The organism is Streptomyces sp. NPDC040610 (assembly GCF_055594065.1).
Map to the genome: position 1 here is coordinate 385284 of NZ_JBVIXA010000002.1, position 57671 is coordinate 442954.

The 57671-nt window shown below is 74.0% G+C and carries 17 protein-coding genes (1 of these 17 only partly in view); 10 read left to right on the forward strand and 7 right to left on the reverse strand.

What is annotated here, in order from left to right; translation table 11 throughout:
• The 5 genes from ACZ6AA_RS08415 to ACZ6AA_RS08435 all read right to left on the reverse strand — a co-directional run.
• Positions 1-12650, reverse strand: partial view of a type I polyketide synthase gene (locus ACZ6AA_RS08415; RefSeq protein ID WP_471456950.1) — the 5' portion only. 6979 nt of this gene lie to the left of the window's left edge; only the first 12650 of its 19629 coding nucleotides appear in the window; the start codon lies at positions 12648-12650; its stop codon lies beyond the left edge, outside the window.
• A gap of 41 nt (positions 12651-12691) precedes the next feature.
• Positions 12692-27337, reverse strand: coding sequence for a type I polyketide synthase (locus ACZ6AA_RS08420; RefSeq protein WP_471456951.1), 14646 nt, complete (start codon positions 27335-27337; stop codon positions 12692-12694).
• Between the two features lie 53 nt (positions 27338-27390).
• Positions 27391-40545 (reverse strand): type I polyketide synthase, encoded by a 13155-nt coding sequence (locus tag ACZ6AA_RS08425; RefSeq protein WP_471457841.1) that lies wholly within the window; start codon positions 40543-40545, stop codon positions 27391-27393.
• Positions 40546-42175: 1630 nt separating this feature from the next.
• The gene (locus tag ACZ6AA_RS08430; RefSeq protein ID WP_471456953.1) at positions 42176-42658 is read right to left on the reverse strand and encodes an alpha/beta hydrolase; all 483 of its coding nucleotides are present in this window, start codon (positions 42656-42658) and stop codon (positions 42176-42178) included.
• A gap of 255 nt (positions 42659-42913) precedes the next feature.
• A complete protein-coding gene (locus tag ACZ6AA_RS08435) occupies positions 42914-44362 on the reverse strand; it encodes an FG-GAP-like repeat-containing protein (RefSeq protein WP_471456955.1) in 1449 nt (482 codons plus the stop codon).
• A 340-nt stretch (positions 44363-44702) separates the two neighbouring features.
• On the opposite strand from ACZ6AA_RS08435, the gene ACZ6AA_RS08440 reads away from it, so the two are divergent.
• On the forward strand, positions 44703-46598 hold the full coding sequence (locus ACZ6AA_RS08440) for a protein-arginine deiminase family protein (protein ID WP_471456957.1): 1896 nt from the start codon (positions 44703-44705) through the stop codon (positions 46596-46598).
• A 126-nt stretch (positions 46599-46724) separates the two neighbouring features.
• Positions 46725-47363, forward strand: coding sequence for a hypothetical protein (locus tag ACZ6AA_RS08445; protein ID WP_471456959.1), 639 nt, complete (start codon positions 46725-46727; stop codon positions 47361-47363).
• A gap of 116 nt (positions 47364-47479) precedes the next feature.
• On the opposite strand, the gene ACZ6AA_RS08450 is transcribed toward ACZ6AA_RS08445, so the two are convergent.
• The gene (locus ACZ6AA_RS08450) at positions 47480-48163 is read right to left on the reverse strand and encodes a GntR family transcriptional regulator (RefSeq protein ID WP_471456961.1); all 684 of its coding nucleotides are present in this window, start codon (positions 48161-48163) and stop codon (positions 47480-47482) included.
• 114 nt (positions 48164-48277) lie between these two features.
• Here ACZ6AA_RS08450 and ACZ6AA_RS08455 point away from each other — a divergent pair, with 114 nt between their 5' ends.
• From ACZ6AA_RS08455 to ACZ6AA_RS08490, 8 genes are all read left to right on the forward strand, one after another.
• Positions 48278-49330 carry a phosphoglycerate dehydrogenase gene (locus ACZ6AA_RS08455; RefSeq protein WP_468458830.1) on the forward strand — a complete coding sequence of 351 codons (1053 nt, stop codon included), beginning with the start codon at positions 48278-48280 and terminating at the stop codon, positions 49328-49330.
• A complete protein-coding gene (locus tag ACZ6AA_RS08460) occupies positions 49330-50208 on the forward strand; it encodes a hydroxypyruvate isomerase family protein (protein WP_471456963.1) in 879 nt (292 codons plus the stop codon). Before ACZ6AA_RS08455 ends, ACZ6AA_RS08460 begins: the two co-directional genes overlap by 1 nt.
• The gene (locus ACZ6AA_RS08465; protein WP_468483148.1) at positions 50205-51029 is read left to right on the forward strand and encodes a hypothetical protein; all 825 of its coding nucleotides are present in this window, start codon (positions 50205-50207) and stop codon (positions 51027-51029) included. Before ACZ6AA_RS08460 ends, ACZ6AA_RS08465 begins: the two co-directional genes overlap by 4 nt.
• Positions 51017-52483, forward strand: a complete 1467-nt coding sequence (gene otnK, locus ACZ6AA_RS08470; RefSeq protein ID WP_471456965.1) for a 3-oxo-tetronate kinase — start codon at positions 51017-51019, stop codon at positions 52481-52483. The genes ACZ6AA_RS08465 and otnK overlap by 13 nt, the downstream gene beginning before the upstream one ends.
• Complete coding sequence (locus ACZ6AA_RS08475; protein ID WP_471456967.1) at positions 52480-53919, forward strand: class II aldolase/adducin family protein; 1440 nt, start codon at positions 52480-52482, stop codon at positions 53917-53919. The genes otnK and ACZ6AA_RS08475 overlap by 4 nt, the downstream gene beginning before the upstream one ends.
• Positions 53916-55265, forward strand: a complete 1350-nt coding sequence (locus tag ACZ6AA_RS08480; RefSeq protein ID WP_471456969.1) for a TRAP transporter large permease subunit — start codon at positions 53916-53918, stop codon at positions 55263-55265. Before ACZ6AA_RS08475 ends, ACZ6AA_RS08480 begins: the two co-directional genes overlap by 4 nt.
• Positions 55266-55337: 72 nt before the next feature.
• On the forward strand, positions 55338-55640 hold the full coding sequence (locus ACZ6AA_RS08485; protein ID WP_468458842.1) for a hypothetical protein: 303 nt from the start codon (positions 55338-55340) through the stop codon (positions 55638-55640).
• A 71-nt stretch (positions 55641-55711) separates the two neighbouring features.
• On the forward strand, positions 55712-55882 hold the full coding sequence (locus tag ACZ6AA_RS08490; RefSeq protein ID WP_468458844.1) for a hydrophobic protein: 171 nt from the start codon (positions 55712-55714) through the stop codon (positions 55880-55882).
• Between the two features lie 53 nt (positions 55883-55935).
• Here ACZ6AA_RS08490 and ACZ6AA_RS08495 read toward each other — a convergent pair whose 3' ends face one another.
• A complete protein-coding gene (locus tag ACZ6AA_RS08495) occupies positions 55936-57597 on the reverse strand; it encodes a helix-turn-helix domain-containing protein (protein WP_471456971.1) in 1662 nt (553 codons plus the stop codon).
• Positions 57598-57671 lie beyond the last annotated feature (74 nt).

The window sequence follows — 57671 nt, forward strand, 5'->3', positions numbered from 1 at the left end:
TCGGGCAGGACGAGCGGTGCTTCGAGGGTCAGCTCCTCGACCAGGTCGCAGCCGACCTGATCCCCGGCGCGCACCGCCAGTTCGGCGAACGCCGCGCCAGGCAGCAGCGCCGATCCCTGGACCACGTACTGAGCCAGCCAAGGGTGCGTCTGGATCGAGACCCGTCCGGTCAGCAGCACACCGTCCGTACCGCCGACGGCGACAGCCGCACCCAGCAACGGGTGCTCCGCCGAACCGAGTCCGATCGCTGCGGCATCACCGGTCGAGTACGACGCGTCCAGCCAGTAGCGCTCGCGCTGGAAGGCGTAGGTCGGCAGGTCGACGCGTCGCGTACCGCTGTCGAAGAAGGGCTGCCAGTCCACCTGGACGCCACGCACGTGCAGCTGTCCGGCGGCCGTCATGACCGCCACATCCTCGGGCCGCTCACCACGCAGCACCGGTACGAAGACGGCGTCCGGGGCGGACTCCTGGCCCAGCGCCGACAACGTGCCGCCGGGGCCGACCTCGACGAACGTCGCCACGCCCCCATCCGCGAGCGTGCTCACGGCATCGGCGAAGCGCACGGCCTCGCGGACGTGCCGCACCCAGTACTCGGGCGAGGCCAACTCCTCGGCGGTCGCCCGGGTGCCGGTCAGCGTCGACACGATCGGAAGCGACGGCTCCCCGTACGAGACACCTTCCAGGACCGCACGGAACTCGTCCAACATCGGTTCCATCAACGGCGAGTGGAACGCGTGGCTGACCCTGAGGCGGGTGACCTTGCGGCCCGCCTCGCGCCAGCGCTCCGCGACCGCCTCGACGTCGGCAGCCACACCGGAGACAACCACCGAGTTAGGACCATTAACCGCCGCAATACCCACCGTCTCCGGCAAGACGTCCGACGTGACCTCGGCCTCCGACGCCTGGATCGCGACCATCGCCCCGCCAGTCGGCAGCGCCTGCATCAACGCACCACGCGCGGACACCACCTTGACGGCATCAGCCAGCGACCAGACACCAGCCACATGCGCCGCTGCCAGCTCACCGATCGAGTGCCCTGCCAGCACGTCGGGCCGCACACCCCACGACTCAAGAAGCCGGAACAGCGCCACCTCGACCGCGAACAGCGCAGGCTGCGTCACCCCCGTCTCGTTCAGCGCCTCGGCATCCTCACCGAACAGCACCTCCCGCACCGACGGGTCAAACGCCGCCAACACCTCATCCAGGGCTTCCCCGAACACCGGGAAACGGGAAGCCAGTTCACGCCCCATCCCCAACCGCTGCGACCCCTGACCCGAGAACAAGAACCCCACCTGACCGGGCTCATCGGCGACGCCCATCACCACGGCGCCACTCGACTTGCCGTCGGCCATCGCAGCCAAAGCGGCCAGGAACTCATCCCGCTCACCGGCCACGACCACCGCACGGTGCTCAAGCACCGCCCGCGTCGACACCAGCGCACGACCCACGTCCGGCACGGACAGCTCGGGCGCCGCGTCCACAAGGGACTTCAGCCGCACGGCCTGCTCGCGCAGCGCGTCGGCGCTCCGGGCCGAGAGGACCCACGGCGCGATGCCGTCCGGCACCGGGGCCACGTCAGAGGTGGCCACATCCTCGGCTGCTGCCGGGGCCTGTTCGATGATGGCGTGGGCGTTGGTGCCGCTGACGCCGAACGACGACACACCGGCCCGGCGCAGGTGACCGGTCTCCGGCCACGGCTGGGTCTCCGTGAGCAGTTCGACGGCGCCCGCCGACCAGTCGACGTGCGACGACGGCGCGTCCACGTGCAGCGTGCGCGGGAGCACACCCTGCCGCATCGCCATCACCATCTTGATCACGCCCGCCACGCCGGCCGCGGCCTGGGTGTGGCCGACGTTCGACTTCACCGAGCCGAGCCACAGCGGGTCACCGGCACGGTTCTGCCCGTACGTGGCCAGGAGGGCCTGGGCCTCGATCGGGTCGCCCAGCTTGGTGCCGGTGCCGTGCGCCTCGACCGCGTCCACGTCGGACGGGGCCAGGCCCGCGCTGGCGAGCGCCTGGCGGATCACCCGCTGCTGCGAGGGACCGTTCGGGGCCGTCAGACCGTTGGACGCGCCGTCCTGATTCACCGCCGATCCGCGTACGACGGCGAGCACCTGGTGGCCGTTGCGCTCGGCGTCCGAGAGCCGCTCGACGAGCAGCATGCCGACGCCCTCGCCCCAGCCCGTGCCGTCCGCGCCCTCGGCGAACGCCTTGCACCGGCCGTCCTCCGCGAGCCCGCGCTGGCGGCTGAACTCGATGAACGCACCCGGCGTCGACATCACCGTCACACCGCCGACCAGCGCGAGCTCGCACTCGCCCTTGTTCAGCGCCTGGCCCGCGAGGTGCAGGGCGACCAGCGACGACGAGCAGGCCGTGTCCACCGTCACCGCCGGGCCCTCGAGCCCGAAGGTGTACGAGAGCCGACCGGAGATGACGCTCGCCGCGCTGCCCGTGCCCGCGTACCCCTCGGCGCTCTCCTGCGCGGCCATCAACAGCGCCGCGTAGTCCTGGCCGTTGGTGCCGACGAACACGCCCGACCGGCTGCCGCGCACCGCGTGCGGGTCGATACCGGCCCGCTCGAAGGCCTCCCACGACGTCTCAAGGAGGAGTCGCTGCTGCGGGTCCATGGCGAGGGCCTCGCGCGGCGAGATGCCGAAGAAGTCCGCGTCGAACTCGCCGACGCCGTGCAGGAATCCGCCTTCACGCGCGTAGGTCGTGCCCGCGTGGTCGGGGTCCGGGTCGTAGAGGGACTCCACGTCCCAGCCGCGGTCGGTCGGGAAGCCGGACAGCGCGTCCGTACCGGACTCGACGAGCCGCCACAGGTCCTCGGGCGACTCGACCCCGCCGGGGAAGCGGCAGCTCATGCCGACGATCGCGATCGGCTCGTCCGTCGTGGCCATCGCCGTGCCGGTGACCGTGTCGACCACGGTGACGCCCGCGAGTTCGGCGCCGAGGTGCGCGGCGAGCGCCGCGGGAGTCGGGTAGTCGAAGACGAGGGTGGCGGGCAGGGCAAGCTCGGTCGCCGCGTTGAGGTGGTTGCGCAGTTCGACGGAGCTGAGCGAGTCGAAGCCGAGGTCCTTGAACGCGCGGTCGGGCGAGACGGCACCCGCGGAGCTGTGGCCGAGCACCACGGCCACATGGCCGAGTACGAGGTCAAGGAGGGCCTTCTCCTGGTCCGCCACGCTCATTCCGGCGAGCTTGCGGGCCAGCGCCGAGCGCGCGGCGGGGCCCGATCCGGCGGTCCTGCGCGCGGCGGTGCGCACCAGGCCGCGCAGGAGGTGCGGGACGGGGTTCGTACGTGCCTGTCGGCGCAGCACACCCAGGTCCAGGGGCACCGGCACGAGCGCGGCGCGCCCGGTCGTACCCGCCGCGTCGAACAGCGCGAGCCCTTCGGCCGAGCCCAGCGGGATCATGCCGCCGTTGGTGATCCGCCGTACGTCCGACTCGTCGAGCTGGCCGCTCATGCCGCTCGCGTCCGCCCACAGGCCCCACGCCAGCGAGGTCGCGGGCAGCCCGGCGGCCCGGCGGTGGTGCGCCAGCGCGTCGAGGAAGGCGTTCGCCGCCGCGTAGTTGCCCTGACCGGCGGCGCCGAGCGTGCCCGACACCGACGAGAACAGGACGAAGGCGGACAGGTCGAGGTCGCGGGTCAGCTCGTGCAGGTGCCAGGCCGCGTCGACCTTGGGCCGGAACACGGTGTCGATCCGGTCCGCGGTGAGCGAGCCGATCGTGGCGTCGTCGAGGACACCTGCGGTGTGTACGACGGCGGAGATCTCGTGCTCGGCGAGCAGGTCGGCGACGGCGTCGCGGTCGGCGACGTCGCAGGCCGCGTACGTCACCTCAGCGCCCTGCGCGGCGAGTTCGGCACGCAGTTCCTCGGCGCCCTCGGCCGCGATGCCACGCCTGCTGACCAGGAGCAGGTTGCGTACGCCTCGCTCCGCGACCAGGTGCCGGGCGAGCAGACCGCCCAGCGTGCCGGTGGCGCCGGTGACCAGCACCGCGCCCGAACCGAAGCCGGGATCGTCCACCACGGACCGCTCGGCCCTCGCCAGGCGCGGCACGCTGGTACGTCCGGCGCGCACGGCGAGTTGGGGTTCGCCGGTGGCGAGCGCGGCGGGCAGCGCGTCGAGCGAGGCCGCCTCGTCGTCGAGGTCCACGAGCACGATCCGGTCGGGGTTCTCCGACTGGGCGGAGCGGACCAGGCCCCACACGGCCGCCTGTGCGACATCGCGTACAGCCTCGTCGGCCGTGGTGGCGAGTGCGCCCTTGGTCACGACGACCAGGCGCGCCGCGTCGAAGCTCTCGTCCGTCAGCCACGTCCGGACCACGTCCAGCGCCCAGTGCGCCGCCTCGTGCGCCGAGGCCACCGGGTCGGACCCGGACGTGACGGGGCACGACACGACCACGTAGTCGGGCAGTTCCGCCGACGGCGCCAGCGTCTGCGCGTCGGTCCACTCGGTCGTCGGTGCGGCGCCTTCAGGCAGGGGTACGGACACCCAGTCGACGCCGAACAGTGACTCCCCGTCCTGCCGCGACAGCGTCTCCGGCATCGGGCGCAGCACGAGCGAGTCCACCGTCGCGACGGGAGCACCCGCCCCGTCGGCGATCGCCAGCGTCACGCCGTCCGCCGTGTCCGTGGGCGTGAGCCGCACCCGCAGCACCGTCGCGCCCGAGGCGTGCAGCCGCACACCGGACCACGCGAACGGCAATTCGCCAGCGCCATCGGCACCTGTGCCGTCGGTGAGGCCGATCGTGTGCAGGGTCGCGTCGAGCAGTGCCGGATGCAGACCAAAGCCGTCGGTCTGCACACCCTCGGGCAGCGCGACCTCGGCGAACACCTCGCCGCCCTTGCGCCAGGCGGCCTTCAGGCCCTGGAACACCGGCCCGTAGCCGAACCCGGCGTCAGCCCTCTCGTCGTAGAACCCCTCCAGGTCCACGACCTCGGCCCCCGCCGGAGGCCACGCCTCCAGGGAGACTTCACCAGAGAGGCCGCCCTCCCCCAGCACACCGACGGCATGCCGGGTCCACGCACGGCCGTCCTCGACATCGCCGGAGCTGGAGTAGAAGGTCAGCTCACGCCGACCCGACTCATCCGACGCACCGACCCACACCTGTACCCGTACCGAGCCGTCCGAAGGCAGGACGAGCGGCGCCTCCAGCGTCAGCTCCTCCACCAGGTCGCAGCCGACCTGGTCCCCGGCACGCACCGCCAGCTCGACGAACGCCGAACCCGGCAGCAGCGCCGAACCCTGGACCACGTACTCACCCAGCCACGGGTGCGTCTGAACCGACAGCCGTCCGGTCAGCAGCACACCGTCCGTCCCGCCGACAGCGACAGCCGCACCCAGCAACGGGTGCTCCGCCGAACCGAGCCCGGCCGCCGTGACATCGCCGGTCGGCGCCAGGGCCTCGGGCCAGAACCGCTCATGCTGGAAGGCGTACGTCGGCAGGTCCACACGGCGTGCGCCGCGACCGGCGAAGAACGCCTCCCACGCGACCTGGACACCGCGCACGTGCAGTTGCCCGGCGGCCGTCGTGGCCGCCACGTCCTCCGGGCGCTCACCGCGCAGCACCGGTACGAAGACGGCGTCCGGGGCGGACTCCTGGCCCAGCGCCGACAGCGCCCCGCCCGGGCCCACCTCGACGAACGTCGCCACACCCTCGGCAGCCAGAGCGCCCACGGCGTCGGCGAAACGCACGGCCTCGCGCACATGGCGGACCCAGTAGTCGGGCGAACCCAACTCCTCGGCCGACGCCTTCGTGCCGGTCAGCGTCGACACGATCGGAAGCGACGGCTGCCCGTACGACACGCCTTCCAGGACCGCACGGAACTCGTCCAACATCGGGTCCATCAGGGGTGAATGGAACGCATGGCTCACCTTGAGCCGGGTCGCCTTGCGGCCCGCCTCACGCCAGCGCTCGGCGACCGCGTCGACATCGGCAGCCACACCGGAGACAACCACCGAGTTAGGACCATTAACCGCCGCTATACCCACCGTATCCGGCAAGACGTCAGAGCTGACCTCAGCCTCGGAGGCCTGGATCGCGACCATCGCGCCACCCTCAGGCAACGCCTGCATCAACGCACCCCGCGCCGACACGACCTTGACGGCATCCGACAGCGACCACACCCCGGCCACATGGGCAGCAGCCAGCTCACCGATGGAGTGCCCCGCCAGCAGGTCGGGCCGCACACCCCACGACTCAAGCAAGCGGAACAACGCCACCTCGACCGCGAACAACGCAGGCTGCGTCACCCCGGTCTCATTCAGCGCCTCGGCATCCCCACCGAACAGAACGCCACGTACCGACGGACCGAACTCACCCAGGACCTCATCCAGCGCCTCCGCGAACACCGGGAAACGGGCCGCCAGTTCACGCCCCATCCCCAACCGCTGCGACCCCTGACCCGAGAACAAGAACCCCACCCGGCCGGGCTCATCGGCGACACCCGTCACCACCGCACCGGTCACCTGGCCCTCGGCCACCGCAGCCAGAGCCGCCAGGAACTCGTCCCGCTCACCGGCCACGATCACCGCGCGGTGGTCCAACGCCGACCGCGTCGTGGCGAGCGAGTGGCCGACGTCGGCGAGCGCGTGCTCGCCGACGACGGACCTCAACCGCTCGGCCTGACCCCGCAGAGCGTCCTCGCCGCGCGCCGAAAGCACCCACGGCACGACGCCGAGGCCGTCGGTCACCGGCTCCGGTGCCTCCACCGGCTCCATCGGCTCCACGGCAGGGGCCTGCTCGACAATGACGTGCGCGTTCGTGCCACTGAAGCCGAACGACGACACACCGGCACGCCACGGCTGGCCCGTCTCCGGCCACGAGCGCGTCTCCGCCAGGAGTTCCACCGCGCCGGCCGACCAGTCGACGTGCGGCGACGGCGCGTCCACGTGCAGCGTCTGCGGCAGCACACCGTGCCGCATCGCCATCACCATCTTGATCACGCCCGCCACACCTGCGGCGGCCTGCGTGTGCCCGATGTTCGACTTGATCGACCCCAGCCACAGCGGCTCGCCGTCGCGGTCCTGCCCATACGTGGCCAGGAGGGCCTGGGCCTCGATCGGGTCGCCCAGCGTCGTACCCGTGCCGTGCGCCTCCACCGCGTCCACCTCGGACGCGGTCAGGCCCGAGCTGGCCAGGGCCTGGCGGATCACCCGCTGCTGCGAGGGACCGTTCGGAGCCGTCAGACCGTTCGAAGCGCCGTCCTGGTTGACGGCCGAGCCCCGCACCACCGCGAGCACCTGGTGACCGTTGCGCCGGGCGTCCGAGAGCCGCTCGACGAAGAGCATGCCGATGCCCTCGCCCCAGCCCGTGCCGTCTGCGGCGGCCGCGAAGGCCTTGCACCGGCCGTCGAGCGAAAGGCCGCGCTGGCGGCTGAACTCGATGAACGAGCCCGGCGTCGACATCACCGTCACACCGCCCGCGAGCGCCAGCGAGCACTCGCCCGAGCGCAGGGCCTGGATGGCCAGGTGCAGGGCGACGAGCGAGGACGAGCAGGCGGTGTCGACGGTGACGGCGGGGCCTTCGAAGCCGTACGTGTACGAGAGTCGGCCGGAGGCCACGCTGGCCGCGTTGCCGGTCGCCGCGTAGCCGCCCACGTCCTCGGCCGCACCGCCGAGTACCTGCCCGTAGTCCTGCATGTTCGAGCCCACGAACACGCCGACGCTCTCACCGCGCAGCGAGGCCGGGTCGACGCCCGCCCGCTCGAAGACCTCCCAGGAGGTCTCCAGGAGGAGTCGCTGCTGCGGGTCCATGGCCAGCGCTTCGCGCGGGGAGATCCCGAAGAAGCCCGCGTCGAAGCCGCTCACGTCCGACAGGAACGCGCCCGAGCGGAGGTAGGTGGTGCCGACGGCGTCCGGGTCGGGGTCGTACAGCGCCTCCACGTCCCAGCCACGGTCGGCCGGGAAGTCCGTCACGGCGTCGCCGCCGGACAGGAGCATCTGCCACAGCTCCTCCGGGCTGGACACACCCCCGGGGAACCGGCAGCTCATGCCGACGATCGCGATCGGCTCGTCGGTGGCGGTGGTGGAGCCGGTGGCCGGAGTGGTGGAGGCGGTGACGCCCGCGCCGGACAGTTCGGTACGCAGGTACGCGGCCAGAACGGCGGCCGTCGGGTAGTCGAAGACCAACGTCGCGGGCAGGGCAAGGCCTGTCGCCTCGCTGAGGCGGGCGCGCAGTTCGACAGCCGTCAGCGAGTCGAAGCCCAGGTCCCGGAAGGCGCGGGTCGCGGAGAACGCGTCCCCGGAGACGTGGCCGAGCACCGCAGCGGCCTCGTACCGCACCAGGTCGGTGAGCTGCCGCTCCTGCTCGGCCTCGTCCAGACCGGCCAGGCGCTGCGCCAGCGCCGACGTGCCCTGCTCCGCCGGAGCGGTGGCGAACGCGGCCTGCACCTCCGGCAGTTCGGCCAGCAGGGGGCTGGGGCGCTGGGCCATGAAGGTGCCCGCGAACCGCTCCCAGTCGATGTCGGCGACGACGATGTTCCCGTCGCCGCGCTCCAGCACCGTGGCCAGACCGGCGATCGCCACCACGGGAGCCATCGAGTTCAGACCCCGGCGGCGCAGCTGCGCCGCCGCGTCGTGACCGGAGTTCGCGACCATGCCGCCGTCGGCCCACGGGCCCCAGGCGACCGCCGTCGCGGGCAGCCCCGCGGCCCGGCGGTGCTCGGCCAGGGCATCGAGGTAGGCGTTGGCGGCCGCGTACGCGCCCTGACCACCGCTCCCCCACACGCCCGCGATGGACGAGAACAGCACGAACGCGTCCAGCGGCGTGTCGCCCAGGAGTTCGTGCAGGTTCCGGGCGCCGTCGACCTTCGCCGCAAGGACGTCGGCGAAGTCGGTGAGGTCGGTCGGGTCGAGGTCGGCGAGGGCGCCCGAGCGCTCGATGCCCGCCGCGTGCACGACGGCGGTGAGCGGGAACTCGTCGGGCACGGAGGCGAGTACGTCCGCCAGCGCGTCCCGGTCGGCGGCGTCACAGGCAGCGATGGTGACGCGCGCGCCGAGCGTGGTCAGCTCCGCGCACAGTTCCTCGGCGCCGTCGGCGTCCAGGCCGCGCCTGCTGGTCAGCAGCAGGTGCTCGGCGCCCTTCGCCACCAGCCACCTGGCGACGTGTGCGCCGAGCGCGCCGGTGCCGCCGGTCACCAGGACCGTGCCACGCGGCGACCAGCCCTCCGGGGCGGCGCCACTCAGCGGTGCGGGCACCAGCCTGCGGCCGAGCACCGCGTCACCGCGCACCGCGACCTGGTCTTCCCCACCCGTACCGGCGAGGACCGAGACCAGCAGCTCACCGGCCGCCTCGTCCGGCGCCGCCGGTACGTCGACCAGACCGCCCCAGCGGCCCGGCTGCTCCAGCGCGGCCACGCGGCCCAGGCCCCACAGCAGCGACTGCTCGAACCCGGCGACGGCGTCACCCTCGACCGCCGCCACCGCGCCCGACGTCAGGCACCACAGCGGCGCGGACGCGTCCGCGTCACCCAGCGCCCGCAGCAGGCCGATCGTGGCCGTGACGCCCGTGGGCACGGGCGATTCCCCCGCGTCGGCGAACCCGAGCAGCGAGACGACCCCGTCAAGCGCGGGCAGCTCGCTCAGCCGCTCCGTCCAGTCCACTGCCTCCGGGTCCACGTCCAGGACGTGGACGTCCGCACCCTGGCGGGCGAGCGACTCGCGAACCCAGTCCGCGCGCTCCTCCCCCGTGGGCGCCACGACCAGCCAGGCGCCGCCCAGTTGGCTGCTCCCGGCGGTGACCGGGCTCCAGTCGACGCGGTAGCGCCAGCCGTCCACGGTGGCCCGGCCCTGCTGCTCCGTGCGCCAGGCCGACAGCATGGGCAGCACGGCGCTCAGCGGGTCGTCCGACGACACGTTCAGCATGCGGGCCAGGTCGGCGAGGTCACCCTCCGCGATGGCCTCCCAGAACCTCGCCTCGACCGGCGACATCCGCTCGGTGCGCGCGTCGGTGGGCAGGTCGAGCCAGAAGCGCTCGCGCTGGAACGCGTACGTCGGCAGCTCCACCCGCCGGGCGCCGCTGCCGTCGAAGCGGGCGGTCCAGTCGACCGGCACGCCCTGCGTGTGCAGCGCGGCGACCGTGGTGACGAACGCGTTCTCCTCGGGCCGGTCCGTACGCAGCGCGGGCAGGAACACCGCCTCGGGGGCGCTGCCCAGGCCGAGCGCGGACAGCGTCCCGCCCGGGCCGACCTCCACGAACACGTCGGCGCCCTGCTCGCGCAGCGCCACGACCGCGTCGGCGAAGCGCACGGACTCGCGCACGTGCCGCACCCAGTAGTCCGGGGAGGTCAACTCCTCGGTGGTGGCCAACTGTCCCGTGAGCGTCGACACGATGGGGATCTCGGGCGCGTCGTACGACACGCCCTCCAGGACCGCGCGGAAGTCCTCCAGCATCGGGTCCATGAGCGGTGAGTGGAACGCGTGGCTGACCTTGAGCCGGGTCGCCTTGCGGCCCGCCTCACGCCAACGGTCAGCGACCGCCTCGACATCAGCAGCCACACCGGAAATGACGACAGAGTTAGGACCATTAACCGCCGCAATACCCACCGACTCCGGCAAGCCCTCGGAAGAGACCTCAACCTCCGACGCCTGAATCGCGACCATCGCGCCACCGGACGGCAGCGCCTGCATCAGGGCACCGCGCGCGGACACGACCTTCACCGCGTCAGCCAGCGACCACACGCCCGAGACGTACGCGGCAGCAAGCTCACCGATGGAGTGCCCCGCCATCAGGTCGGGCCGCACACCCCACGACTCCAGCAGCCGGAACAGCGCGACCTCGACCGCGAACAGCGCGGGCTGCGTCACCCCGGTCTCGTTCAGCGCGTCGGCATCCTCACCGAACAGAACGCCACGTACCGACGGACCGAACTCACCCAGGACATCATCCAGGGCCTCCGCGAACACCGGGAAACGGGCCGCCAGTTCACGCCCCATCCCCAACCGCTGCGACCCCTGCCCCGAGAACAGGAAGCCCAGCAGGCCGCTGCCCGTGGAGCCCGTGACCAGGCCGGGGGTCTGCCTGTCCTCGGCCAGGGCCGTGAGGGCGGTGAGGCGGGTCTCGTGGTCGTCCGCGACCACCACGGCGCGGTGTTCGAGGGCCGCCCGGGTCGTGGCGAGGGAGAAGCCGATGTCCACGGGGTCGAGGCCGGTCACGTGGGCGCGGAGCCGTTCGGCCTGGCGGCGCAGGGCTTCGGGGCTGCGGGCCGAGAGGACCCACGGCACGAGGCCGTCGCGCGCCGGCTTTGGGGTCTCGTCCTGCTCGACGGCGGGGGCCTGCTCGATGATGGCGTGGGCGTTGGTGCCGCTCACGCCGAAGGACGACACTCCGGCCCGGCGGGGCTGGCCGGTCTCGGGCCACGGCCGGGCCTCCGTGAGGAGTTCGACGGCGCCCGCGGACCAGTCGACGTGGGTCGAGGGCTCGTCGACGTGCAGGGTCTTGGGCAGGACGCCGTGGCGCATCGCCATGACCATCTTGATGATGCCCGCGACACCGGCGGCGGCCTGGGTGTGGCCGACGTTGGACTTCACGGAGCCGAGCCACAGGGGCTCGCCGCCGCGGCCCTGGCCGTAGGTGGCGAGGAGCGCCTGGGCCTCGATCGGGTCGCCCAGCTTCGTGCCGGTGCCGTGCGCCTCGATGGCGTCGATGTCGGAGGCGGCCAGGCCCGCGCTCTCCAGGGCCTGGCGGATGACGCGCTGCTGGGAGGGGCCGTTGGGGGCGGTGAGGCCGTTGGACGCGCCGTCCTGGTTGACCGCGGAGCCGCGCACGACCGCGAGGATCCGGTGGCCGTTGCGCTCGGCGTCGGACAGACGCTCCACGAGGAGCATGCCGACGCCCTCGCCCCAGCCGGTGCCGTCGGCCGCGTCGGCGAAGGCCTTGCAGCGGCCGTCCACGGAGAGGCCGCGCTGACGGCTGAACTCCACGAAGGAGGCCGGGGTCGACATCACCGTCACACCGCCGACCAGCGCCAGTTCGCACTCGCCCTTGCGCAGGGACTGGGCCGCCAGGTGCAGGGCGACGAGGGACGACGAGCAGGCCGTGTCCACGGTGACGGCCGGGCCTTCGAGGCCGAAGGTGTAGGACAGGCGGCCGGAGATGACACTCGCCGAGATGCCGGTGCCGATGTAGCCCTCGACTGTTTCCTGCGCGGCCATCAGCAGCGCCGCGTAGTCCTGGCCGTTGGTGCCGACGAACACGCCGGAGCGGCTGCCCCGCAGCGACTGCGGGTCGATGCCCGCACGCTCGAAGGCCTCCCAGGAGGTTTCGAGGAGCAGCCGCTGCTGCGGGTCCATCGCCAAGGCCTCGCGCGGCGAGATCCCGAAGAGCGTCGGGTCAAACTCCGCGGCGCGGTCGAGGAAGGCGCCCTTGCGGCTGTAGGTGGTACCGGAGCGGTCGGGGTCGGGGTCGTAGAGGGACTCCACGTCCCAGCCGCGGTCGGACGGGAAGTCCGCCACCGCGTCCGTACCGGACTCGACCAGCTGCCACAGTCCCTCGGGCGACTCGACGCCGCCGGGGAAACGGCAGCTCATGCCGACGATCGCGAGGGGCTCGCCGGCCTTCTCCTCGACCTCGCGCAGCCGTTGCTTGGTCTGCCGCAGATCCGTGGTGACGCGCTTCAGGTAGTCGAGGACCTTGTCGTCGTTCGACATGTGCTTTGTTACCCCTTTTGGTAAAAGTCCGGACCTGCGGATCAGGACTCAAGTTCCTCGTCGATGATGTTGAACACGTCGTCGAGCGTCGCCGCGTCGAGGTCGCCCGTCGTCGCCTCGGGTTCCTTGTCGTCCCATGTGGACAGGAGCGAGCGGAGCCGCAGCCGGATGTCTCCGACCAGCGCGTCGTCCGGGTCGAGCTTGGAGATGCTGACGGTCAGCTTGTTGAGTTCGCCGAGCACCTCGGCGGCGGGCGTGTGGTCGTCCGCGAGCACCGTCGCCCGCAGATGGGCCGCGAGTGCCGCCGGTGTCGGGTGGTCGAACACGAGGGTGGCGGGCAGTCGCGAGCCGACCTCGGCGTCGAGCCTGTTGCGCAGCTCCACGCCGGTCAGCGAGTCGAACCCGAGTTCCTTGAAGGCCCGTTCCGCCTCGACGGCCTCCGGTCCCGTGAAGCCGAGCACGGCCGCCGTGTGGGTGCGGACGAGCTGCACGAGGGTGCGGTCCCGCTCCGCCTCGGTGAGGCCCGCGAGGCGCTGGGCGAGCGAGACCGTGCCGGAGCCGTCGCCGGACCTGGCGGCCCTGCGGGCGGGCGTGGGCACCAGGCCGCGCAGCAGCGGCCGGACGTGCTCCGGGTGGGCCCGCAGCGCCGCCAGGTCGATCGCGGCGGGCACGGCCGTAGCGGCGCCGGTCGCGCGCGCCACGTCGAACAGCGCCATGCCGTCGGCGGAGGCCAGGGGGGCCATGCCGCCGCGTGCCATCCGCTGTACGTCGGCGTCGTCGAGGTGCCCGGTGATGCCGCTCGCCTCGGCCCACAGGCCCCAGGCCAGTGAGGTCGCAGGCAGTCCGGCGGCCCTGCGGTGCTGGGCGAGCGCGTCGAGGAACGTGTTGGCGGCCGCGTAGTTGCCCTGTCCGGGGCTGCCGAGCACTCCGGCGATGGCGGAGAACAGGACGAACGCCGACAGGTCCAGGTCGCGGGTCAGTTCGTGCAGGTGCAGCGCGGCGTCGGCCTTGGGGCGGAACACCGCGTCGACCTGCTCGGGGGTCAGGGACTCGATCACGCTGTCGTCCAGGACACCGGCGGTGTGCACGACAGCGGTCACGGGGTGTGCGGCGAGGAGCGCGGCGACCTCGTCGCGGTCGCTCACGTCGCACGCGACGATCGTGACGCGTGCGCCCAGTTCCTCCAGTTCCCCGCGCAGGTCGTCCGCGCCCGGCGAGGCGGGTCCTCGGCGCCCTGTCAGGACCAGCTCGCCGACTCCGTGGCGGGTGACGAGGTGGCGTGCGGTCAGGCCGCCGAGCATGCCGAGTCCGCCGGTGATCAGCACCGTGCTGTCGGCGGTGAACGCCAACGGCTCTGCGGGTGCCACGAGTTCGGCATCGGAGCTCTCGCCCGGGGCTGCGGGCTGCGCGTCGGCGGCCCGCGCCCCGGCACCCTCACCCGGCGTCCCGACCGGCGCCTCGGCCGGAGCCGTCAGCCGTGCCAGCCTCGCCACCGAGGCCGTCCCGTTCCTGATCGCGAGCTGCGGCTCCCCCGTGGCCACCGCGGCGGGCAGCCCGCGCAGCGACTTCTCGTGCTCGTCGACGTCGACGAGCACGAACCGCTCGGGGTGTTCCGACTGCGCCGTCCGCACCAGGCCCCAGACGGGTGCGCGGACCAGGTCCGGCACGTCCTCGTCCGGGCCCGCCGCCATCGCGCCGCTCGTCAGGAGCACGAGCCGGTTGTCGGCGAACCTGTCGTCCGCGAGCCAGGTCTGGAGCAGGTCGAGGGTGTGGCGCGTCGCCTCGCGCGGCGTCGTCGCGCTCTCCCCGGGCGTCACCGCCACCCACCGGGGCGCGGGCGCGCCCCCGTCGACGGCGGCGACGAGCGCGGCCAGGTCGTCGTGCGTGTCGACCGGCTCGCCCGCCGCGGTCAGGGCGTGGGCGAGGCGGGCGGTGTCGCCGCCGATGACCGCCCAGGTGCCGGTGTCGGGAGCCGCGTCGCGTACCGGGACCCACGTCACCTCGAACAGCGAGTCGCGGTGGGCGGACCGGGCGAGGTCGAGCTGGTCGGCCGAGACCGGCCGCAGGCTCAACTGGTCGACGGCGGCTACCGGTTGGCCGGAGCCGTCGGCGACGAGGACCGCCACGGCGTCCACGCCGACCGGCGTGAGGCGGACCCGCAGCACGGTCGCGCCGGTCGCGAGGAGCCGCACCCCGGCCCACGAGAACGGCAGCCCGTCCGAGCTGACGCCGAGCCCGGCCGTGTGCAGCGCGGCGTCCAGGAGAGCCGGGTGCAGGCCGAAGCCGTCCTCGGTGAGGCCGTCGGGCAGCTCGACCTCGGCGAACACCTCGTCGCCCTTGCGCCAGGCGGCGCGCAGGCCCTGGAAGGCGGGGCCGTGGTCGAGGCCGGAGGCGGCGACGGTGGCGTAGTGGTCGTCGATCTCGACCGGTTCGGCCTCGGTGGGCGGCCAGGCGGCGAGGTCGTCGGCGACGGGTGCGGCGTCGGCCGCCAGGGTGCCGGTGGCGTGGCGGGTCCAGGCGCCGCCGCCGTCGCCCCGTGAGTCCACGGTGAACGCCCGTCGGCCCGAGGCGTCGGGCCCGTCGAGGCCGAGCCGCACCTGGACGCCGTCCCGCTCGGGCAGCACCAGGGGCGCCTCCAGGACGAGGTCGTCCAGGGACGCGCAGCCGACGTGGTCTCCGGCGCGCAGCGCGAGGTCCACGTAGGCCGCGCCGGGGAGCACCGCCGTGCCGAGGACGCGGTAGTCGGCGAGCCACGGATGGGTGCGCAGGGACAGCCTGCCGCTGAACACGAGGCCTTCGGAGTCGGCGAGTTCGGTGACGGCGGCGAGGACGGCGTGGTCGACGCGGCCGAGGCCGGCCGAGGTCACGTCGCCGGACGCGGTGTGCGCCGCCGTGGGCCAGAAGCGCTCGTGCTGGAACGGGTACGTCGGCAGGTCCACCCGCCGTGCCGCGGGGAGCTGCCACGCGACGCGGCCGCCGCGTGCGAACAGCGCGGCCGCCGAGGCCATGAGCCGTCCCTCGCTGCCGTCGCCGCGCCGCAGCGAGCCGACGACCACGCCGTCGGCGCCGACGAGTTCACCGAGCCCGGCCACGAGGACCGGGTGCGGGCTGACCTCGACGAAGGTGCTGAAGCCCGCCGCCACGAGGGCGGAGACGGAGTCCGCGAACTCCACGGTCTGCCGCAGGCTGCGGTACCAGTACGCGGCGTCGAGGTCGCGGGTGTCCAGCCAGCCGCCGGTGAGCGGCGAGAAGTACGGTACGTCGCCGGAGCGCGGCGACACGTCCGCGAGACCCGCGACGAGGTCCGCCTCGATCCGCTCGACGTGGTGGGAGTGCGGGGCGTAGTCCGCCTGGACCCGCCGTGTCCACACGCCCTTCTCGGCGCAGACCTCCATGAGTTCGTCGAGGGCGGCCGTGTCCCCGGACACGACGACCGAGGCGGGGCCGTTCACCACGCCGACGTCGAGCTGGCCGTCCCACGGCGTGAGGAGTTCCCGTACGGCGTCCACGCCGAGCGCGACGGACACCATGCCGCCCTGTCCGGCGAGCGCGGTCAGTGCCTTGCTGCGCAGGACGACGAGCCGTGCCGCGTCCTTCAGGGGCAGGGCGCCCGCGACGCAGGCGGCCGCGATCTCGCCCTGGGAGTGCCCGAGGACGGCGCTCGGTTCGACGCCCCAGGACCGCCAGGTGGCGGCGAGCGACACCATGACGGCGAACAGGGCGGGCTGGACGACGTCGAGGCGTTCCATCAGGCCGGGGTCCTGGATCGCGTCGAGGAGCGACCAGTCGACGTGCTCGGCGAGGGCCTCGGCGCACTCCTCCATCCGCGCGCGGAACACGGGCGAGGACTCCAGGAGTTCGTGGGCCATGCCGACCCACTGGGTGCCGTGGCCGGGGAACACGAACACCGGGCCGGTGCCGCGGTCGTCCGCCACGCCGGTGACGACGTTCGGTGCCTCCCGGCCGTCGGCGAGGGCGGTCAGGCCGCTGCGGAACTCCTCGCGGTCCACGCCCACGACCACGGCGCGGTGGTCGAACGCCGACCGGGACCGCAGCGAGTGGGCGACGTCGGCGACCGGCACGTCGACCTGGCGGTCGAGGTCGTCGCGGAGTCGCGCCGCCTGTTGCCGCAGCGCCGCGCCGGTGCGGGCCGAGAGGACCCACGGCACGACGCCCGGCTCCGACGGCCCGGTCTCCTCGGCGGGTGTCGCCTCGGGGGCCTGCTCGATGATGGCGTGCGCGTTGGTGCCGCTGAACCCGAAGGACGACACACCGGCACGCCACGGCCGGTCCACGGCGGGCCACGTACGCGAGTCCGTGAGCAGTTCCACCGCGCCCGCCGACCAGTCGACGTGCGGCGACGGCTCGTCCACGTGCAGGGTCTTGGGCAGCACGCCGTGGCGCATCGCCATGACCATCTTGATGACTCCGGCGACACCGGCGGCGGCCTGCGTGTGCCCGATGTTGGACTTCACGGAGCCGAGGAGCAGCGGCCGGTCGGCGGGGCGGTCCTGCCCGTAGGTGGCGAGGAGCGCCTGGGCCTCGATGGGGTCGCCCAGCTTCGTGCCGGTGCCGTGCGCCTCGACGGCGTCCACGTCGGCCGCGGTCAGGCCCGCGCCGGCCAGGGCCTGGCGGATGACGCGCTGTTGCGAGGGACCGTTGGGTGCGGTGAGGCCGTTGGACGCGCCGTCCTGGTTCACCGCGGAGCCGCGGATCACCGCGAGGACGGGGTGCCCGTTGCGCTGGGCGTCCGACAGGCGCTCCACGAAGAGCATGCCCACGCCCTCGCCCCAGCTGGTGCCGTCGGCGGCGGCCGCGAAGGCCTTGCAGCGGCCGTCGAGGGACAGGCCGCGCTGGCGGCTGAACTCGATGAACGCGCCGGGCGTGGACATCACCGTCACGCCGCCCGCGAGCGCCAGTTCGCACTCGCCCGTCCGCAGCGCCTGCACCGCCAGGTGCAGCGCGACCAGCGACGAGGAGCACGCCGTGTCGACGGTGACGGCGGGGCCTTCGAAGCCGAACGTGTAGGACAGGCGGCCGGACGAGACGCTGGCCGCGTTGCCGGTCGCCATGTAGCCGCCGGTGTCCTCGGCGGCCTCGCCGAGCACGAGGCCGTAGTCCTGCGCGTTCGAGCCCACGAACACGCCGACGCTCCCACCGCGCAGCGACGCCGGGTCGACCCCGGCCTGCTCGAGAAGTTCCCAGGAGGTCTCCAGGAGGAGTCGCTGCTGCGGGTCCATGGCGAGGGCCTCGCGCGGGGAGATCCCGAAGAAGCCCGCGTCGAAGCCGCTCACGTCCGACAGGAACGCGCCCGAGCGGAGATACGTGGTGCCGACCGCGTCCGGGTCGGGGTCGTAGAGCGCCTCCACGTCCCAGCCGCGGTCGGCCGGGAACTCCGTCACCGCGTCGCCGCCGGACAGGAGGACGTTCCACAGGTCCTCCGGGCTGGACACGCCTCCGGGGTACCGGCACGACATCGACACGATCGCGATCGGTTCGTCGCTCACACCGGGGACCGCGACCGGAGCCTGGGCGGTGGGTGCCGCGCTCGCGCCGCACAGTTCGGTACGCAGGTACGCGGCCAGGACGGCGGCCGTCGGGTAGTCGAAGACCAGGGTCGCGGGCAGGGCGAGACCGGTGGCGTCGCTGAGGCGGGCGCGCAGCTCGACGGCCGTCAGCGAGTCGAAGCCGAGGTCGCGGAAGGCGCGGGTCGCGGAGAACGCGTCCCCGGAGACGTGGCCCAGGACAGCGGCCGCCTCGTACCGGACAAGCTCGGTGAGCTGCCGCTCCTGCTCCGCCTCGTCGAGACCGGCCAGGCGCTGCGCGAGCGCCGACGTGCCGTGGTCCGTCGAAGAGGAGCCGAACGCGGCCTGGACCTCGGGGAGTTCACCGAGGAGGGGGCTGGGGCGCTGCGCCATGAAGGTGCCCGCGAACCGGGACCAGTCGACATCGGCGACGACGACATTCCCGTCACCGCGCTCCAAGGCCGTGGCCAGACCGGCGATCGCCACCGCCGGAACCAGCGTGGACAGGCCCCAACGTTGCAGCAGCGCGGTCTGCTCGGCGGTGGCGACCATGCCGCCGCCGCCCCACGGCCCCCAGGCGACCGCCGTCGCGGGCAGCCCCGCGGCCCTGCGGTGCTCGGCCAGGGAATCCAGGTAGGTATTGGCGGCCGCGTACGCGCCCTGCCCGCTGCTGCCCCAGACTCCGGCGATGGACGAGAACAGCACAAAGGCGTCCAGCGGCGTGTCGCCCAGGAGTTCGTGCAGGTTCCGGGCGCCGTCGACCTTCGCCGCCAGGACGTCGGCCAGGTCGTCACGGTCCAGCTCGGCGAGGGTTGCCGAGCGCTCGATGCCCGCGGTGTGGACGACGGCGGTGAGCGCCGGGACGCTCTCCAGGAGCGCACGGACCGCGTCCTTGTCCGTCACGTCGCAGGCGGCGATGGTGACGCGCGCGCCCAACTCGACGAGCTCCGCCCGCAGTTCCTCGGCGCCCTCGGCGGTCGGGCCGCGACGCCCCGCCAGGACGACGTGCTCGGCGCCGCTCGCCGCAAGCCAGCGCGCCACGTGGCCGCCCAGGGCGCCGGTGCCGCCGGTCACCAGGACCGTGCCGCGCGGCGTCCAACCGGAGCCGGAGCCGACCGCGCTGAGCGGCGCGGGCGCCAGCCTGCGGCCGAGGATCCCGTCGCCGCGCAGCGCGACCTGGTCCTCGCCGCCCGTCCCGGCGAGGACGGAGGCCAGCAGATCGCCGGTCGCCTCGTCCGGCACCGCCGGTACGTCGACCAGACCGCCCCAGCGACCGGCCTGCTCCAGGGCGGCCACCCTGCCAAGACCCCACAGCATCGACTGCTCGAACCCGGTGACGGCGTCGCCCTCGACCGCCGCCACCGCACCGGACGTCAGGCACCACAACGGCGCCTCCACACCCGCGTCACCGAGCGCCCGCAGCAGGTCGACCGTGGCCGCGACGCCCGTGGGCACAGCCGACTCGCCCACGTCGGCGAGCCCCAGCAGCGAGACGACGCCGTCGAGGGCGGGCAGGTCGCTCAACTCCTCCGCCCAGCCGACCGCCTCAGGCTCTACGTCCAGGCGGCGGACGTCAGCTCCATTGCGGGCCAGCGCCGCACACACCCACTCGGCGCGGTCCTCGCCCGCCGGAGCGACGACCAGCCAGACACCGTCCACCTGCCGCGTCCCGGCGGACACCGACCGCCACTCGACCCCGTACCGCCAGGCATCGGCGACAGACCGGTCCCGCTGCTTCCTGCGCCACGCGGACAGCCGGGGCAGCACCGCACTCAGCGGATCGTCCGACGACACCTCAAGGGTGCGGGCGAGATCGGCGATGTCGCCTTCCTCTACGACCTCCCAGAACCGCGCCTCGACCGGCGACATCCGCTCGACGCCGTCATCGACGGAGGTGGCGTCCAGCCAGTAGCGCTCGCGCTGGAACGCGTACGTCGGCAGGTCGACGGGGTGGGCGCCGCCGCCCGCGAAGTACGCGGACCAGTCGACCTGCACGCCCTGCGTGTGCAGCGCGGCGACCGTGCCGACGAGCGCGTTCTCCTCGGGCCGGTCGGCGCGCAGCGCGGGCAGGAACACCGCGTCGGGCGCACTGCCCAGGCCGAGTGCGGACAGCGTTCCGCCCGGGCCGACCTCCACGAACACGTCGGCGCCCTGCTCGCGCAGCGCCACGACGGCGTCATGGAAGCGCACGGACTCGCGCACGTGCCGCACCCAGTAGTCAGGGGAGGCCAGCTCCTCGGCCGTGGCGAGCCGTCCGGTCAGCGTCGACACGATCGGGATCTCGGGTGCGCCGCACTCGATTCCCTCGACCACCGCCCGGAACTCGTCGAGCATCGGGTCCATCAGCGGCGAGTGGAACGCGTGGCTGACCTTGAGGCGGGACACCTTCCGGCCCGCCGCACGCCAGCGCCCGGCGACCGCCTCGACATCGGCGGCGACACCCGAAATGACAACGGACGAGGGCCCGTTGACGGCAGCGACGCCCACGGTCTCCGGCAGGTCGTCGGACGTGACCTCGGCCTCCGTGGCCTGGATCGCGACCATCGCGCCACCCGACGGCAGCGCCTGCATGAGCGCACCGCGCGCGGCCACGACCTTGGCGGCGTCCGCCAGCGACCACACCCCGGCCACATGCGCCGCGGCCAGCTCGCCGATCGAGTGCCCGGCGAGCACGTCGGCCCGGACGCCCAAGGACTCAAGGAGGCGGAACAGCGCGACCTCGACCGCGAACAGCGCGGGCTGCGTCACCCCGGTCTCGTTCAGCGCATCGGCGTCCGCGCCGAACAGGACGGCACGCACCGACGGGTCGAACTCCGCGAGCACCTCGTGCAGCGCCTCGGCGAACACCGGGAAGCGGGCCTCCAGTTCACGGCCCATCCCCAGGCGCTGCGACCCCTGACCCGAGAACAGGAAGCCCAGCCGGTGCGGCGCCGCCTCACCCACCGCGACACCCGAACCGGCACGCCCCTCGGCGAGCGCGGCCAGGCCAGACCGGAAGTCTGCGGCGTCAGCGGCGACGACCACGGCCCGGTGCTCGAGCACCGCCCGCGAGGACACCAGCGCACGGCCCACGTCCGGCACGGACAGCTCAGGAGCCGCGTCCACGTAGGACTTGAGCCGCCCGGCCTGCTCCCGCAGCGCCTCGGGGGTCTTGGCCGACAGGAGCCACGGGACGACCGCGCCGACCGGCAGCGGCTCCGGGACGTCCTCCCGTACAACCACGGGGGCCTGCTCGATGATGGCGTGCGCGTTGGTGCCGCTGAACCCGAAGGACGACACACCGGCACGCCACGGCCGGTCCGCGGCAGGCCACGGCCGGGCCTCCGACAGCACCTCGACCGCACCGGCGGACCAGTCCACGTGCGGCGACGGCTCGTCCGCGTGCAGCGTGCGCGGCAGCACGCCGTGCCGCATCGCCATGACCATCTTGATCACACCGGCGACACCGGCGGCGGCCTGCGTGTGCCCGATGTTCGACTTGATCGAGCCGAGCCACAGCGGCTCACCGGCACGGTCCTGGCCGTAGGTGGCGAGGAGCGCCTGCGCCTCGATCGGGTCGCCCAGCTTCGTACCCGTGCCGTGTGCCTCGACCGCGTCCACATCGGACGGCGCCAGGCCCGCGGCCGCCAGCGCGGCGCGGATGACCCGCTGCTGCGAGGGGCCGTTGGGCGCGGTGAGGCCGTTGGACGCGCCGTCCTGGTTGACCGCGGAGCCGCGCACGACGGCGAGGACCTGGTGGCCGTTGCGCCGGGCGTCGGACAGGCGCTCGACGAGCAGCATGCCGACGCCCTCGCCCCAGCCGGTGCCGTCGGCGTCCGCGCCGAACGCCTTGCACCGGCCGTCCACCGAGAGCCCGCGCTGGCGGCTGAACTCCACGAACGCGGCGGGTGTCGACATCACCGTCACGCCGCCCGCGAGCGCCAGCTCGCACTCGCCCTTCTGCAGGGCCTGCACAGCCAGGTGCAGGGCGACGAGCGACGACGAGCACGCCGTGTCCACGGTCACCGCGGGGCCTTCGAGGCCGAACGTGTACGAGAGCCGGCCGGAGATGACGCTCGCCGCGCTGCCGGTGCCGAAGTAGCCGTCGACGGTGTCCTGAGCGGCCATCATCAGCCGGGTGTAGTCCTGGCCGTTGGTGCCGACGAACACGCCCGACCGGCTGCCGCGCAGCGACTGCGGGTCGATGCCCGCACGCTCGAACGCCTCCCAGGAGGTCTCCAGGAGCAGGCGCTGCTGCGGGTCCATGGCGAGGGCCTCGCGCGGGGAGATCCCGAAGAGCGCGGGGTCGAAGTCCGCCACGCGGTCGAGGAAAGCTCCCATGCGGGAGTACGACGTGCCGACGCCCGCGCCCTCCGGGTCGTACAGCGCCTCGACGTCCCAGCCGCGGTCGGTCGGGAAGTCCGTCACCGCGTCCACGCCCGACCGCAGCACCTGCCACAGGTCCTCCGGGCTGGCCACGCCGCCGGGGAACCGGCACGACATCGCCACGATCGCGATGGGCTCGTCGGTCACACCCGTCACGGCCGCACCGGCGGTGGGTGCGGCGGCGCCGGACAGTTCGGTACGCAGATAGGTGGCCAGCGCCGCGGCCGTCGGGTAGTCGAAGACCACGGCGGCGGGCAGGGCGACGCCGGTGGCGTCGCTGAGGCGGGCGCGCAGCTCGACGGCCGTCAGGGAGTCGAAGCCGAGGTCGCGGAAGGCGCGGGTGGCCGAGAAGGCGTCGCCGGACGCGTGGCCGAGCACGGCGGCCGCCTCGTACCGGACCAGGTCGGTGAGCTGCCGCTCCTGCTCGGCCTCGTCGAGCCCGGCCAGGCGCTGCGCGAGCGCCGACGTGGACTGCTCGGCCGGAGCGGCGGCGAACGCGGCCCGGACGTCGGGGAGTTCACCGAGGAGGGGGCTGGGGCGCTGCGCCATGAAGGTGCCCGCGAACCGGGACCAGTCGACGTCGGCGATGGTGATCTGTCCGTCGCCGTGGTCGATGGCCGCGCCGAGACCGGCGAGCGCCGCGTCGGGGGCCATCGTGGTCAGGCCCCTGCGGTGCAGTTGCGCGGCCACGTCCGCACCTGCGTCCGCGACCATGCCGCCGTCGGCCCATGGGCCCCAGGCGACAGCGGTGGCGGGCAGGCCCGCGGCCCTGCGGTGCTCGGCGAGGGCGTCGAGGTAGGCGTTGGCCGCGCCGTAGGCGGCCTGGCCGCCGCTGCCCCAGACTCCGGCGATGGACGAGAACAGCACGAAGGCGTCCAGCGGGGTGTCGCCCAGGAGTTCGTGCAGGTTCCGGGCGCCGTCGACCTTGGCGGCCAGTACGTCGCCGAATGCGGTGAGGTCGTCCGGGTCGAGGTCGGCGAGGGCGGCGGAGCGCTCGATGCCCGCCGTGTGGACGACGGCGGTGAGCGCCGGGAGGCTCTCCAGGAGCCCCGCGACCGCGTCCCGGTCCGCCATGTCGCAGGCGGCGAAGGTGGCCCGCGCGCCGAGCTCGTCGAGCTCGGCCTCCAGCGCGGCGGCGCCTTCGGCCGCGGCACCGCGACGGCTCACCAGGACGACGTGCTCGGCGCCGTGTGCCGCGACCCAGCGCGCCACGTGGCCGCCCAGGGCACCGGTGCCGCCGGTCACCAGGACCGTGCCGCGCGGCGTCCAGCCCTCTCCGGCGGCACCGCCCAGCGGGGCGGGCGCCAGCCTGCGGCCGAGTATCTCGGTTCCCCGCAGGGCGAGTTGGTCCTCGCCGCCCGTCCCGGCGAGGACGGAGGCCAGCAGGTCCCCGGTCGTCTCGTCCGGCGCCGCGGGTACGTCGACCAGCCCACCCCAGCGGTCGGGGTGCTCCAGGGCGGCCACGCGGCCGAGGCCCCACAGCATCGACTGCTCGATCCCGGGGACCGCGTCGCCTTCGGCCGCCGCCACCGCGCCCGACGTGAGGGACCACAACGGCGCGGACACGTCCGCGTCACCCAGGGCGCGCAACAGACCGATCGTGGCCGCGACACCCGTGGGGACGGCCGACTCGCCCGCGTCGGCGAACCCGAGCAGCGAGACGACGCCGTCGAGGGCGGGCAGGTCGCTCAACTGCTCCGCCCAGTCGACCGCCACACGCTCTACGTCCAGGGTGTGGACGTCGGCACCGCCTCGGGCCAGCGCCGCACGCACCCACTCGGTGCGGTCCTCGCCCGCCGGAGCGACGACCAGCCAGGAACCGGCGAGCTGTCGGGACACGGCGGACACGGGCCGCCACTCGACCCCGTACCGCCAGCCATCGGCGACAGACCGGTCCCGCTGCTTCCTGCGCCACGCGGACAGCCGAGGCAGCACCGCGCTCAGCGGATCGTCCGACGACACCTCAAGGGTGCGGGCGAGATCGGCGATGTCGCCTTCCTCGACGACCTCCCAGAACCGCGCCTCGACCGGCGACATCCGCTCGACGCCCGCCTCGACGGGATCGGCGTCCAGCCAGTAGCGCTCGCGCTGGAACGCGTACGTCGGCAGGTCCACGCGCCGGGCACCGCCGCCGTCGAAGCAGGCGGCCAGGTTCACCGCGACACCGCGCACGTGCAGGTGGCCGACGGCGGTGGTCAGTGCGACCAGCTCGGGGCGATCACCACGCAGGGCGGGTACGAAGACGGCCTCCGGGGCGGTGAGCTGCCCGAGACCGGACAGCACCCCGCCGGGGCCGACCTCCACGAACACGTCGGCGCCCTGCTCGCGCAGCGCCACGACGGCGTCGGCGAAGCGTACGGACTCGCGCACGTGCCGCACCCAGTAGTCCGGGGAGGCCAGCTCCTCGGCCGTGGCCCGCCTACCGGTCAGCGTCGACACAATGGGGATCTGGGGCGTCTCGTACGACACACCCTCAAGGACCCGGCGGAAGTCGTCGAGCATGGGGTCCATGAGCGGGGAGTGGAACGCGTGGCTGACCTTCAACCGGGTCGCCTTGCGGCCCGCCTCGCGCCAGCTCTCGGCGACCGCCTCGACGTCAGCGGCCACACCGGAGACAACCACCGAGTTGGGACCATTAACCGCCGCAATACCCACCGACTCCGGCAAGCCCTCGGAAGAGACCTCAGCCTCCGACGCCTGAATCGCGACCATCGCACCACCGGACGGCAGCGCCTGCATCAACGCACCCCGCGCCGACACCACCTTGACCGCATCCGACAGCGACCACACCCCGGCCACATGCGCCGCTGCCAGCTCACCGATCGAGTGCCCGGCGAGCACGTCGGGGCGCACACCCCAGGAGTCAAGGAGCCGGAACAGCGCCACCTCGACCGCGAACAGCGCGGGCTGCGTCACCCCGGTCTCATTCAGCGCGTCGGCATCCCCACCGAACAGAACGCCACGTACCGACGGATCGAACTCACCCAGGACCTCGTCCAGCGCCTCCGCGAACACCGGGAAGCGGGCCGCCAGTTCACGTCCCATGCCGAGGCGCTGGGAGCCCTGGCCCGAGAACAGGAAGCCCAGGCGGTGTGATGCGGCTTCGCCCACGACGACGCCAGGACCGCCACGGCCCTCGGCGAGGGCGGTGAGCCGGTCGAGGGTGGTGGCGCGGTCCTCGGCCACCAGCACGGCGCGGTGCTCGAACAGGGAGCGGGTCGTGGCCAGGGAGAAGCCGGTGCCCGCCGGGTCGAAGTCGGCGGCGGCCGCCACGGCGGACCGGAGCCGGTCGGCCTGGGCGCGCAGCGCGTCGGGGGTGCGGGCGGACAGCGTCCAGGGCGTGACGGGGGTGGCCGACGTGTCGGCGTCCGTCGTGGGCCGCGGGTCGGCGGCGGGCGTCTCCTCCGGGGCGGCGGGCGCCTGCTCCAGGATGACGTGGGTGTTCGTGCCGCTGACGCCGAACGAGGACACACCGGCGCGGCGCGGCTCGCCGGTCTCCGGCCACGGCTGTGCCTCGGTGAGCAGCGCCACGGTGCCGGCCGACCAGTCGACGTGGCTGCTCGGCTCGTCGACGTGCAGGGTCCTGGGCAGCGTGCCGTGCCGCATCGCCATGACCATCTTGATGATGCCGCCGACCCCGGCCGCCGCCTGGGAGTGGCCGATGTTCGACTTCAGCGAACCCAGCCACAGCGGGCGCTCCTCGGTGCGCTCGGCGCCGTAGGTCGCGATGAGGGCGTGCGCCTCGATGGGGTCGCCGAGGGTGGTGCCGGTGCCGTGCGCCTCGACGGCGTCGACCTGGGCCGGGGTGAGCCGCGCGCTCGCCAGGGCCTGGTTGATGACGGCCTGCTGGGAGGGGCCGTTGGGCGCGGTCAGGCCGTGGGACGCGCCGTCCTGGTTGACCGCGGAGCCGCGGACCACCGCGAGGATCGGGTGGCCGTTGCGGCGGGCGTCGGACAGGCGCTCCACCAGGAGCATGCCGACGCCCTCGCCCCAGCCGGTGCCGTCGGCGCTGTCGGAGAACGCCTTGCAGCGGCCGTCCACGGACAGGGCGCGCTGCCTGCTGTACTCGACGAACGTGCGCGGCGTGGCCATGAACGTGGCGCCGCCCGCCAGGGCGAGGGAGCACTCCTCACGGCGCAGCGCCACCATCGCGAGGTGCAAGGCGACCAGCGACGAGGAGCACGCCGTGTCCACCGTCACCGCGGGCCCGACGAGGCCGAGGGTGTAGGCGATGCGGCCGGACGCGATGCTGCCCGCGCTGCCGTTGGCGAGGAAGCCCTCGTACCCTTCGGGCGCCTGCGGCAGCCGCGTCGCGTAGTCGTTGTACATGACGCCCGCGAAGACGCCGGTCCTGGTCTCCTTGGCCTGCACGGGGTCGATGCCCGCGCGCTCGAAGGCCTCCCACGACGTCTCCAGGAGCAGGCGCTGCTGCGGGTCCATCGCCGCGGCCTCGCGCGGACTGACCCCGAAGAACGCCGGGTCGAAGCCCGCGGCGTCCTGAAGGAAGCCGCCGTGCCGGGTGATGGAGGTGCCCGCGTGGTCCGGATCGGGGTCGTAGAGCGCGTCGGCGTCCCAGCCGCGGTCGGCCGGGAACTCCACCACGGCGTCCCCGCCGTCGGCGACGAGCTGCCACAGGTCCTCGGGCGAGGCCACGCCGCCGGGGTAGCGGCAGCTCATCCCGATGATCGCGATGGGCTCGTGCTCCCGGTCCTCGACCTCGCGCAGGCGTCGGCGCGTGTTGCGCAGATCGGTGGTGGCCCGCTTGAGGTAATCGCGGAGCTTGTCCTCGTTCTCCATCTGGCGTGTACTCCTTACGGCGGTGCGGACGTGTTCGTTGCGGTCCGACCGGTTCACGAGGTCTCAAGTTCGTTGTCGAGGTAGCCGAAGAGTTCGTCGTCGGTGGCCGCGTCGAAACCGGCCTCCGCGTCGTCCTCGGCGTCATCGGCCCGGGCGTCGCTCCAGTTGGCGAGCAGGGCGCGCAGCCGCAGGTCCACCTTGGTGGCGGTGCCGTCGTCGGTGAGCGCGAGCAGCGCGCTCTCCAGTTGGTCGAGTTGGTCGAGCACGCCGGACCCCGGGTCGGGCTCGTCGCTCGGGAGCAGCGTGAGCAGATGCCGGGTGATCGCGGCGGCCGACGGGTGGTCGAAGACGAAGGTCGAGGCGAGCCGCAGGCCGGTGGCCGCGGTGAGCCGGTTGCGCAGCTCCACCGAGGTCAGCGAGTCGAACCCGAGGTCGCCGAGCGCACGGCCGGGGTCGACCTCGGTGTCGGCCGCGTAGCCGAGCACCGCCCCCACCTGGGTGCAGACCAGGTCGAGGACCGTCTGCTCGCGTTCCTCTGCGGGCCGGCCCGCGAGGGTGTCGGCGAACGTCGTGGCCGCGACGGGGGCCACCGATGTGGCGCGGCGGGCGGGGGCGCGGACCAGGCCCCGCAGCAGCGGGGGCAGGGTGCCGTCGGCCGCCTGACCGCGCAGCGCGGCGGTGTCGAGGAGGACCGGCACGAGTACCGGGCGGTCGTCGCGCGTCGCCGCGTCGAACAGCGCGAGCGCGTCGTCGGTGGGCAGTTCGAGGACGCCGGAGCGGCCGAGCCGGGCCCGGTCGCCCTCGTCGAGGCCCGCCGTCATGCCGCTCGCGGCGGCCCACAGGCCCCACGCCACGGAGACGCCGGGCAGGCCGAGCGCGTGGCGGCGCCGCACGAGCGCGTCGAGCGCCGCGTTGGCGGCCGCGTAGCTGCCCTGACCCGCGCTGCCGAGGACTCCGGCCGCCGAGGAGAAGACGACGAACGCGGACAGGTCGGCGTCCCTGGTCAGCTCGTCCAGGTGCAGCAGGCCGTCGACCTTCGGGCCGAAGACGCGGTCGACGCGTTCGGGCGTCAGCGACTCCAGTACGCCGTCGTCGACGACGCCCGCGGTGTGCACGACCGCGCCGAGCGGCCGGTCCAGCGAGGCGAAGAGCGCCACGACCGAGTCCCGGTCGGCCACGTCGCAGGCCGCCACGGACACCTCGGCGCCCAGCGCGGCCAGTTCGTCGCGCAGTTCCTCGGCGCCCTCGGTCGCGAGTCCCTTGCGGCCCGCGAGGACGAGGTTGCGGACGCCTCGTTCGGCGACGAGGTGCCGGGCCACGATCGCGCCGAGCGTGCCGAGGCCGCCGGTCACCAGGACCGGGCGGTCCGGGTCGATCGGTGCGGGCACGGTCAGCACGGCCTTGCCGGTGAGCCGGGCCGCGCCGACGTGACGGAACGCCTCGGGTGCGCGGCGGACGTCCCAGGCGCGCACCGGCAGGGAGTTCAGCACGCCCGCCTCGCAGAGCGCGAGGACGTCGGCGAGCATCTCCTGGCAGCGGTCGGGGCCCGGCTGCGGCTGGTCGAATGCGGCGTGCTTGACGCCGGGCGGCAGGGCGTCGGGCTCGCGGCCTTCGGCCCTGCCCGGCTCGATGAACCGCCCGTCGTCGTGAAGGAGTTCCAGGCAGGCGTCGGTGAACTCCCGTGCCGCCGGGGAGGTGTCCACGTTCTCCCGCGCTTCCGGAGAGGCCGCCGCGGACTCCCGCGCCAGCGGGTTCAGGACCACGTGCACGCCGCGCCCGCCGCTCTCCACGGCGAACTTCGCCGCGAAGTCGGTGTCGTCCGACGACGCCAGGTGCGAGTCGGGCACGCCCGCCGCCCGAACGACGTCCCACTCCTCGGGACGCGCGGTCGCGAACACCTCGGCGCCCCAGTGCCGGGCGAGCTGGACAGCCGCCATGCCGACGTCGCCCGCCGCCCCATGGACGAGGACGGACTCGCCGCGGCGCAGGCCGGCCAGGTCGTGCAGGGCGTGGTACGCGGTGAGGAAGGCCAGCGGCACCGACGCGGCGTCCGCGAAGGACCAGCCCGCGGGGACCGGGGCGAGGAGCCGGTGGTCGGTGACCGCGAGCGGGCCGAAGCCCTTCGTGGCCAGGCCGAGCACGTGGTCGCCCACGGTCAGGCCGGTCACCGCCGAGCCGACCTCGGTGACCACGCCCGCGACCTCGCTGCCCGGTTCGGCGGCGTCGGGGTGGGCGTCGAGGGCGAACAGCGCGTCGCGGAGGTTCAGGCCTGCCGCGCGGACGGCGACGCGTACCTCGCCGGGTGCGAGGGGCGCGGTGGCGTCCGGGTGCGGCACCAGGGCGAGGCCGTCCAGGGAGCCGCGCGGCTGGACGTCGAGGCGCCAGGGGCCGTCGGCGGGCGGGGTGAGCAGCCGGTCGGCGGTGGTGCGGGCAAGCCTGGGCACGGTCACCCGGCCTGCCCGTACGGCCAGTTGGGGCTCGTCGGAGGCCAGCGCGGCGGGCACGGCGAGGGCGGAATCGGCGGCGGCGTCGAGGTCGACGAGCGCGAACCGGCCGGGGTTCTCGGTCTGGGCCGACCGGATCAGGCCCCACACGGCGGCCTGCGCCGGGTCGGGCGCGTCGGTGTCGACGGCGCCGCGGGTCACGAACACCAGGCGCGTGCTCGTGGTCCGCTCGTCGGCGAGCCAGGCCTGGGCCAGGGCGAGCGCCCAGGACACCGCGTCCCGCGCCGCCTTCCCGTCCGCGTCGGACGCTCGGGGGCAGCGGGCGAGCAGGTCGGTCACGCCGTCGAGGTCGGCGAAGCCGGAGACGGTGGGGGTGTCGAGTCCGAAGTCGGCCGCGCCCAGGCCGAGGCCGTCCGCCCCAAGCCCGTCCGCCCCAAGCCCGTCCGCCCCAAGCCCGTCCGCCCCAAGCCCGTCCGCCCCGAGGCCGTCCACGCCGAGCACCGCGAGCCCGACCGGCCGCTCCCCGGTCGCGGCAAGCGGCGCCCACTCCACTTCGAGCAGTGCGTCGGAGGTCCCGGAGGCGGCCCTGCCGAGGTCCGCCGGTCGCATCACCAGTGACTCGACGGTCGCCACCGGCCGCCCGGCCGGGTCCGCGACGGACAGCGACATCTCGTTCTGCCCCTGCCCAGTGGGCGACCAGCGCACCCGCAGCGCCGAGGCGCCGACGGCGTGCAGCCGCACTCCCCGGAAGCTGAACGGCAGCCGGGGGCCCGCGCCGACCTCGTCGAGGGCGCGCAGCACGGGCGCGTGCAGCGCGGCGTCGAGCAGGGCGGGGTGGACGCTGAAGCCGTCGCCGACGGTCCCGTCCGGCAGGGCCACCTCGACGTACACGTCGCGGTCGAGGCTCCAGGCCGCGCGCAGCGCGCGGAACACGGGCCCGTAGCCGTAGCCGAGTTCGTCGAGGCGGTCGTAGATGCCCTCGACGTCCATCGGTGTCGCGCCCCGCGGCGGCCACGCCGCGAGGTCGGTCTCCTGCACGTCGCCCGTGGTGAGCATGCCGGTGGCGTGCTCGGTCCACGGGGCGTCGCGGTCGGCGTCGTCGGGCCGTGAGTGCACCCGGATGCTCCGCGTGCCGTCGTTCTCCGCGCCCACCGTGACGCGCAGGGCGAGGCCGCCGCGCTCGGGCAGGGCCATCGGGGCCTGCAGGGTCAGTTCGTCGACGGTGTCGAGGCCGCAGTGGCTCGCGGCGTGCAGGGCGAGGTCGAGGAAGCCGGTGCCGGGGAACAGCACCCGGCCGCCGACGCCGTGGTCGGCGAGCCACGGGTGGGTCCGGGTGGAGAGCCTGCCGGTGAAGACGACGCCGTCGGAGTCGGGCAGCGCGACCGCGGCGCGCAGCAGCGGGTGGTCGCCCGCGGCGACACCGAGGGCCGCGGTCGCCCCGTCGCCCGCGGGGGCGACGGCGGCGGTCAGCCAGTAGCGGTCGTGCTGGAAGGCGTAGGTGGGCAGGTCGACCCGGCGGCCCGGGCCGCCCAGCGCGGCGGCGGCGTCCAGCTTCGCGCCGCGGACGTACAGGTGCGCGGCGGCGAGGGTGAGCGCGTCCGGCTCGGCCCGGTCGGAGCGCAGCGTCGGCACGAACACCGTGTCGGGGGCGCTGTCCTGGCCCATCGCGGCGAGCACGGTGCCGGGCCCGACCTCGACCATCGTGGTCACGCCCTGGGCGACGAGGGCGGTGACGCCGTCGGCGAACCGCACCGGCCGGCGCACGTGCCGCACCCAGTGGTCCGGCGAGGCCAGTTCCTCGGTGTCGACCGGGGCGCCGGTCAGCGTGGACACGATGGGCAGCGTGGGCGGATGCGCGGTGGCGGACGCCACGACGCGGCGGAACGCGGCCAGCATCGGCTCCATGAGCGGCGAGTGGAACGCGTGGCTGACGCGCAGCCTGGTCACCTTGCGGCCCTGTGCCTTGAGGCGGTCGGCGAGGGCGAGCACCTCGGGCTCGCTGCCGGAGAGGACCAGGGAGTTGGGGCCGTTGATGGCGGCGATGCCGACGTGCTCGGAGAGCTCCGGCGCGATCTCGTCCTCGGCGGCCTGCACGGCGACCATGACGCCACCGGCGGGCAGTTCCTGCATGAGAGCGCCGCGTGCGGCGACGATCGCGCAGGCGTCGGCCAGCGAGAAGACCCCGGCGACGTGCGCGGCGGTGAGTTCGCCGATGGAGTGGCCCGCGAGCGCGTCGGGCGCGAGGCCCCAGGACTCCCACAGCCGGTAGAGGGCGACCTCGACGGCGAACAGCGCGGGCTGGGCGTACTCGGTGCGGTCGAGCAGGGCCTGGTCGTCGCCGAAGACGACGTCGCGCAGCGGCACGGCGAGGTGCGGGTCGAGGTGGGCGAACGCCTCGTCGAGAGCGTCGGCGAACACGGGGTGCGCCGCGTACAGGCCGCGGCCCATGCCGACGCGCTGGGAGCCCTGGCCGGAGAACAGCACGGCGAGCCCGCCGCCGTCGGGGGTGCCGCGCACCACGGCCGGGTCGTCGCCGCCGACGATCAAGGCGTCGAGTCCGACGCGCAGTTCGGAGGTGTCGGTGCCGAGGACGACGGCGCGGTGGTCGAGCGCGGCCCGCCCGGTGGTGAGCGTCGTGGCGACGTCCACCGGGGACAGGCCGGGCCGCTCGTCGACGGTGGCGGCAAGCCGGGCGGCCTGGTCGCGCAGCGCGGCGGTGTCGCGGGCGGACAGCGCCCACGTCAGGGTCCGGCCGTCGGGCTCGGCGGTCGGGGCCTCGGACATGGACTCGGCCTGGGCGTCGGCCTGTTCGAGGATGACGTGGCCGTTGGTGCCGCTGACGCCGAACGCGGACACGGCGGCCCGCCGGGGTCGGTCGGCCTCGGGCCACGGCCGCTCGTCGGCGAGGAGTTCCACGGCGCCGGTCGTCCAGTCCACGTGCTGGGACGGGCGGTCCAGGTGCAGGGTGCGCGGCAGGACGCCGTGGCGCAGGGCCTGCACCATCTTGATGACGCCCGCGATGCCCGAGGCCGCCTGGGTGTGGCCGATGTTGGACTTCAGCGCTCCGAGCAGCAGCGGCTGGTCGGCGGGGCGTTCCTGGCCGTACGTGGCGAGGAGTGCCTGGGCCTCGATGGGGTCGCCGAGCCGGGTGCCGGTGCCGTGGCCCTCGACGGCGTCCACGTCCGCGGCGGACAGGCCCGCGTTGGCGAGCGCCGCGCGGATGACCTGCTGCTGTGCGGGCCCGTTGGGCGCGGAGAGGCCGTTGGAGGCGCCGTCCTGGTTGATGGCGGAGCCGCGGACCACGGCGAGCACTTCGTGGCCGTTGGCCCGGGCGTCGGAGAGGCGTTCCAGAAGGATCAGGCCCGCGCCCTCGCCCCAGCCGACGCCGTCGGCGGCGTCGGCGAAGGGCTTGCACCGGCCGTCGGGGGCCAGGCCGCCCTGCAGGCTGAACTCGGCGAAGGGCAGCGGCGTCACCATGATCGCGGTGCCGCCGGCCAGGGCCATCGAGCACTCCCCCGACCGCAGTGCCTGCACGGCGAGGTGCAGGGCTACCAGCGAGGACGAGCAGGCGGTGTCCACGGTGACGGCGGGGCCGCGCAGGCCGAGGGAGTAGGCGACGCGGCCGGACACGACGCTCAGGGCGTCGCCGGTCAGGCGGTAGCCGTCCATCTCGGGTGTCGCCTGCTCCAGGGTGCCCGAGTAGCTCTGCGGCGAGGCGCCGACGAACACGCCGGTGAGGCTGTCGTGCACGGAGGACGGGTCGATGCCCGCCCGTTCGAAGGCCTCCCAGGCCAGTTCGAGCACCTGCCGCTGCTGCGGGTCCATCGCGAGGGCCTCGCGCGGGGCGATGCCGAAGAAGCCCGCGTCGAAGCCGCCCGCGTCGTCGAGGAAGGCGCCCTCCAGGGTGCGGCTGCGGCCCAGGGCCTCGGCGTCGGCCGGGTACAGCCGGTCGGTGTCCCAGCCCCGGTCGTCTGGGAACTCCCCGATGGCGTCGTGTCCGGCCATGACGAGCGACCACAGGTCCTCGGGGCCGCGGACGCCGCCGGGGTAGCGGCAGCTCATCGCCACCACGGCGATCGGGTCGTCGGCGGTCCGGGTCGTGGTGGCCGGGGTCGGCGTGGCGGACTGCTGTTCGCCGAGCACGACGGTGTGCAGTTCGGCGGCGAGGGCCGTGGGGGTCGGGTGGTCGAACACGACGGTCGCGGGCAGTCGTACGCCGGTCGCGGTGTTGAGGCGCTTGCGGAGTTCGATGGCGGTCAGGGAGTCGAAGCCCAGCTCGCGGAACGCGCGGTCGGGTGTGACGGTGTCGGGTCCTTCGTGGCCGAGCACCGCGGCGGCGTGGCCGCGGACCAGGTCGAGCAGGACGCGGCGGCGGTCGGCGTCGGTGAGTCCGGCGAGGCGGTCGGCGAGCGCGCCACCGGCGGCGGGCTGGTCCACCGCGTCCTGCGCGGCGAGCGCGACGACGTCGGGTATCTCGCTGATCAGGGGACGGGAGCGGGCGGCCGTGAAGCCGGGGGCGAAGCGGGCCCAGTCGAAGTCCGCGACCGTGAGGGTGGTCTCGCCCGCCGCGAGGGCGGTGGCGAGCGCGCCGACCGCGAGCTCCGGCCGCATGGGGCGCAGGCCCCGGCGGCGCAGTTGGTCGTCCAGGTCGCCGGTGACCATGCCGCCGCCCGCCCACATGCCCCAGGAGACCGAGGTGGCGGGCAGTCCGTCGGCGTGGCGGCGCTGCGCGAGGCCGTCGAGGAAGGCGTTGGCGGCGCCGTACGCCCCCAGCTCGCCGCTGCCCCACACCGCGGATCCTGAGGAGAACAGCACGAACGCGTCCAACTCGCGTCCGGCGCACAGCTCGTCGAGGTGGACGGCGCCGACGGCCTTGGCGCCGACGGCGTGGGCGAGGTCCGAGGTGGCGGTGTCGGCGAGGGGCAGGGACGGGACGGTGCCCGCCGCGTGGAAGACGGAGCGGACCGGGGTGCCGTCGGCGTCGAGCCCGGCGAACAGGTCGGCGAGGGCGGTGCGGTCGGCGGCGTCGCAGGCGGCGACGGTGGTCCGGGCGCCGAGCGCGGTGAGTTCGGCCGCGAGTTCCTGGGCGCCGGGGGCGTCCGGGCCGCTGCGGCTGGTCAGCACGATGTGTTCGGCGCCGCTGGCGGCGAGCCAGCGGGCGACGTGCCCGCCGATGGCACCGGTGCCGCCGGTGATCAGCGCGGTGCCGCTGGTGCGCCAGGCGGGTGCCGCCGCCGGTGCGGGGGCGGGTACGAGCCGTCGCACCGTCACGCCGGAGGCGCGGATGGCCAGTTGGTCCTCGTCCGTCTGCCCGGCGAGGACGGCGGCGAGCCGGGTGCCGGTCCTGGCGTCGGGGGTCACGGGAAGGTCGACGAGGCCGCCCCAGCGTTCGGGGTGCTCCAGGCCGACGGCGAGGCCGAGGCCCCACACCTGGCTCTGGGCCGGGTGGGTCAGCGGGTCGGAGCGCCCGACGGACACGGCGCCCGTCGTGGCCAGCCACAGCGGCGCGCCGATCCCGGCGTCGCCGAGCGCCCGCACCAGCGCCAGCGTGCCGGAGAGGCCGCCGGGGACGGTCGGCGCCTCGGGGTCGGGCCGTTCGTCGAGGGCCAGCAGGGACAGCACGCCACTGGGTACGACGTCCAGGGCGCTCAGCGACTCGGTCGAGCCGTCGGCGTGCAGGACGTCGGCGCCGTGGGCGCGCAGCGCGTCGGCGGCCGCCGTGAGCCACGGGTGCGCCGCACCGGCCGGCGGGCCGACCAGGAGCCAGGTGCCGGTCAGGGTGGGTGTGGTGGCGGTGTTGTGCGGGCGCCAGGTGATCCGGTGGCGCCACGAGTCGACGGCGGTCCGCTCCTGGCTGCGGCGCCGCCAGTCGGCGAGGCTGGGCAGGACGTCGGTCAGGGGCGCGTCGGCGGGGACGTCGAGCGTGGTGGCGAGGTCGCCGCGCTCGACCGCGGCCCAGAACTCCGCGAACGCGGGGTCGTCGCCGCCCGCCGCGGGGCGGGAGGTCTCGTCGAGCCAGAACCGCCTGCGCTGGAACGGGTACGTCGGCAGGTCCACGTGCCGCCCGGCGGGCACGACGGCATGCCAGTCGAAGGGCAGGCCCTCCACGTACGCCTCGGCGGCGGAGAGCAGGAACCGGTCGAGGTCGCCGTCGTTGCGGCGCAGCGTGCCGACAACGATGGCGTCGCCTTCGGTCGCGTCCACGGTCTCGCGCACGCCGATGGTGAGCACGGGGTGCGGGCTGCACTCGACGAACGCGCCGATGCCGTGGTCGAGGAGGCCGCGCGTGGCCTCTTCGAAGCGGACGGTGTGGCGCAGGTTCTGATACCAGTAGTCGGCGCCGACTTCGGTGCCGGTCAGCCACTCCCCGGTGACGGTGGACAGCATCGGCACGCCCGCGGCCCGGGGCTCCACCCCGGCCAGCACGCCCGCGAGCTCGTCCTCGATGCGCTCGACGTGCGGCGAGTGGGAGGCGTAGTCGACGGGGATCCGCCGGGCCCGCCTGCCATCGGCCGTGCAGGCCTCGACCAGCTCGTCCAGGGCGTCCGCGTCACCGGCGACGACCACCGAGCCGGGGCCGTTGACGGCGGCGACGGAGATCCGCTCGTCCCACGGCGCGATCCACTCGCGGGCTTCGTCGACGGTCGCCGCGAGCGACACCATGCCGCCCTGACCGGACAGCGCGAGGATGGCCTTGCTCCGCTGCGCGACGATCTTGGCGGCGTCGGCGAGGGACAGGGCGCCCGCGACATGCGCCGCGGCGATCTCGCCCTGGCTGTGCCCGACGACCGCGTCCGGCTCCACACCGTACGAACGCCACAGCGCCGCCAGCGACACCATCACGGAGAACAGCGCGGGCTGTACGACGTCGACCCGCTCCAGCTCGCCCGCGTCGCCAAGGACGTCCCACAGCGACCAGTCCACATACGGGGCGAGCGCCTCGGCACACGCCTCCATCGAGGCACGGAACACCGGCGACGACTCCGCCAACTCCGCGCCCATGCCGAGCCACTGCGAGCCCTGGCCGGGGAACACGAACGCCACCTTGCCCGCGGGCCCGGCGACACCCGTGGCCACCCGCGCCGACTCGACGCCCCGGGCCACCGCCGTCAGCGCATCGGCGCCGCCCGAGACCACCACGGCCCGGTGCTCGAAGACCGAGCGGGACAACAGACCGGCCGCCATGTCGGCGGGCGTCAACTGCTCCACGACGGCGGCGAGTCGGGCGGCGTGGGCGCGCAGGGCGTCCTCCGAGCGCGCGGAGAACACCAGCGGCACGGACGCGGACGACGGCTCCGGGTCGGCCGGAACCTCGTCGGGCGCCTGCTCCAGGACGGCGTGGGCGTTGGTGCCGCTGATGCCGAACGAGGACACACCGGCCCGCCGGGGGCGCTCGACCTCCGGCCACGGCGTGGTCTCGGTGACGAGCGACACCGCGCCCGTCGTCCAGTCCACGTGCGGGGTGGGCTCGGTGATGTGCAGGCTCTTGGGCAGCTCGCCGTGCTGCAGCGCGAGCACCATCTTGATCAGGCCCGCGACGCCGGACGCGGCCTGTGTGTGGCCGATGTTCGACTTCACCGAGCCGAGCAGCAGCGGCCGGTCGGCCGGGTGCTCCTGGCCGTAGGTGGCGAGCAGCGCGTCCGCCTCGATGGGGTCGCCCAGCTTCGTGCCGGTGCCGTGTGCCTCGACGGCGTCGACCTCGGCGGCGGACACGCCCGCGTCGGCGAGCGCCTGCCGGATCACCCGGCGCTGCGCGGGGCCACTGGGGGCGGTGAGGCCGTTGGACGCGCCGTCCTGGTTGATGGCGGTGCCCTTGACCAGCGCGAGCACGGGGTGGCCGTTGCGGCGCGCGTCGGAGAGCCGCTCCAGGAGCACCATGGTGGCGCCCTCGGCGAGGCCGAACCCGTCCGCACTGGCCGAGAACGCCTTGCTGCGGCCGTCGGGGGCCAGCGCGCGCTGCCTGCTGAACTCCACGAACAGGCCCTGCGACGGCATGACCGTGACGCCGCCCGCGAGCGCGACGGTGCACTCGCCGCGGCGCAGCGACTGCACGGCCAGGTGCAGGGCGGCCAGCGAGGACGAGCACGCCGTGTCGACGGTGACGGCGGGCCCCGAGAAGCCGAACGTGTAGGAGAGCCTGCCGGACGCGACGCTCGCGGTGTTGCCGGTGAGGAGGTAGCCCTCCAGGTCCGCGGGCGCCTCGTGCAGCCGGGGCCCGTAGTCCATCGTCATCGCGCCCACGAACACGCCCGCGCGGCTGCCCCGCAGCCCCGCCGGGTCGATGCCCGCGCGCTCGATCGCCTCCCAGGAGATCTCCAGGAGCAGCCGCTGCTGCGGGTCCATGCCGAGGGCCTCGCGCGGCGATATCCCGAAGAACTCCGGGTCGAACTCGGTGGCTTCGTGCAGGAAACCGGCTTCGCGCTGGTAATAGCCGCCCACCCGCTCGGCGTCCTCGTCGTAGCGTCCGTCCAGGTCCCAGCCGCGGTCGGCGGGGAACGCGGTGATGCCGTCGCCGCCCGCGGACAGCAGCTCCCACAGGTCCTCGGGGCTGTGGACGCCGCCGGGCAGGCGGCAGCTCATCGCGACGACGGCGATCGGATCGTCGTCGCCGCCCGTCATGAGGACCGGCGCCTCGTCGTCGTCGGTGGGCGCGCCGCGCAGAACCCGGTCGATGTGTGTGGCGAGGCCTCGGCACGTCGGGTTGTCGAACACCGCGGACACGGGCAGCTTCAGGCCGGTGGCGGCGTTCAGGAGGTTGCGCAGGGTCACCGCGCCCGCCGAGTCGACACCCAGCTCCAGGAGCGGCGCGTCCACGTCGGCGGAGAGCGCGGCGTCCTCGCCCGCGACGGCGGCGACCTGCGCGCGGACCAGGTCGAGGAGGAGTTCGTGGCGGTCGGGGGCGGCCGCGAGCCGCTCGGCGAGGGTCGGGGCGGGGGTGGCTGCGGGCGCCGCGTCCAGCGGGTACGCGGGCAGCGGCACCGCGCGGGCGTCCCGGCCCGCGAACACCGCGTCCCAGTCGGGGAGTACGCCGTGCGCGTGCAGCGCGGCGAGCGCGGCGGTCAGGTGGTCGGCGCTGCCCGGGCCCCGGCGCAGCGTCCCGATGACGACGGCGTCCACGGCGGCGTCCTCGGCGGTCTCCTGCACGGCCCGGGTGAGCACGGGGTGCGGGCTCGACTCGACGAGCAGGCGGTGGCCCGCGGCCAGAGCGGCGCGGGTGGCGCTCTCGAAGTCGGCGGTGTGGCGCATGTTGCGGCACCAGTGGTCCGCGGTGAGCGTGAGCGGGTCGACCCGCGCGCCCGTGGTGCCCAGGTAGATCGGCACGTCCGTCGGGCGGGGCTCGATCGGGGCGAGGTCGGCGCGCAGTCCGTCGAGGACCGCGTCGACCTGGCGGCCGTGCGCCGCGATGCGGATGTCGATGGCCCTGGCCTTGATGCCGTCCGCGGCCAGTTCGGCGAGGAGTTCTTCGGCCTCGTCCTCGACGCCGGAGACCAGGACTGAGCCGGGGGCGTGCACGGCTGCGAGGTCGAGGCCGTCGTAGCGGGTCAGGCGTTCGCGTACCTCGTCGGCGGACGCGAGGACGGACAGCATCACGCCGCGTTCGAGCAGGTGCACTTGCGCCTGGCTGAACAGCGCCACGGCCCGCGCGCCGTCCTCGACGGACAGCGCGCCCGCGACCGTCGCTGCGGGGATCTCACCGGCGCTGGAGCCGATCACGGCGTCGGGTCGCACGCCCCAGGAGCGCCACAGGGCGGCCAGCGCCACCATCATGGCCCAGAGCGCGGGCTGGCCCACGTCGGGACGGTCGAGCGACGGGGTGTCCGTCGTGCCGCGCAGTACGTCCATGACGGGCCAGTCGACGTGCGGCTGGAGGGCGTCCACGCAGGTCCGCAGGTGCTCGGCGAATTCCGGGTACCGGGTCGTCAACTCGTCGGCCATGCCCGGCCACTGCGGTCCGTGCCCGGGGAACACGAAGGCGAGGCCGTCCGCGGCGGCCGGTGTGGGGCCGCCGGTCGCGAGTCCCGGCACCGGTAATCCGCCTTCGCTGAAGGCGAGCAGTTCCTCGGCGAGCCGCGCCCGGTCGCCGCCGACGAACACGGCGCGCTCGGCGAGGGCGGGGCGGGTGGTGGCGAGGGACAGGGCGATGTCGGCGAGGGGCAGGTCCGGCTCGGCGTCGAGCAGGGTGCGCAGGTCGGCGGCGCGTGCCCGCAGGGCGTCCTGGTTGTGGGCCGACAGCGTGAGCGGGACGGCGGGGCCGTCCGCCGCTTCGCGGCCGGGGCCGGGGCGGCCCGCGTGCTGCGCTGCCTCGACGAGAGCGAGAACGTTGTCAGGCCACGTGTGGTCGGTGCCGAGCCGGTAGCCGAAGGTCGCGGTGCGGGCGTCGTCGCCCCGCGCGAGCACGGCGTGGGCGCCGCCGGAGCCGACGAGCGCCCGCTCGCACGCGCCGGAACGCACGGCTGCGAGGGCGTCGGCGAGGGCGTCGGGCCCGGTCCGGCGCGGGCCGCGGAGGCCGAGCGCGTCCGCTAACTCGTCCGCGTCGCCCGGGGCGCCCGTGTCCGTGCCGTCGGCGGTCACGAAGACGCCGATGCCCGCCCGGTCGTCGCCGACGCCCGCGTCCTCACAGGCCGTCCACGCCGACTCCACGGCGGCGATCCGGTCCGCCGGCGGCGTCACGCCGGTCAACTCGGCCCACACACCGGGATCCGGCTCGGTCCGCACCGGTGCCGCGGGGGCGACTCCGATGACGGCGACAGTGCCGATGTCCACTCGTGCCAATTCGCACATGGCAGCCCCTGCCCTCGTCAATCGTCCACTAAAGAACACGCACTTGATTGGCCCGAATTGACTTCGATCACTTCTCAGCCAATCGGTCCTGACAACTGGCGCAAGTCAAGACCAGGGCTCCAGAAATTGTCAACTGACGTCCATTTCAAGTCGGTCGACGTCTATTTCCGGTCTCAACCATGGCTGGCCATGTTTGGCGTATCGCGCCCGCGCGAGGAATACACAACACCGACACACGGACGCCAGTCGGCACGCCCTGACTCATGAAATTTACGGGGCGGACCTCAGGGATTCACCGGGGCCGTTGCCCTTTAGGGCAACGGAAACCCCAGCTCATAGCACGTGACATGACCGTAGGGGCACGTGGAGGTGTGACGAGTTCGAAACATCTGGTTCACGCGGGGACATGTCCCTGTCACGCGACCGCCCGTCTCGGGTCACGCGGAGCTCCATAACAGGTAAACGCCTGCCAATATTGGCGCCTAAACGCCGATCAGATGACGGGAAAATGACGCCGGGCAGACGGGTGGCGCACTCCTGGAGAACACCGATGCGGGGCCCAGGGCGCGGCGGCAGCGCGGGCGAAGAAGCAGTTCTGGCGTGCCGCGCGGAGGGCACGGGACGCCCCGGCCCGGCGCTCCCGGCCGATGACGCCCCGCCTGTCGAGACACGGCGCGGCCGTGAACTGGGAAGACGAAGACGCCGGTGGCATCGCCCCTGAGGGCGCGCCACGGGCGGGACGGGCGGCGCGGGTCAGCGATACCCGGAGCAGGTCATGCGTGCGGGCTGGGCCGCCTCGGCGTGGCCCAGCCGGATGCGGCTTTCGTACCGCGCGTCAGCCGTCGGCGCAGGAATGAGCCAGGAAAGCGCGGCGAGCGGCGATTTCACGGCCGTCGGGACGCGCGGGAATGAATGACGAAAACCCTGTTTCCGTTCTCGACAGAACACAGGCCGGATAGAGGTGTGCAATACGTCGAGGCATGTAATACAGCGAAGTGCGCACTCCATGCTTCGAGTAGTGCGGGACGCCGGGGGCCTACTTAGTTCTGGGTATGGACAACGGCGCGGAAAGGTCTCCGCGGGGCGGCCGAGAGGGCTCGCCGGGAAGTACCAGAACCTGTATCGCCGGTCACCGGACCTCAGTCTCCCTTTACCTGGACTCCACATGAGCATCGGGCCCACTGCGAGAAGTCGGGGAATGACTCTCCGGGAGGCCCAATGGGGGGTGCGCGGGTGTCTCGCTCACGGATCAGGTGAATGCGATGTCACCGCGTTGCGCCTGCGGCAACAGTATCGGACCGCCCTTTGCCCGTACCAGTCTGACCTTTTGTGGCTATCGGCGGCGCGATCACACTTCCTTACTCCTGCGTCAGATACGTTGTCGCGCGCGCCGAACGCCCCATATCTATGCCTAAGCGAAGAGCCACCGCCGGTGCGACCTGGGCGTCAGCTCCGCCCGGTTCGCATCCGCGATACCTGGCACCAACACCCTCCGGGCACCGGGCACCACTCCCGGGAACGGGCATCCGCGCAGCGGGCCGTGCCCGTTTGGCCAACATGACTGCCCGTTTCCCGCCCGTATCGGGCCCTTAAATGATCACCGTGGCCCATCTCACAACGCGCCCGGGCGATCACGCACCGCAGTCCGCCGAGGGCTGCCCCAAACCGGCGCGGAGGAAGTCGAGGATCTGCGCCGCGCGGCCTCGGCCTGCGGGACCACACCCGGCAGGCTCGGGAACGCGTGCGGCGCTTCGGGATGTTCGGCGAGCCGCACGGCCGTCCCGGCCTCCCGCAGCCGTTCGGCGTAGCGACGGCCGTGGCCGGCCAGCGGGTCGTGGGTCGGCACCACCACGGGCGCCGGGGGCAGGGCGAGGGTCAGAGTGTGTGCGTGCTCGGTGATCGAGGCGTACACGAACACCGTCCCGGTCACGTCGACCGCGGGGTTGACCAGGACCTGCGCCCGCAGGCCCAAGCCGACCCGACCGGCCCGGATCGCCACCAGGGCGCTGATCTGCGCGCCGCAGCTCTCGCCGAAGACAGCGGAGGAGGCGGTGCTCCACCGAGACGACGACGGCGGGCTGTTGGGCCGCCACATGGCTGGTGACCCAGTCGCACTGCGCCGCCGTCCCCACGAACCCGCCCCCGTGCACGTGGAGCACCAGCGGCAGTCCGGCCCGCTCGGCGCCCCGGCCGTCGCGCCCCGGACATCCGCGTACCGACACCGGCCATCCAGACCCCGGACCCGAAAAGGCCCCGGGGGCCCTGTCGCCGACGAGTGTCGAGCGACAGGGCCCCCGGGGCCTTGCACAGGTACTAGTGGTGCGAGCAGTACGCCTGGTACGAAACCCGGTCAGCGGTCGAGCACGCCGAACTCCCCGCCGGGCCACGGCACCTCGGAGTCCACCGGCGGCTTCACCACGCGGGTGGGCGCGGTCCCGGCGATCTTGCCGCTCTTCGTTCCGACCGACCAGACCTCAGAGGTGTTCGCCCGGACCGGGATGGTGATCTCGGGCTGCTTGTCGCCGTTGAGGTCCGTGACCTTGAGCAGTTGGGGGATGCGGTAGACGCCCGCGGGCCGGGGCAGGCCTGGCGCGTTGTAGCTGGTGAACAGGGCACCGGTGCCGGTCACGCCCTTCTTGGCGCCCTTGAGCACGTACAGGCCGCCCCCGCTGATGTAGCAGTGCTCGCAGGTGGCGTGCCGCTCGCCGGGGGCGCCGACGATCAGGTCGGCGTAGCCGTCCCGGTTGAGGTCGCCGGTGGCGACGTCGAAGCCGAAGCTGTCGCCCGCCTCGACGCCGCCGGGGACACCGGCGCTGTCCTCGGTGAAGACCTTGGCGGCGCGGTTCTCGTCCACGCCGCCCGAGGAGCCGTACTGCACCTGGACGCGGCCCGCGTGGCGCTCGGAGTCGCTCACGTACGTCGAGTCGCCGACCGCGATGTCGCCGTACCCGTCCTTGTCGAAGTCGCCGATCGCGACGCTGTTGCCGCCGCGGACGCTGGCCGCGGTCTTGCGCAGCCCGGACGCGCCGCCGAGCAGCACCCGGCCCTTCCTGCGCTCCTCGCCGAGGACCACGAGGTCGTCGATGGCGCCCTTGTTGATCCGGCCGACGGCCAGCCGCTTCTGGGCGTCGGTGTACCTGAAAGAGGCGCCGACATCCACGGTCCTGGCCGACGCGGGCGAGCCGTCCGCCTTGAAGGGGCCCTTGTGCAGGCGGATCGCCGTGGAGTAGCCGACGATCAGGTCGGTCTTGCCGTCCCCGGTGAAGTCACCGGACTTCAAGGCCGTGCCGATTTCGGGTCCGGCCTCGCCGCCGGGCATCACGGTGCCGCCCTTGAGGCCGGTGGGGCTGCCCCAGAGCAGCGTGACCTCGGCGCGGGACGCGACGGCGAGGTCCGCGTAGCCGTCGGCGTTGAAGTCGCCGCCCGCGACCGTCCGACCGAACCGCTGGTCCTGCCGCGCGTCTCCCGGCACACCGGGGCTGTTCTGGGTGACGGCCTTCAGGCCGGTCTTCTGGGCGCCGTTCTTCGAGCCGTACGAGATGGTGACGTAGCCCGCGCTGAGGGCCCGGGTGGTGCCGCCGTCCGCCCCGGGGACGTTCACGGCGCCGTCCGGGGCGCCGATCGCGAGGTCGTGGTACCCGTCGCCGTTGAAGTCGTCGGCGTACCGGGTGGGCGCGGGGCCCGCGGGGGCGGCCTGGGCCGCCTGGGTGCCGGTGAGGCCCGGCAGCCCCCCGGTGAGTGTCGTGACCGTCGTGGCCGCCGCGGCGACCACGACCGCGCGACGGATGTGGCTGCGCACGTCCGTTTCCCCCTCTGGGAAGTGAGTTGATTGCACCCCCAAGACCCGTGACGTGCGGGAACGGTTGTGCGGATCTTCACGGCACTTTCACCTCCGCGCTCGGCCCCGTCCGCGACGGCCGCACCGGCGGGGCCGACGACCGGGGCGCTCGGGCCACACCCGCAGGAGGACGGAGCGGCGGCACGCTAGCCCCATCGATGTACTGGCGGGCTCCGCACTCGGCACGATGAACGGCCCCTCGGCGCGGACGAGCATGGAAAGCGGACATTCCCCCCACCTGCTCGCACAGCTCGTACCTGCTCACTCCTGCTCGCACCCGCCGCCTCGAGGAGGCCCCGTCGTGCCCAAGGCATCGAGATCACGCACGCAGCGCACCACAACGGCCGTCACCGTCACCCTGCTCGCCGCCACCGCCCTGGCCGGGCCACCGGCGGCCGCGGCCGACCGGCCCCCCGGCGCCGGACCGCGCGCGGACCTGCGCGCCGACGTCGACCAGGACGGCCGCGTGGACGTCACCGGCGGCTCCGACGAGGCCGGGGAGGACGCCTGGCGGCCGGGGCGCGGCGCGGTGTTCCTCGCGAACGTCGACGACGACTCGCGGCGCTGCCGGACGCGCCCCGGCGACCTGGACCGGATCGACCCGGCCGTGGACACCCGCCTCGCCGCCTGCCACGACGCGGCCGACGAGAAGGTCAACGGGCCGCGCGACGCGGCCGATCTGGCGCCGCTGCGCATCGCGCCGACAGCCGTGGGCGACGACGCCACGGGCCACGTCACGGTCCCCGCCACGCAACGCCCGTACGTCCGGCTCTTCGTCAGGCGCGACGGCCACCTGCGCGTCCTGCGCGGCCCCCTCACCGCCGCCGAGCTGCGCGCCGGGGTCGAACTGGCCCTGGAGGGCCGCGACATCGTCCGTGACCCGCGCCGCTGGAACGGCCAGGTCGACGTGACGCTCACCGTGCGCGACCAGGGACACCGGAGCGACGATCACGTCCGCCTGAAGGTGGCGCCCGTGCTGTTCCAGAACGACCTCCAGCGCGCGCAGAGCGTCTTCGCGGCCAAGCCGGGCCCCGGCAGCGGCGCCATCCCCGGGGGCGTCGGCGCCGGCTACCGGCCGCGCGAGTGGAAGCCGTTCGCCTCCTCGCTGCGCCGGGCCGCGCGCGCCGCGGGCCTCGCCGACCGGGACGTGACGTTCACGGCGGGGACCCGCCAGTGGTGGCGCGACATCTGGCGGCAGGACATGGTGGAGCCCACCGTCGCGAGCGTGCCCGCGCCCGGCGGCCGGGTGCACACCATGCGCGTACTGCTGCGCAGCCCCATGAAGTGGATGTCGCCCGACGGTGGCAGAACGACCCTCAGCCGGTCCGGGCGGCTGCTGTTCCGTGACCTCCGGGGTCCGGACGTCGGCGTCGTGCAGCACTTCACGCCCGGCCGCGAGCCGGACGGCATGGACCTGCAGAACGCCACCGGCAACTTCGAGTCCCTGCCGCCCTCTCCGGGGTATCCGCGAGGGCGGGTCCTGTACGGCACCGATCCGCTCCGGCAGCCGGACGCGTCGTACGTGAAGATGATCGAGGCGCAGGCCCAGCAGCCCTCCCTCACCATCGACACGTCCTGGCTGCTGGTCGGCCATGTGGACGAGACGGTGCATGTGGTGCGGGCGGACAACGCGCGCGGCTGGACGCTCGCCGTCGCCGACCCGCGCCAGGGGCTCGACCTGCTGCGGCGCACCCAGCGCGCGGGCCAGGGCGGGCAGCGGATGTTCGCCGCGACGACCATGCCCGACAAGCCGACCGTCGACGAGCTCCTGGCCGACGACGAGTTCCTCGCCGACAACGCGAAGGCCGCGGGCCACATCGACGGCCAGATCCGCGCCCTGCTGCGGCAGACCGGCCTGACCGAGCGCGACCTGGTGCGCCTGCCCGTGCTCTACACCATGGCCACCGTCCACCCCGAGATCCCCGAGGGCGCGGTCGCCCTCTCCCCCAGCATCGCCAACGGCCTGTCCCTGACCAGCCGTGACTACGCGGCGCCCGACCCCCATGGTCCCCGTCTGCGCGGCCGCGACCTGTTCCGCGCGGCGGCCGAGAAGGCGCTGGCCACGGGCGGGGTGCGCGTGCACTGGGTGGAGAACTTCGCCTGGGCGCACCTGGCCGGAGGTGAGGTGCACTGTGCGACGAACGCGCTGCGGGACACCTCCGGGACGGCACGGTGGTGGGCTCGGCGCACGGCATAGCAGGACATAGAGTGATCGGTCGCAGCCCGCGGCCGAGTACGCCGCGGGCTGCGTCGTCGATCACCTCTCCGCGGTCCGCCCGGCAAGCCCTGGGCGCCGCGGATCTCTCAGCCAGGAGTTGTTCCCTTGTCCTCACGTGAGCATGTGAAGTCGCAGGCACCCGCCGGATCCACGCCTCTCGGCGCGGCGGCCCGGCGCATCCGGCGGCTGTCGGTGGCGGCCGCGGGGGCCGGTGCGGCGGCCGTGGCCTGTCTCGCGGGCACCGTCCCGGCCCACGCGGCCGAGGGTGCCGGGGCGGTGGCCGGGGCCGCCGCCCCCAACGCCGTAGCGGCGACGACCGTGGTGACGGAGGGCCAGGTCAAGGAAGCGGCGCCCGGCGGAACGCTCCTGTACCCCAGCGTCACCAGCTGTCTGACCGTCACCGTCCACCTCCGCTCGGGCGGCGCGGTCGGCGCGCACGCGAGCCTGTTCCAGGTGCCCGGAGAGCTGCGCTCGGACCAGATCCTGGACCGGATCAAGGCCCTGACAGGCGCGCACGAGGTGGCGTCCGTGGAGGTCAGGGGCGCCGTCGGGGCCTGGCATCCGGCGTACTTCACCAAGGCGATCGAGAGCTACGGCGAGGGCGAGGAGGTCCCCGTGCCCACGGGCCGGGACTTCGCCGGGCTGACGGCGGCGGTGGCGCGGGGGCTCGGTGTGCCGACGGCCGCGGTGACCGTCACGGACGTACCCGATGGTGATCAGGTCGTCGAGGTGCGGCGGCACTGACCCGCGGGCCCGGACCGGCCAGGCCTCCGTGCGCCAGTGCCTGGCGGTCCGTCCGGCCTCCAGGACCTCCTGCCCGGCGGCTCGTCAGGCCCCCATGCCGCCCGCCAGGCGGCCTGTCAGGCCTCCGCCACCGCCTGGCGGTCCGTCAGGGCCCGCGCCTTGGCGTTCTCGATGTGCCGCCGCATCTTCTTCGCGGCGCCCTCCGTGTCGCCCGCCGCCATCGCCTCGTATACAGCCGTGTGTTCACGTGCGGGGGACTCGGCCTCGGAGGAGCCGAGTTCGGTGAAGAGGCGGAAGCGCTGGACGTGACCGCCCAGGGAGCGGTAGGCGGTCTCCAGGAACGGGTTGTCGCACTGGGCGGCGATGCGCAGGTGGAAGCGCTCGTCAGCGGCCCAGTACGGACGCACCGAGGCCGAGCGGGGCGCCGCCGCGCAGCGCTTCAGCTCCTCGATGCTCTCCTTGAGTTCGTCCAGGAACTCCGGTGTGGTGCGGCGCGCCGCCTCCTGGACCATCGCCGGTTCCAGGACGAGCCGCGCGTCCATCAGTTTGATCAGTTCGCGCTCGGTGAAGAGCGGTGCGACGCGGTAGCCCTTGAGTGCTTCGCGGCGCACCAGGCCCGTGTGCTCCAGGCGGGCGAGCGCCTCGCGGAGCGGAGTCTGGCTGACGTTCAGCTCCCGGGTCAGGGCTCCGATGTTGAGGGACTGTCCCGGTGACCACATCCCGTCCATGAACTGCCCGAGCAGGACCTCGTACATCTGGTCGGCCAGGGGTTGCCGGGCGGGTGGGCGCGTCGTAGCCATCATGCCTCCTTCGCGCCCGACCCTAGCGCAGCCGTCCCCCACTCTTGATCACGGCCAGATCCTATACTATTTTGCATATCGCTATAGTATAGCGAGTGATCGAGGAGGGCCTCCATGCCTGCCGTACCTGCCACACCTGCCACGCCCCCGCTCCACGCCCCTCCGGACGGCGGCTCGGCCGTGGTGCTCGTGACCACGGCGTATCTGGAACCCGGCGGCGAGGTCGACCGGCTGCTGCGGGAGGCCGGACTGCGTACGGTCTTCGCGCGGCCCGCGGACCGGCGCGCGACGGGCCGGTCCCTGGCCGCGGCCGTCGCCGACACGCGCGCCGCGGGCATCGTCGCGGGGACCGACCCGTTCCCGGCCGCGGTCCTCGACGCCTCCCCCGCACTGCGGGTCGTGGCCCGCTGCGGCGCGGGCTACGACAACGTGGACGTGACCGCGGCCACCCGGAGCGGCGTCGCCGTCACCCACACCCCCGGCGCCAACCGCCGGTCCGTCGCCGAGCATGTGCTCGGGCTGATGGTGAGCTGCGCCCGCGGGATTCCGCAGAGCGTCGCCGATGTACGGGCGGGTGGCTGGTCGCAGCCCAGCGGGCGGGAGTTGGCGGGCGCGACGCTCGGGGTCGTCGGGCTCGGCTCGATCGGGCGGACCGTGGCGCGCCTCGGCCTGGCCATCGGCATGCGCGTCGTGGGGCACGATCCGCACCTGGATCCGGCGTTCCACGCGGAGACCGGGGTGGCCGCGCTGTCCCTGGAAGAGGTGCTCGGCGAGGCCGACTTCGTGACGCTGCACCTCGCCCTGGACGACTCGACCCGGCACCTCGTCGACGGGGCGGCGCTGCGCCGGATGCGGCCCGGCGCGTATCTCATCAACACCGCGCGGGGCGGCGTCGTCGACGAGGAAGCCCTCGCCGACGCGATCGCCGAGGGCCGACTCGCGGGGGCCGCCCTGGATGTGACGGAACAGGAGCCCCTGCCCGCGGACTCCAGGCTCCGGGCGTTCGGCAGTGTCCTGGTGACAGGACACATCGCGGGCGCGACGGCGGAGGCCCGGTCGCGCTCCAGCCTCGCGGCGGCCCGGCAGGTGATCGACGTCCTGTCGGGGCGGGATCCCGAGCACGTCGTGAATCCGGAGTGGGGCGCGGCGCGCTCGGAGGCGCTGTGATGGCGGGCGACGACGTGCCGGGGACACTACCGGGAAAGTCGGCCTCCGCGCCCCCGGGAGCGCCTGCGCCTCCCGGAGCCCTCCGCGTCCCGGACGGCCCGCCCCTCGCCGCCAACCTCAAGTGGCTGTTCACGGAGCTGCCCTTCGAGCGACGCTTCGACGCGGCGGCCGCTGCGGGCTTCGCGGGGGTCGAGTACGCCGACCCGTACCCGTATCCCCCGGCGCGGCTGCGCGGCCTGCTTCGGGACGCCGGGCTGCGACAGGTGCTCATCAACTCGCCCGCAGGGGCGGCCGGTTCGCCGGAGCGGAGCGGCCTCGCCTGCCACCCGGGCCGCGCCGCGGACTTCCGCGCCGGGATCGAGCGTGGCCTCGAGTACGCCACCGAGCTGGGCGCCGGGCTCCTGCACGTCCTCGCCGGAGTCACACCCCCTGACGTGCGCCCCGAGCGCGCCTTCGCCACGTACGTCACGAACATCGCCTGGGCCGCCGACCGCGCGCACGGCACCGGGGTGCGCGTCGTCGTCGAGGCGCAGAACCAGCGCGACGCGCCCGGATACTTCCTGCGCACCCAGGCCCAGGCGCTGGCCGTCGTGGAAGCCGTCGGCCACGACCGGGCCGGACTGCTCCTCGACCTCTACCACGCCCGGGTCACCGAGGGCGATCTCGTCCGGACCCTGCGCGCCTGCCTGCCGTACGCCGCGCACCTCCAGATCGCCGACCCGCCCGACCGCACCGAGCCGGGCAGCGGCGAGATCCGCTGGCCGCGGGTCTTCGAGGAGCTGCGCACGGCCGGGTACGCGGGCTGGATCGGCTGCGAGTACCGGCCCGCGCACGGCACGGTCGCCGGGCTCGGCTGGGTCACGGAGGTGACGGCATGACCGCCTCCGCCCGCCCGCGCCCCCGCCCCCTGCCCCCTCGCGCCCGCCCGCGCATCGCGCTCATCAGCGCCACCCCGGCGGCGATCGGTCCCGCCGTCGCCGGGCTCGCCGACGCCTTCCCCGAGGCCGAGCCCTGGAATCTGCTCGACGACACGCTGCTCCCCGACGCCGAGGCGCAGGGCGGGCTCACTCCGGCGCTCGCCGACCGGATGCGGCGGCTCATCGCGTACGCCGTCGAGGGCGGCGCCCAGGGGGTGCTTCTGACGTGTTCGCTCTATGGGCCGGTGGCCGAGTCCCTCCACGGGTTGGTGGCTGACTCGCTCCACGGGGCGGTGGCCGACTCGCGCCACGGGCACTCCGACTCGCTCTACGGACCAGCGCCCGAGCGCGCCGGTGTGCCCGTCCCGGTGCTCGCGGCGGACTCGGCCGTCTTCGCCGCCGCGCTCGCCGGGGGCCATCGCCGGGTCCTCGTCCTCGCCTCTTTCGCCGGGGCGTTGGACGACTCCCTGGAGCGGTTCCGGGCCGCCGCGCGGTCCGCCGACTCGCCCGTGGAGGCGGTCGGTCGGGTGATCACACCGGGGGACCGCCCCGATCCCGGCGGCGCGGACGGGGTGCTGTTGGCCCAGTACTCGTTGGCGCCGCACGCCGAGGACTTGGCCGCCGCGCTCGGGCTGCCCGTCCACACCGGGCCGCACAGCGCGGCCCGTGCTCTGCGCATCGCGGTCGGCGAGGCCGCACAGGCCGCCCCGGCTGACACAGAAGGGGCAATAGCCTCGAAAGGTTCAGCAGGGATGAAAGGGGGCACGCCATGCTCGGAGTGATCGCCGATGATGTGACCGGAGCCAGCGATGTGGCCCTGGCCCTGCGCGAGAGCGGGCTGCGGACCGTCCTGTACTTCGGGGTGCCGGACGCGGACGCGGCACCGCCGGACGGGCACGAAGCGGTCGTCGTCGCGCTCAAGAGCCGGATGGCGACCCCCGCGCACGCCGGCGCGGAGTCACTGGAAGCCCTGCGCCGCCTGCGGGAACACGGCGTGCGGCAGGTGTACTTCAAGTTCTGCTCGACCTTCGACTCCACCGCCGACGGCAACATCGGCCCGGTCCTGGACGCGCTCGCCGACGCCCTGGACGCCCCGGCCGTGCTCCTGACGCCCAGCTCCCCGCAGCACGGCCGCACCCAGTACGAGGGCCATCTCTTCGTGAACGGCGAGCCGTTGGCCGAGTCGCCCATGCGGCACCACCCGGTGACGCCGATGACGGATTCGTCGCTGCCCCGGCTGCTCCGGGCCCAGACGGACCGCCCGGTGGAGCTGGTCCGGTGGAGCACCGTGCGCGCGGGCGCCGACGCCGTCCGCGCGCACGTCACCGAGGCCGCCGCGCGCGGTGTCCGCTATCTGCTGGCCGACGCGCTCGACGAGGACGACCTGAGCACCCTCGGCCAGGCGGCGGCCGACGCGCCGCTCACGGCGGGGGCGGCCGGGCTCGCGGGCGGGCTCGCACGCGCGACCCCGGGCGGCACCCTCGACGCGGACGACGAGGGGGACCCCCTGGAGGCCTGGCCCGCGGTCGTCCTCAGCGGAAGCTGCTCCGCGCGCACCCTGCAACAACTCGACGCCCTGCGCGCGCAAGGACGGCCCATGCACCGGCTCGATCCCGTCGCCGAGCCCGATCCGGCAGTGCTGGCCGGGCGGGCGCTCGACTGGTACGACGCGCTGGCGCCCGGCTCGCCCCGCGGAGCACCCGTGATCCACTCGTCCGTCGGCCCCGGCGAACTCCGCGCCGTCCAGGAGGCCTTGGGTGCCGAGCGGGCCGCGGCCGTCCTCGAGGACGCCACCGGCCGCATCGCCGCCGGGCTCGTGACACGCGGCGTACGGCGCGTCGTCGCGGCGGGTGGTGAGACGTCGGGCTCCGTGGTGGCCTCGCTCGGCATCACGGGCGGCTGGATCGGCCGCGCCGCGGCCCCGGGCGTGCCGTGGCTGCGCCCCACGTCCGGCCCCGACATCGTGCTGCTGCTCAAGTCCGGCAACTTCGGCACCCCCGACTTCCTGACGACCACGTCGGCACCTCCCCCGACCCAGCCCCCGTCCCTGGCTCACCCTCCTTCACACCCCAAGGACGCCTCCTCCCCCAACACCCCCACGTCTCCAGCCCACTCCACCCACTCCGCCCCCTCCCACTCCCCTTTCGCCCCTTCTCCTCCCCACCCCCAGGACCCCCCATCTCCCCCACCCCAGTCCCCCTCCCCGCAAGACCGTCCCCAAGGAGCCCGCCCATGACCACCAACCCGCCCCCGACCACCGCTCCCGGCACCTCACCCCTCCACCCCGACCAGCCCCCACCCCCGCCCACCGCCGCCCTCTCGCACCCTTCGCACGCACCCGGCGCCGCGCTCTCCCACCCCTCCGGGCGCGCCGCCGTCGTCGCCACCGCGCACGCCCTGGCCGCACGCGGGCTCGTCCACGGGCGTACCGGCAACGTGTCGCTGCGTACCGCCGACGGCTGCATCCTGATCACGCCGACCGGTGTCGACCTCGCGGCCGTGACGGCCGAGGACCTGTCCGTCATCGACGCCGACGGTGCCCACCTCGAAGGACCGCCGCCGTCCAAGGAGGCGTTCCTGCACGTGGCGGTGTTGCGGGCACGACCGGACGCGCGGGCCGTCGTGCACACCCACTCCCCGCACGCCGCCGCCGTGTCGTGCCTCGAAGGCCTCGACGTCGACGACGCGCTGCCGCCGCTCACCGCCTACTACGCGATGCGCGTCGGACGCCTCCCGCTGCTCCCCTACTTCGCGCCGGGGGACGCGCGGCTCGCGGGCCCGGCCGAGCAGAAGGCCCGTACCCACGCGGCGCTGCTGCTGCGGCACCACGGCCCGGTGGTGGCGGCTCCCGGGCTCGACGCGGCGCTGGAGGCCGTGGAGGAGGTGGAGCAGACGGCGCGGATCTTCCTGCTGCTCCACGGCACGGGCCACGCCCGCCTCACCGAGGAGCAGCGCGCGCCCCTCTCCCCTCAACTCCCGCGCCCCGTAGCCCTGTTCAGTGCGCTCGCCATCAAGAAGGCGCTGGACGACACCGTCCTGGAGGCGTTCGCCGGCACCACCGGCATCGATGTCGAGGGGGTGTACGAGCCCACGAACGTGCTGCTTGAGCAGATCGCGGGCGGCGCGCGGCCCGACGTCATGGTCGGTGTGACGGGCGGCCTGGAGAAGCTGGCCGCGTCGGGGGTGCTCGACCGGGCCTCGCTGCGGCCGCTCGCGCGCGTCGGCATCGGGGTGGCCGTGCCGCCGGGTGCGCCCGCCGTCGACCTCTCCAGTACCGGGGCGCTCGTGCGGGCGTTGACGTCGGCGCGGTCGGTGGCGTACTCGCGTACCGGGGCGAGCGGGGTCGCGTTCGCGGCGCTGCTCGACCGGCTCGGCATCGCGGCGGAGGTCAACTCCCGGGCCACGGTGGTCGACAAGGGGTTCACGGCGCTCGCGGTCACTGACGGGCGGGCGGACCTCGCCGTGCAGCAGCTGAGCGAGCTGCGGTTCGTGCCGGACGCCCGGGTCGTCGGCCCGTTCCCCGAGGAGGTCCAGCACTACACCGACCTCTCGATCGCGCTCGGCGCGCACGCGCGGCACCGCTCCGAGGCCGCCGCGCTGCTGCGCCACCTCACCGCCGCCCCCGCACTCTCGGCGTACCGCGCGGCCGGACTCGAAGACCCGAGCCGATGAACGCGATCCTCGCCCTGGTGGCGTTCATAGGAGTCATCGTCATCTGGAACGTCGGCTTCCGGCGGAACATCGGCGAGGCGATGGTGCTCGGGTTCCTCGCGAGCGCGGCATTCGGCGGCACCGACGCGCCGCGCGTGGCCTGGGAGAGCCTCGTCGAGGGCCTGAAGTCGGAGATCACGTTCGCGGCGCTCGCGTTCGTCTTCGTCAGCGAACTGCTCACGCGGACGGGCCTCGTGCACCGGATGATCGACATCCTCAGCTCGCTGCTCGGCCGCCGCAAGGGCGGTTCCGCGTACGCGGCGACGGTGGCCTCCGGTCTGTTCGGCGCCGTCGCGCACAACGGCGCGGCGATCGTCGCCACCGTCGGCTCGCTGGCCATCCCGTGGATGAAGCGGTCGCGGGCCAGTGGGGAGACGGCCGCGCTCGTGCTGTCCGGCAACGCGGGCGTCGGCGCGACCTTCCCGTTCAGCGGCGCGTTCTTCGTACTCCTGGCCGCGCCGACGGTCGTGCCCGTGCTGTCCTCGCACGATGTCGTCGCCACGCTGTTCGTCACCGGGGCGTGGATGGTCGCGATGCGGCTCGTCGTCGCGTACACGATCGTCCGGTGGCGGGGCGTGGGCACGATGGCCGCGGCCGACATCCGGCCGCTGCGGCAGACGTTCGGCGCGGGCTGGACGTCCCTGCTGGTCCTCGCCGCCGTCGCCGTCCCGGTCCTCCTCACCACCTCGCCCGGCAGTGACTGGGCGACGGACCGCCTGGACGGGCTCGACGCGACGGACGCGGTGCCGCTGCTGATGTGGCTGCCGGTGGTGATGCTGGTCGCCGGACTGCTCGTGGAGCGGCGGGCGTTGCCGCACGGCGGGGCCGACTGGTGGCGGACGCTCGGCGAGATCGGCCCGAAGCTGGGGCTCGTGGGCGTGACGATGGTGTCCGCGTTCGCCGCGTCGGAGGTCCTCTCCCGGCTCGGCCTCGGCGAGCAGCTGGCCCCGTACCTCGAAGACCTCCAGGGCGTCCCTCCCCTGGTCGCGGCGCTCGTCGTGGGCCTGGTCCTCGTCATCGTCGCGGGCCCCCTCAACACCACGTCCACCCTCGCGGCCGTCGGCCCCGTCGCCTTCGCCGCGCTCACCGCCGCCGGCATCCCCGCCCACGTGGCCTTCGCGTCGGTCATCGTGTGGGCCTCGTCCGAGGGCTGCTCGCCCCCCGGGGCCGCGCCCCTGTACGTGGCCGCGGGCATCGCCGACATCAACCCCGCCCGCATCTTCCTGCCCGTCGCCCTCTACTACCTGGTGCCGACCTATCTGTTCGGCGTCCTGATGGCGGTGGGCGTGCTGTGGATCCCGGGCTGACCGGCTCCCGAAGAGAGCCTCATGACGACAGCTTCGTGAAGTGAGCCTGATGAAGAGAGAAGGAGAGCCATCATGCACAACGTCGTGCACAGCTTCCTGCGCGTCTTCCTGCTCGGCGCGACCCGCGTCCTGCTCATCGCCTTCCTGCTCGGCGGCTGCGCCGTCGTCGCGGGCCAGATCGTGGCCCTCGCGGCGGGCGACCCGGACCTGATGACGCTGTTCGGGACCGACGTCACCGAGGTGGTCTGCGTCGTCGCGGGCGCCGCGGGCGCCTGTTCGTTCCTGCTTCTGTACGTACGGGAGCGGGGTCCCGGCGACGGCACCGCGGGCGGGGACGGCGGGGCGTCGGACGAGGGCAAGAGCGTCTGGGACTGACCCGGACCGGCCGCCGCCCGCCGCATAGGGGCCCCGGGAAGGGGCACTCGGTGCGGCGGAGGTGGAACGACATGGTTCCTTTGCTGCTGGTTCTGCTGATCGCGCTCGTGCTGTTCGGCGCGGGCTTCGCCTTGAAGTTCCTGTGGCTGGTGGCTGCCGTCGTGATCGTCGCGTGGCTGATCGGCTTCTTCGTCCGCCCGGCCGGCGTCGGCGGCCGCAGGGGGCGGTGGTACCGCTGGTGAGAGCCGGAGACGGCTGGTGAGCCCCGGCCGCGGAGCCACCGCGCCGCGCGAACTCAGCGCGCCGCGGGCTCTTCGGCGGTGCCGACGGTGTAGGTGTCCTTGACCTTCACCTCCGTCACCCCGCGCCCCTCGGGGAACACGGCCCGCCAGTCGCCGATGACGTGCAGTTCGTCCGTACCCATGGCGCGGACGACGGCGAGGCCTTCGCGGTGTGCCTTGTACGCCTTCGTCCAGAGGTTGGAGAACGCCTGGGAGCGGATGAGGTGCATCCAGTCGGGGCGGTACAGCTCACGGTTGTAGTTCGACTCGCCCATCGTGGAGACGAACTTCGAGTACATCGCCTTGACGTACTCCAGCGTCACCTCGTCCTGCGCGGCGATCGCCGCGTCCCGGGCGTCCTTCAGGGCGACACGGAACTTCTCCAGGAGGTTCTCGGTGGCGCCGGACGTGAACGACTCGTGGATCTCCGGCGGGTCGCACAGGCCGTACTTCGGGCCCGACAGGCGAAGGAGCAGCCGCAGGGTGGGTTCGGTGATCCACAGGGGGCCCGGTTCGTCGCGGTTGCCCAGCGGGTTGGGCAGGACGTCGTCGTGGTGCCAGTCGGGCGGCGTGATGAGGTGGACGCCCGCGCGGCGGTGGTCGTGGTCGAAGCCGGTGGAGTGCTCCAGCTGGCCGATCGGCAGATGGGTCTTGAGGGCGGAGAGGTAGGCGCCGTTGATGTCGAGCGCCGTCACCTCGTGGGCGCCGGGCGGCAGTTCGCCGCGGGTCCACTTGGGGCGTCCCTCCCAGATCCGGTCGGCGCCGCGCGCCGTCTGCTTGCGCAGGATGTCGGGGACCCAGGGGTGGGCGACGACGTCGTAACGGGCGCCCTTGCGGGTCTCGTCGAGCAGCGCCATGGCGTCCGGGATCGCGCGCTTCACCAGCGCCGCCGTGGCCGCATCCACATCGCCTGAGTGCTCGGCGAGCGCCCCGGCGACCGCGTCCCCGATCAGGTCGGGCACATCGGAAGCGGCCTGCGCGCGCCGCCCCACCGGGACGACCTTCATGCCCCGGCCGGGGCTGCGCACGACACGCTGCGGGGCGGAGCCGGAGGGCCGCTGCGCGGTGGAGGGGACCGACCGGGGGGCGGGGGCCTGGGGCTCCGGCGCGGCGGCCGGGGGTGCAGCGACGGCGGCCGGAGGCTCCGGTGCGGGAGCGGCACACTCGGCGGGGTCGAGATGCTGCGGATAGCCCTCCACCTGATGCCGGGCGGGCTGACCGCACAGCACGCAGGGGCGGGGCTCGGCGAGTTCGTCCTGGTCGTCGGTGGCTTCGGAGCCCGTGGACGCGGCCTGCGTCGAGACGGCTTCGGAGTCGGCGGGTGCGGTCCGCGTCGAAGCGGCTTCCGCTGCGGCGGCCGCTTCCGGTGCCGCCGCGGGTCCGGAGCCGGGCCCGGCCGGGTCGTCCGAGGCCCCGCCCCCCTCCTCCCCCCGCCGACCGTGCCGCTCCTCGGCCTGCCGCAGGAAGTACACGTACCGCCCGCGCAGCTCCCCGCTGGGATCGCGCCCCGCCTCCCACGCGGCGAGCGTCGACGAGCTGACCCCCATGGCGCGGGCGACCTGCGCCCGTGACAGGCCGAGCTCTTCGCGCAGCAGCCGGCGCCGCTCGGCGGGGGGCAGCGGGGTGGCGTCGGGCGCGGCCGCGAGCAGCGCGTCGATCGCCTCGAATTCACTCACGGCGCTTCTCCTGGATGGGCGGAGCTGTCAGCAGCCAGTATCCAATGTCCGCGGCGCACCGCGGGCTGCCCGGG

Coding starts and splice junctions, on each gene's coding strand:
- ACZ6AA_RS08420 (WP_471456951.1), bottom strand. CDS start 27,337: ATGGAGAACGAGGACAAGCTCCGCGATTACCTCAAGCGGGCCACCACC.
- ACZ6AA_RS08430 (WP_471456953.1), bottom strand. CDS start 42,658: ATGTGGCGGCCCAACAGCCCGCCGTCGTCGTCTCGGTGGAGCACCGCC.
- ACZ6AA_RS08450 (WP_471456961.1), bottom strand. CDS start 48,163: ATGGCTACGACGCGCCCACCCGCCCGGCAACCCCTGGCCGACCAGATG.
- ACZ6AA_RS08455 (WP_468458830.1), top strand. CDS start 48,278: ATGCCTGCCGTACCTGCCACACCTGCCACGCCCCCGCTCCACGCCCCT.
- ACZ6AA_RS08460 (WP_471456963.1), top strand. CDS start 49,330: ATGGCGGGCGACGACGTGCCGGGGACACTACCGGGAAAGTCGGCCTCC.
- ACZ6AA_RS08465 (WP_468483148.1), top strand. CDS start 50,205: ATGACCGCCTCCGCCCGCCCGCGCCCCCGCCCCCTGCCCCCTCGCGCC.
- otnK (WP_471456965.1), top strand. CDS start 51,017: ATGCTCGGAGTGATCGCCGATGATGTGACCGGAGCCAGCGATGTGGCC.
- ACZ6AA_RS08475 (WP_471456967.1), top strand. CDS start 52,480: ATGACCACCAACCCGCCCCCGACCACCGCTCCCGGCACCTCACCCCTC.
- ACZ6AA_RS08480 (WP_471456969.1), top strand. CDS start 53,916: ATGAACGCGATCCTCGCCCTGGTGGCGTTCATAGGAGTCATCGTCATC.
- ACZ6AA_RS08485 (WP_468458842.1), top strand. CDS start 55,338: ATGCACAACGTCGTGCACAGCTTCCTGCGCGTCTTCCTGCTCGGCGCG.
- ACZ6AA_RS08490 (WP_468458844.1), top strand. CDS start 55,712: ATGGTTCCTTTGCTGCTGGTTCTGCTGATCGCGCTCGTGCTGTTCGGC.